The 57,671-nt window shown below is 42.5% G+C and carries 51 protein-coding genes (1 of these 51 running past the window's edge); 30 read left to right on the top strand and 21 right to left on the bottom strand.

Annotation, left to right across the window (positions count from 1 at the left end):
* Window positions 1-673: the 3' end of a putative bifunctional diguanylate cyclase/phosphodiesterase gene (locus GTW09_RS14515; protein WP_163112477.1), read on the top strand. It extends 2,336 nt beyond the left edge of the window; only the last 673 of its 3,009 coding nucleotides appear in the window; the start codon falls outside the window, past its left edge; it ends in the stop codon at window positions 671-673.
* Window positions 674-686: 13 nt separating this feature from the next.
* The gene (locus tag GTW09_RS14510; protein WP_071980626.1) at window positions 687-1,061 is read left to right on the top strand and encodes a PH domain-containing protein; all 375 of its coding nucleotides are present in this window, start codon (window positions 687-689) and stop codon (window positions 1,059-1,061) included.
* A gap of 62 nt (window positions 1,062-1,123) precedes the next feature.
* Here the strand turns inward: GTW09_RS14510 and GTW09_RS14505 are convergent, their stop codons facing one another.
* Both GTW09_RS14505 and GTW09_RS14500 read right to left on the bottom strand, forming a co-directional pair.
* The gene (locus tag GTW09_RS14505) at window positions 1,124-2,989 is read right to left on the bottom strand and encodes a S8 family serine peptidase (RefSeq protein WP_163112476.1); all 1,866 of its coding nucleotides are present in this window, start codon (window positions 2,987-2,989) and stop codon (window positions 1,124-1,126) included.
* Window positions 2,990-3,193: 204 nt separating this feature from the next.
* Window positions 3,194-5,416, bottom strand: coding sequence for a S9 family peptidase (locus tag GTW09_RS14500; protein WP_163112475.1), 2,223 nt, complete (start codon window positions 5,414-5,416; stop codon window positions 3,194-3,196).
* Window positions 5,417-5,486: 70 nt separating this feature from the next.
* On the opposite strand from GTW09_RS14500, the gene GTW09_RS14495 reads away from it, so the two are divergent.
* From GTW09_RS14495 to GTW09_RS14460, 8 genes are all read left to right on the top strand, one after another.
* Complete coding sequence (locus GTW09_RS14495) at window positions 5,487-6,107, top strand: NAD(P)H-binding protein (RefSeq protein ID WP_163112474.1); 621 nt, start codon at window positions 5,487-5,489, stop codon at window positions 6,105-6,107.
* A 204-nt stretch (window positions 6,108-6,311) separates the two neighbouring features.
* Entirely contained in the window at window positions 6,312-7,082 is a 771-nt protein-coding gene (locus tag GTW09_RS14490; RefSeq protein WP_275407130.1) for a tRNA1(Val) (adenine(37)-N6)-methyltransferase, read from the top strand.
* A gap of 38 nt (window positions 7,083-7,120) precedes the next feature.
* Window positions 7,121-7,606 carry a YgjV family protein gene (locus GTW09_RS14485; protein WP_163112472.1) on the top strand — a complete coding sequence of 162 codons (486 nt, stop codon included), beginning with the start codon at window positions 7,121-7,123 and terminating at the stop codon, window positions 7,604-7,606.
* Window positions 7,607-7,852: 246 nt separating this feature from the next.
* Entirely contained in the window at window positions 7,853-8,431 is a 579-nt protein-coding gene (locus GTW09_RS14480; RefSeq protein WP_163112471.1) for a DUF2975 domain-containing protein, read from the top strand.
* Entirely contained in the window at window positions 8,412-10,631 is a 2,220-nt protein-coding gene (gene bcsA, locus GTW09_RS14475; protein ID WP_163112470.1) for a UDP-forming cellulose synthase catalytic subunit, read from the top strand. The genes GTW09_RS14480 and bcsA overlap by 20 nt, the downstream gene beginning before the upstream one ends.
* Window positions 10,632-10,634: 3 nt before the next feature.
* The gene (locus GTW09_RS14470) at window positions 10,635-12,944 is read left to right on the top strand and encodes a cellulose biosynthesis cyclic di-GMP-binding regulatory protein BcsB (RefSeq protein ID WP_163112469.1); all 2,310 of its coding nucleotides are present in this window, start codon (window positions 10,635-10,637) and stop codon (window positions 12,942-12,944) included.
* Window positions 12,945-12,982: 38 nt separating this feature from the next.
* Entirely contained in the window at window positions 12,983-13,981 is a 999-nt protein-coding gene (locus tag GTW09_RS14465; RefSeq protein WP_239059411.1) for a family 8 glycosyl hydrolase, read from the top strand.
* A 5-nt stretch (window positions 13,982-13,986) separates the two neighbouring features.
* The gene (locus GTW09_RS14460; RefSeq protein ID WP_239059418.1) at window positions 13,987-16,437 is read left to right on the top strand and encodes a cellulose synthase subunit BcsC-related outer membrane protein; all 2,451 of its coding nucleotides are present in this window, start codon (window positions 13,987-13,989) and stop codon (window positions 16,435-16,437) included.
* Window positions 16,438-16,455: 18 nt separating this feature from the next.
* On the opposite strand, the gene GTW09_RS14455 is transcribed toward GTW09_RS14460, so the two are convergent.
* From GTW09_RS14455 to GTW09_RS14435, 5 genes are all read right to left on the bottom strand, one after another.
* Complete coding sequence (locus GTW09_RS14455) at window positions 16,456-17,826, bottom strand: collagen-binding domain-containing protein (protein WP_163112466.1); 1,371 nt, start codon at window positions 17,824-17,826, stop codon at window positions 16,456-16,458.
* A gap of 159 nt (window positions 17,827-17,985) precedes the next feature.
* The gene (locus GTW09_RS14450) at window positions 17,986-18,393 is read right to left on the bottom strand and encodes an ExbD/TolR family protein (RefSeq protein WP_071980617.1); all 408 of its coding nucleotides are present in this window, start codon (window positions 18,391-18,393) and stop codon (window positions 17,986-17,988) included.
* A 144-nt stretch (window positions 18,394-18,537) separates the two neighbouring features.
* The gene (locus tag GTW09_RS14445) at window positions 18,538-19,323 is read right to left on the bottom strand and encodes a CLCA_X family protein (RefSeq protein WP_071980616.1); all 786 of its coding nucleotides are present in this window, start codon (window positions 19,321-19,323) and stop codon (window positions 18,538-18,540) included.
* Window positions 19,324-19,386: 63 nt separating this feature from the next.
* Window positions 19,387-19,923 carry a flavodoxin FldB gene (fldB, locus tag GTW09_RS14440; protein ID WP_100972946.1) on the bottom strand — a complete coding sequence of 179 codons (537 nt, stop codon included), beginning with the start codon at window positions 19,921-19,923 and terminating at the stop codon, window positions 19,387-19,389.
* A gap of 19 nt (window positions 19,924-19,942) precedes the next feature.
* The gene (locus GTW09_RS14435; RefSeq protein WP_239059410.1) at window positions 19,943-21,802 is read right to left on the bottom strand and encodes a metallophosphoesterase family protein; all 1,860 of its coding nucleotides are present in this window, start codon (window positions 21,800-21,802) and stop codon (window positions 19,943-19,945) included.
* A 408-nt stretch (window positions 21,803-22,210) separates the two neighbouring features.
* Here GTW09_RS14435 and GTW09_RS14430 point away from each other — a divergent pair, with 408 nt between their 5' ends.
* Window positions 22,211-23,329, top strand: coding sequence for an esterase-like activity of phytase family protein (locus GTW09_RS14430; protein WP_163112465.1), 1,119 nt, complete (start codon window positions 22,211-22,213; stop codon window positions 23,327-23,329).
* A gap of 137 nt (window positions 23,330-23,466) precedes the next feature.
* Here GTW09_RS14430 and msrA read toward each other — a convergent pair whose 3' ends face one another.
* Complete coding sequence (msrA, locus tag GTW09_RS14425; RefSeq protein WP_163112464.1) at window positions 23,467-24,006, bottom strand: peptide-methionine (S)-S-oxide reductase MsrA; 540 nt, start codon at window positions 24,004-24,006, stop codon at window positions 23,467-23,469.
* A gap of 155 nt (window positions 24,007-24,161) precedes the next feature.
* Between msrA and GTW09_RS14420 the strand changes: the two genes are divergently transcribed.
* From GTW09_RS14420 to GTW09_RS14410, 3 genes are all read left to right on the top strand, one after another.
* Entirely contained in the window at window positions 24,162-24,557 is a 396-nt protein-coding gene (locus tag GTW09_RS14420) for a DCC1-like thiol-disulfide oxidoreductase family protein (protein ID WP_163112463.1), read from the top strand.
* Window positions 24,547-25,272: an SDR family NAD(P)-dependent oxidoreductase gene (locus GTW09_RS14415; protein ID WP_163112462.1), complete on the top strand. Its 726-nt coding sequence runs from the start codon at window positions 24,547-24,549 to the stop codon at window positions 25,270-25,272. Before GTW09_RS14420 ends, GTW09_RS14415 begins: the two co-directional genes overlap by 11 nt.
* A gap of 214 nt (window positions 25,273-25,486) precedes the next feature.
* Window positions 25,487-26,908 carry a sodium-dependent transporter gene (locus GTW09_RS14410; protein ID WP_163112461.1) on the top strand — a complete coding sequence of 474 codons (1,422 nt, stop codon included), beginning with the start codon at window positions 25,487-25,489 and terminating at the stop codon, window positions 26,906-26,908.
* 131 nt (window positions 26,909-27,039) lie between these two features.
* On the opposite strand, the gene GTW09_RS14405 is transcribed toward GTW09_RS14410, so the two are convergent.
* Window positions 27,040-27,876: an NAD(P)H-binding protein gene (locus GTW09_RS14405; RefSeq protein WP_163112460.1), complete on the bottom strand. Its 837-nt coding sequence runs from the start codon at window positions 27,874-27,876 to the stop codon at window positions 27,040-27,042.
* 206 nt (window positions 27,877-28,082) lie between these two features.
* Window positions 28,083-28,883, bottom strand: coding sequence for a DUF2884 family protein (locus GTW09_RS14400; RefSeq protein ID WP_071980607.1), 801 nt, complete (start codon window positions 28,881-28,883; stop codon window positions 28,083-28,085).
* A 333-nt stretch (window positions 28,884-29,216) separates the two neighbouring features.
* Here GTW09_RS14400 and GTW09_RS14395 point away from each other — a divergent pair, with 333 nt between their 5' ends.
* The gene (locus GTW09_RS14395; RefSeq protein ID WP_071980606.1) at window positions 29,217-29,408 is read left to right on the top strand and encodes a hypothetical protein; all 192 of its coding nucleotides are present in this window, start codon (window positions 29,217-29,219) and stop codon (window positions 29,406-29,408) included.
* A gap of 91 nt (window positions 29,409-29,499) precedes the next feature.
* On the opposite strand, the gene GTW09_RS14390 is transcribed toward GTW09_RS14395, so the two are convergent.
* From GTW09_RS14390 to GTW09_RS14380, 3 genes are read right to left on the bottom strand one after another with little or no spacing between them, the layout of a single operon-like run.
* Complete coding sequence (locus tag GTW09_RS14390; RefSeq protein WP_163112459.1) at window positions 29,500-30,783, bottom strand: mechanosensitive ion channel family protein; 1,284 nt, start codon at window positions 30,781-30,783, stop codon at window positions 29,500-29,502.
* Between the two features lie 3 nt (window positions 30,784-30,786).
* Window positions 30,787-31,680 (bottom strand): acyltransferase, encoded by an 894-nt coding sequence (locus tag GTW09_RS14385; protein ID WP_163112458.1) that lies wholly within the window; start codon window positions 31,678-31,680, stop codon window positions 30,787-30,789.
* Complete coding sequence (locus tag GTW09_RS14380; RefSeq protein WP_163112457.1) at window positions 31,677-32,591, bottom strand: acyltransferase; 915 nt, start codon at window positions 32,589-32,591, stop codon at window positions 31,677-31,679. Before GTW09_RS14380 ends, GTW09_RS14385 begins: the two co-directional genes overlap by 4 nt.
* Before the next feature lie 113 nt (window positions 32,592-32,704).
* On the opposite strand from GTW09_RS14380, the gene fghA reads away from it, so the two are divergent.
* On the top strand, window positions 32,705-33,547 hold the full coding sequence (gene fghA, locus GTW09_RS14375) for an S-formylglutathione hydrolase (protein ID WP_163112456.1): 843 nt from the start codon (window positions 32,705-32,707) through the stop codon (window positions 33,545-33,547).
* 503 nt (window positions 33,548-34,050) lie between these two features.
* On the opposite strand, the gene GTW09_RS14370 is transcribed toward fghA, so the two are convergent.
* Together GTW09_RS14370 and GTW09_RS14365 are read right to left on the bottom strand one after the other, a co-directional pair.
* Window positions 34,051-35,451 carry a HipA domain-containing protein gene (locus tag GTW09_RS14370; RefSeq protein ID WP_163112455.1) on the bottom strand — a complete coding sequence of 467 codons (1,401 nt, stop codon included), beginning with the start codon at window positions 35,449-35,451 and terminating at the stop codon, window positions 34,051-34,053.
* Window positions 35,435-35,701 carry a helix-turn-helix domain-containing protein gene (locus GTW09_RS14365; RefSeq protein WP_163112454.1) on the bottom strand — a complete coding sequence of 89 codons (267 nt, stop codon included), beginning with the start codon at window positions 35,699-35,701 and terminating at the stop codon, window positions 35,435-35,437. The genes GTW09_RS14370 and GTW09_RS14365 overlap by 17 nt, the downstream gene beginning before the upstream one ends.
* Window positions 35,702-36,290: 589 nt before the next feature.
* On the opposite strand from GTW09_RS14365, the gene dusA reads away from it, so the two are divergent.
* The 10 genes from dusA to GTW09_RS14315 all read left to right on the top strand — a co-directional run bounded on the left by dusA (window position 36,291) and on the right by GTW09_RS14315 (window position 45,806).
* Complete coding sequence (gene dusA / locus GTW09_RS14360) at window positions 36,291-37,313, top strand: tRNA dihydrouridine(20/20a) synthase DusA (RefSeq protein ID WP_163112453.1); 1,023 nt, start codon at window positions 36,291-36,293, stop codon at window positions 37,311-37,313.
* A gap of 189 nt (window positions 37,314-37,502) precedes the next feature.
* On the top strand, window positions 37,503-37,790 hold the full coding sequence (locus tag GTW09_RS14355) for a hypothetical protein (RefSeq protein ID WP_163112452.1): 288 nt from the start codon (window positions 37,503-37,505) through the stop codon (window positions 37,788-37,790).
* A 328-nt stretch (window positions 37,791-38,118) separates the two neighbouring features.
* Window positions 38,119-38,787 carry a phage shock protein PspA gene (pspA, locus tag GTW09_RS14350; RefSeq protein ID WP_163112451.1) on the top strand — a complete coding sequence of 223 codons (669 nt, stop codon included), beginning with the start codon at window positions 38,119-38,121 and terminating at the stop codon, window positions 38,785-38,787.
* A gap of 95 nt (window positions 38,788-38,882) precedes the next feature.
* Window positions 38,883-39,083, top strand: coding sequence for a PspC domain-containing protein (locus GTW09_RS14345; RefSeq protein WP_071980595.1), 201 nt, complete (start codon window positions 38,883-38,885; stop codon window positions 39,081-39,083).
* The gene (locus GTW09_RS14340) at window positions 39,083-39,445 is read left to right on the top strand and encodes a hypothetical protein (RefSeq protein WP_163112450.1); all 363 of its coding nucleotides are present in this window, start codon (window positions 39,083-39,085) and stop codon (window positions 39,443-39,445) included. The genes GTW09_RS14345 and GTW09_RS14340 overlap by 1 nt, the downstream gene beginning before the upstream one ends.
* A gap of 151 nt (window positions 39,446-39,596) precedes the next feature.
* On the top strand, window positions 39,597-40,589 hold the full coding sequence (locus GTW09_RS14335) for a DUF2333 family protein (RefSeq protein ID WP_071980593.1): 993 nt from the start codon (window positions 39,597-39,599) through the stop codon (window positions 40,587-40,589).
* Between the two features lie 3 nt (window positions 40,590-40,592).
* Window positions 40,593-41,348, top strand: a complete 756-nt coding sequence (locus GTW09_RS14330) for a TIGR04219 family outer membrane beta-barrel protein (RefSeq protein ID WP_163112449.1) — start codon at window positions 40,593-40,595, stop codon at window positions 41,346-41,348.
* A 165-nt stretch (window positions 41,349-41,513) separates the two neighbouring features.
* Window positions 41,514-43,349 carry an assimilatory sulfite reductase (NADPH) flavoprotein subunit gene (locus GTW09_RS14325; protein WP_163112448.1) on the top strand — a complete coding sequence of 612 codons (1,836 nt, stop codon included), beginning with the start codon at window positions 41,514-41,516 and terminating at the stop codon, window positions 43,347-43,349.
* Window positions 43,349-45,070, top strand: a complete 1,722-nt coding sequence (gene cysI / locus GTW09_RS14320; RefSeq protein WP_163112447.1) for an assimilatory sulfite reductase (NADPH) hemoprotein subunit — start codon at window positions 43,349-43,351, stop codon at window positions 45,068-45,070. The genes GTW09_RS14325 and cysI overlap by 1 nt, the downstream gene beginning before the upstream one ends.
* The gene (locus GTW09_RS14315; protein WP_071980589.1) at window positions 45,060-45,806 is read left to right on the top strand and encodes a phosphoadenylyl-sulfate reductase; all 747 of its coding nucleotides are present in this window, start codon (window positions 45,060-45,062) and stop codon (window positions 45,804-45,806) included. The genes cysI and GTW09_RS14315 overlap by 11 nt, the downstream gene beginning before the upstream one ends.
* 138 nt (window positions 45,807-45,944) lie before the next feature.
* On the opposite strand, the gene GTW09_RS14310 is transcribed toward GTW09_RS14315, so the two are convergent.
* Window positions 45,945-46,850: a TIGR03899 family protein gene (locus GTW09_RS14310; protein ID WP_163112446.1), complete on the bottom strand. Its 906-nt coding sequence runs from the start codon at window positions 46,848-46,850 to the stop codon at window positions 45,945-45,947.
* 201 nt (window positions 46,851-47,051) lie between these two features.
* Here GTW09_RS14310 and GTW09_RS14305 point away from each other — a divergent pair, with 201 nt between their 5' ends.
* The gene (locus GTW09_RS14305) at window positions 47,052-49,292 is read left to right on the top strand and encodes a two-component system response regulator (RefSeq protein ID WP_163112445.1); all 2,241 of its coding nucleotides are present in this window, start codon (window positions 47,052-47,054) and stop codon (window positions 49,290-49,292) included.
* 48 nt (window positions 49,293-49,340) lie between these two features.
* Here the strand turns inward: GTW09_RS14305 and GTW09_RS14300 are convergent, their stop codons facing one another.
* Window positions 49,341-49,919, bottom strand: a complete 579-nt coding sequence (locus GTW09_RS14300) for a uracil-DNA glycosylase family protein (protein ID WP_163112444.1) — start codon at window positions 49,917-49,919, stop codon at window positions 49,341-49,343.
* Window positions 49,920-50,030: 111 nt separating this feature from the next.
* On the opposite strand from GTW09_RS14300, the gene GTW09_RS14295 reads away from it, so the two are divergent.
* Window positions 50,031-50,336, top strand: a complete 306-nt coding sequence (locus tag GTW09_RS14295; protein ID WP_071980585.1) for a pyridine nucleotide transhydrogenase — start codon at window positions 50,031-50,033, stop codon at window positions 50,334-50,336.
* Window positions 50,337-50,388: 52 nt separating this feature from the next.
* On the opposite strand, the gene sthA is transcribed toward GTW09_RS14295, so the two are convergent.
* Both sthA and GTW09_RS14285 read right to left on the bottom strand, forming a co-directional pair.
* Window positions 50,389-51,804 carry a Si-specific NAD(P)(+) transhydrogenase gene (gene sthA, locus GTW09_RS14290; RefSeq protein ID WP_163112443.1) on the bottom strand — a complete coding sequence of 472 codons (1,416 nt, stop codon included), beginning with the start codon at window positions 51,802-51,804 and terminating at the stop codon, window positions 50,389-50,391.
* Window positions 51,805-51,967: 163 nt separating this feature from the next.
* Window positions 51,968-53,095 (bottom strand): acyl-CoA desaturase, encoded by a 1,128-nt coding sequence (locus GTW09_RS14285; RefSeq protein ID WP_163112442.1) that lies wholly within the window; start codon window positions 53,093-53,095, stop codon window positions 51,968-51,970.
* Window positions 53,096-53,281: 186 nt separating this feature from the next.
* Here GTW09_RS14285 and fabR point away from each other — a divergent pair, with 186 nt between their 5' ends.
* Complete coding sequence (fabR, locus tag GTW09_RS14280; RefSeq protein WP_071980582.1) at window positions 53,282-53,875, top strand: HTH-type transcriptional repressor FabR; 594 nt, start codon at window positions 53,282-53,284, stop codon at window positions 53,873-53,875.
* A gap of 123 nt (window positions 53,876-53,998) precedes the next feature.
* On the opposite strand, the gene trmA is transcribed toward fabR, so the two are convergent.
* Entirely contained in the window at window positions 53,999-55,093 is a 1,095-nt protein-coding gene (gene trmA, locus GTW09_RS14275; protein WP_163112441.1) for a tRNA (uridine(54)-C5)-methyltransferase TrmA, read from the bottom strand.
* 226 nt (window positions 55,094-55,319) lie between these two features.
* Here trmA and GTW09_RS14270 point away from each other — a divergent pair, with 226 nt between their 5' ends.
* Entirely contained in the window at window positions 55,320-56,636 is a 1,317-nt protein-coding gene (locus GTW09_RS14270) for a DUF5610 domain-containing protein (protein ID WP_163112440.1), read from the top strand.
* Between the two features lie 53 nt (window positions 56,637-56,689).
* On the opposite strand, the gene GTW09_RS14265 is transcribed toward GTW09_RS14270, so the two are convergent.
* The gene (locus tag GTW09_RS14265; RefSeq protein WP_071980579.1) at window positions 56,690-57,157 is read right to left on the bottom strand and encodes an RNA recognition motif domain-containing protein; all 468 of its coding nucleotides are present in this window, start codon (window positions 57,155-57,157) and stop codon (window positions 56,690-56,692) included.
* Window positions 57,158-57,671 lie beyond the last annotated feature (514 nt).

Below are 57,671 nucleotides of genomic sequence, written 5' to 3'. Positions count from 1 at the left end.
TTACGAAATTTTACTGCGCCTTCGTAATGAAGCGGGTAGTTTGGTGAGCCCAGGGCTATTCATTCCCTTGGCCGAACGTCACGGGTTGATGAGCAAGGTAGATATGTGGGTGGTGAAAAATACAATTCGCATTTTAGAAGCTCACCCCTCTCATTTAGATAACGTTGGGAAAGTGGCGATAAACCTTTCGGGAATAACCTTAGGTGATGACGTTGCGCTGCAAAAAATAGCGCAACTCATTCAAAGCACTACAGTGCCCGCTGAAAAGATCTGTTTCGAAATAACAGAAACCACTGCCGTAACCAATCTCAATGCGGCGCGAGATTTCATTTCAACACTAAGAGACCTCGGTTGTAGCTTTGCACTAGATGACTTTGGTGCAGGTATGTCGTCGTTTACGTATTTGAAAAATCTCGACGTAGACTATGTGAAAATTGACGGCTCGTTTGTGCGAAACATTGTTTACGATCCTATCGACCGTGCTACAGTAACTGCTATAAACAACATTGCGCATAGCATGGGTAAGAAAACCGTTGCTGAGTTTGTAGTTGATGAGGCGACCACGGATGTTCTTAGAGAGCTTCAGGTAGACTTTGGACAAGGTTTCGCGCTTGATAAGCCCAAGCCCTTAGCGCATAGAGTTCAATGGCGAGTTAAACTCGCCTCAGCCTAAAAGGAATAAGAGTATGGGTTTGTTCGACACCATTATGGGAAATGCTAGTGAAACTAGTGCTGAAGACGTACAAGAAGAGTTATCTCCTATCCTAGCAGACAACGAAACGGTTACATCGGCATTTAAGCTTGTAAGAGATTTGAGTGTGTTTACAAATAAGCGTTTAATTTTAATCGACAAGCAAGGGCTTACGGGGCGAAAAGTGAATTATCACTCTATTCCGTATAAGTCTATTACTCAGTTTATTGTTGAAACAGCAGGGCATTTTGACACAGATGCAGAACTCAAAATTTGGCTATCTGGAAAATCTGACGCCATCGAAATAGAACTAAGCGCTTCATCTGCCCAAGCGGTACAGAAGAACTTAGCCTCGCAAATGTTCTCATAAAAAAAGAGCGGGCTTTTAGTAAAGCCCGCTCATGATTATCGCTTGCTGTATTTTGTTACTGGTTAAAATACAACGCTGATGGTAGCAGAACAGGTAGTGGTACCCGCTTCACAAACCTGATAGTTATAGTTTGCTCCACCTTTGGCGTTGATTGCATCGGTATAAGCACCATCGTTTGATGTTGTAGTGATAAGTGAGTTATCACGATAAATGTCAACACTGTCCGATGTTGCCGCACTCCAACTTAAATCGACGCGCTGTGTTCCTTTTACCTTGTAGCCTGAAGCACTCAGCGTTAAATCGCCGCCTCCGGTATCACCACCTCCTGTATCACCGCCACCGGTATCACCACCTCCAGTATCGCCCCCAGCACAACCGTTCTGTGTTAGGTAGTTATTCATGTCAGCTGCTTGCACAATACCATAACCGAAGAAGTCGTCTTTTCCTGCTGCACCAGAGTCTAGTGCCGTTGCCTTAAGTGCGCTGCGGATTTCTTCGCCAGAGCAAGTCGGGTGGTTAGACCATACTAACGCTGCAACACCAGCAACAGCAGGTGTTGCCATAGAAGTACCACTCATATACCCATAGTCACTTGCACCAATAGATATACTGATAGTGCTAGCAGCTAACAATGCAGCGCGGTCTTCTTGCGCGGCGCCTACCGCAGGAATTGTAGTGTTATTGGTATCGCCTAGAGTGCCATAAAGCATGCCGGGCTCGTTGTTGATAAGTACTGCGCCAATACCACCAGACAATTCACAATTATTGACTTTATCGTAGAATGAGATTGTGCCACGGTCTATTACGCACACTTTACCCGCCGCATTGTTGTCTATGGCATCTCCAATACCTAAGAAGTAAGTATTGCCCGCCGCGCTGCCGGTATTTTCCATTGCTGATGAAGCGAAGCCTTGACCGTCAGCGCTAAGCCCTGACATTGATGCCCCTCCAGCAGGGTATGTTGAAAGTGTGTCTACTCCACCCGCCGTTACTTCCACGCAAATGGTTTCATCAGTGGTAACACGTTTGCCACGACCACTAGAACAGGAAGGATACTGTGAGAACGATGCAATATTGTTGTCAGCATCATTTGCACCAATCATCATTACTGACGAATAGCCAGCAGGGTAAGATCTTACGCTATTACCGTCATTTCCTGCCGCAGCAACCACTAAGCCGCCGTTTGCCACAAAGTCTTTGAATGCATTCTCTTCAGTAGAGTTTGCGCCACCACCGCCAAGACTCATGTTGATAATATTTGCGCCAGCCTGCGAGCAAAGTTGCGCGGCTTGAGCAAGGTCGGAAGAGTATCCCCATCCTGCTGCATTGAAGACTTTTATGATGTGCATATCTACACCTGGTGCCATACCAACAACACCAAAGCCATTATCAGCGGCACCAATAGTACCTGCTACGTGTGTACCATGAGGGCCGCCATTTTCAAACCAGTTACCTGTGCCAACATCATTGTCGCCAGTAATTGCAGACCAATTAAAATCAGCATTAGATGAGTCTAAACCCGAATCGATCACGCATACTTTCATGCCAGCGTTGCTGTTGAACATGACTTGATCTGCTTGGGATTGGTAAACTGCGTATGGTGTAAGCTGAGTTTGCGTTGCATCACCTGCGTCATCGTTATACAGCGCCATGGGGGCGCGCTTCTGATCCACTTCAACTAGCCTAACATGAGGATTATTGAGTAAACCTTTTACATCACTTAATGTCTTCCCTTTGAACGTTGCAGCAATAAACCCATCGGCATCAACGTTTATCTCAGCACCAGACTGTTTCGCCAATGCTTTCACAATTCCTTTCGAGGCATTATCCACTTGAATGATATATCTGTTGTCGTCAGCGACAGCGCCATAACTTGCAAGCGCCAAACCTGCTGCGACTAATGAGGGGATAAATTTATTATTTTTCATAGGTACCACTCTATTTCACTTGTTGTTGGAACCCACTTTTTTTGTTGTTTTTAACAGTGGGCGAGTTTTCAACTCGTCTTTCAACGTACACCATGAAAAAAAATTAACAAACTTTTTTATCAGTTTTATTATTAATTTTAATAATCAAAAAAAAGGGCATACCGATAAATTACCGTTATGCCCTTGTATATTAAAAAGTTATTTTTACTTTAGCGTTCGTTCAAAAAAGTTTGTTATGGTTTTGTATAAGTGAATGCCGGTTTGCTTACCTCTAAGGCCATGCTTTTTACCTGGGTAATCCATAGTTTCAAAAGGAATAGCTAAGTCCTGCAGGTGCTTGTACAACATGGTTGAATGGGTGAACAGCACGTTGTCATCTGCCATTCCATGATAAATTAACAAGTCACCCTTTAGGTCTTTCGCATAAGGGAACACAGAGGAAGCAGTATACGCATCATTTTCTGTGTTTGGATTACCCATGTAACGCTCGGTATAATGGGTATCATATAAGCGCCAGTCGGTCACTGGAGCCCCAGAAACGCCGGCACTGAAATAGTCACCAGCTTTAAACATTGTCATAAGTGTCATATAGCCACCGTAACTGTGACCATGAATACCAATTTTGTCTGCGTCAACGAACGGCAGGGTTCGCAAATATTCAACGCCCGCGACTTGATCATCAACTTCTATAGAGCCCATTTTTTTGTAAATTGGATCTTCAAAAGCTTTACCTCGGTAATTAGAGCCGCGGTTGTCTAGCGTAAACACAACAAAGCCTTGGTCAACCCAGTGCTGCATAAGTAAACCGCGATTTCCCGCCCACTTATTTGTTACAACTTGAGCATGTGGACCGCCATATAAGTAAACAATAACAGGGTGTTTCTTATCTGGGTTCTCAACCGCGCTTTCTGGCTTGTAAATACGATACTTCAGCGTTGCTCCGTCTTTGGTTTTGATATCGCCAAATTCAGGTTTGGCCCAACTGTCCATATAGGTATAAAGCGGGTGTCCTTTTTCTACTTTGTTTTCTTCAAGCCAAGTAATACGTTTGCCTGAAGCATCGTTTAAACTGACTTGGAAAGGAGAGTTAACAGTAGAGAAACGGTCGATAAAGATAGAGGCATCGCTGCTGAAGGTTGCGTCATGATAGGCGCCTAATTCAGTAATACGAGTAATAGTGGCTGCGCTGTCTTCGCTATCAAGCGGTACAACATAAATATGACTTTCTAACGGAGTATCTTTTCTACCAGAGAAATAGAGGCGATTGTTGACGGTGTCTATCGCTTCTATACTGTCAACTACCCATTCACCTTGTGTGAGTTGTTTAATCAGCTTACCGCTGTTATCGAATAAGTACAGATGCTTAAAGCCGTCTCTTTCAGAAGCCCATACAAATTGACCTTTGTCTTTTAAAAAGAAAAGGTCATCGTGCAAATTAACCCACGTATTGCTGCGTTCGGTTAATAATACGTTTTGCGATTTTGTCTTTGTATTGAAAGCACGCAGTTCAAGGGTTTGCTGGTTGCGGGTTTGCCATTGATAGGTAAATGTGGTGCTGTCTGGCATCCATTGGCCTCGGGCGAGATAAACATCTTTGTTCTCGCCCATATCAACCCAAGTGCGCTCATTCGTATTTAGAGACTGAATAGCTAGTTCTACTATTGCATTAGGTGTACCCGCCTTGGGGTATTTTTGTTCAATGAGTTTAATATCATCAGCATAAATTTCCGAGCGCGTAATTACTTCTACAGGTGTTTCATCCACCTTCGTGAATGCAATTTTGCTCTCGTCGGGAGCCCACCAATAACCTGTCATTCTGCTCATTTCTTCTTGAGCCACAAACTCTGCCATACCGAATTTGATATTTCCGCCACCTTCTTTAGTGATGGCCATTTCTTTACCTGAGGCGATATGTTTTACGAAAAGATTTTGGTCGCGAATGTAAGAAATGTAATTGCCCTTTGGAGAGAGTTTAATATCTGTTTCAAAGGCATCGGTGTCGAGGAGTTGTTTAGCGCCTTTTTCACCCAGTTTGTGGTAATAAACATCGCCGCCCATAGGGAACAGTAACGCCGTGCCATCATCGGACCACTCGTAACTGACAATGCCGCTGCCTTTTAAGCGCATGCGTTCACGGCGAGCTTTCTCTTCATCGGAAAGCACTTCTTCACCGCTTTGTAGGTCGTTAGAGTTAAACAACATACGTGTTTCGCCGCTGTCAATGTGATACTCCCACAGGTCGAGGCGTTCGTAGTCTGTCTGTTTACCTTTCAAAAACGTAACGCGTGCACCGTCGGGTGATACTTTGAGGGTGCGTGGCGCGCTGCCGTCTAATGAAGGAGATGAGAAAATTCGCTCAATAGTGAGCGTTTCAGCGTGTAAAGCAGTAGAGAGCATAGCGGCTCCAATTAAAAGGGCTTTTTTCATTTTTATCTGCATATTTTACTGTCGAAGGTTAGATTGTAGAGAAACCATCTCATGATACAAGGTGCAATGTATGAAATCCGCAATGGTGCTAGGAGCGACAGGTTTAGTAGGACGAACACTTGTAAATATGCTTTTACAAGATAGACGCTACAACGAAGTGACGTGTTTAGTACGCAAGCCACTTTCGTCACAAATGTTCTACGACCCTCACAATCGATTGAAGCCGGTGGTGATTGATTTTGAAAATCTTCAAGACTACCAAGGGTACTTTAGTGTAAATCATGTGTATTGCTGCCTTGGCACAACGCTAAAAAAAGCAGGATCTAAGAAAGCCTTTAGGCGAGTAGATTTTGAGTATGTGCACGTTGCCGCACAGTTAACTCGTGCCCAGAGAGCCGACAGCTTCGTTTGGATATCCTCGGTTGGTGCCGATGCTAAAAGCAGTAATTTTTATTTAAGAGTTAAAGGTGAATTAGAAAATGCGATAATGCGCATGCCGCAGTTGCCAAACGCCTCGGCGGTAAGACCGTCATTGCTGTTAGGCGATCGAGATGAGCCTCGGTTACTTGAGGATGTCGCGCAAAAAACCGCGCCTATTTGGCAGTCGATCATGAAAGGGCCGTTAAAAAAATACCGACCTGTTGCTCCAATAGATGTCGCTAGAAACATGATGTCGTTGCAGAAGTGGTAGCGTTAGCTGCAAATAGAGATCCTAAGCTTTAGGCGAAACAGCATAATAGGGCTAACGCAGTAACCGCTTAAACAGAGAAGCCAATAGAATTGAAGAAGCTCATTGGCTAAACGTAATATGTTTAAACACAATATGATCAAATGCTGGCATAAGGTAAAATACCATGTTGTGTTTTTCTCCCTGCTTAATGTGTAGCCTGAAATTATGTTCCGTTGTAAACAATTTAATGTGGCACAAAATAAATGTGCCATGAAGGTCAATACTGACAGCTTAATATTGGGAAGCTGGGTAGCGCCAAACAATGCGCAGTCATTATTGGATATTGGAACAGGGACAGGAATTCTAGCGTTAATGCTAGCGCAGGAAACCGTAGAATCTGCTAAAATTTTGGCCCTTGAGGTTGATAAAAACGCGGCAGAGCAGGCTCGAGATAATGTGAGAGCGTCGAAGTGGCCTAATAAGATTACTGTTCTCCATCAGGCTCTTGATGAATATGAGCCGGAAGTGCGCTTTGATATTATTGTTTCAAACCCTCCTTATTTTGAGCATGCGAATAAGTCTACAAATGCCTACCATACTCAAACTAAATCGAGAACAGTTGCAAGACAAACTCGCTTGCTTACACCCCTAGCGCTTTTTCAGTTTAGTGCGTCACATCTAAAGAATGGCGGAAGCCTGTATTGTCTATATCCATTTCAACGTGTTGAAGAAATAAAACAGGCTGCCTTTTCATGTGGATTTTCTCTCGCCGAACAATTAACAGTAAAACACAACAATGAAAGTGATCCCTACCTGTGTGCGTTTCGTTTTCAAGCCCATTCTGGTGACGATACCTCAAAGGTACAGGGACAGGAACAGGAACAGACGCTAACTTCACGGATGCAAGCTGAACAAGAGTTATCTATACGAGAGCTCGAAGGTACGTACACAACGGACTTTAAAGCATTATGCCAGGCGTTTTACCTCAACTTTTAATACGTACTTTTAACGCATACTTTTAGAGAGATAAATTCATGATGGTGGTAGCAGAAGCGTTTGGCGCACTTGCTGTAGTTCTTAACTTCATTGGGTATAGACAGAATAATGTAGACAGATACCTGGTTCTATCAGCCTTTGCGTTAGCAAGTTTAAGTGCCCATTTCTTTATGCTAGACGCTATGGCTGCAGGCGTGGGCACACTGCTCGCAAGCGTTCGTAACATCATTGCAATAAAAAATAGAAGCAACCTTATCTTGTTTGCATTCATCGGGATCAACATCGGCTTTTTGTGCTACGAGTGGTTTTTCTTAAACCACCACTGGAATATTTTTATTGCCTACGCATCGTCTTTGATATTCACCATCGGCTCAATTGTCATTAGAGACACACATAAAATAAGAAGAACATTTTTAGTTGCTGAGTCGTTGGGTTTAATCTACGCCATCTCAGTAGGAAGCATATTTGGCACTGTGTTTAATATAAGCAACCTGATAAGCATAATTAGTAGATTAAAAAGGTAGCTTCTTCTAAGAAGCCTCGATAATGGTCGATACAAAAATTAATGTCGAATTTTACTTACGTTGAGAGTATTGACGGCTCTAGATTTCTTTCTCCCCCCCCCCAGTTTGCTTTTTTTTTATCCGAAAGTTGAATTGATACTATGATGTCATTACACGTATTATTTCTAATTACATTGTATGAAGTGAGCGATGTTTTTTTGTCAGGCCACACTATAGGCTCTTGTCAAGCTTCTGTGGGGTCAAAACGTGATTAAGAAACTTGATACGAGTTATATCGGTCAAAAAACCAATTCTGAAAGATTACTCGAACATTCGCTTTGTGATTGTACACCTATCAACATCTATGAGTATGCAAAGCAGCAAATGCAACTTGAAAGCAAGGCAAAACAAACAGTTCGATGCACTATAGAGGAAGACAACTCTTACGTCGAAACGCAGGCCCTTTGGCAGAAAAGACTGCAATTGCTCCAAAAATCCGAAAAAGAGCTCAACAACGCTACTCGTTTACGTAAAATTGCTGGTATATTAACAGTTACTTGCTTGTCGACACTTGTTTTTTCTCTATTCACGGCACCAACGATACCTCCAATGATCTTTTACGGACTCTTGTTGGTTGCTGTTACGGGTCTAGCCATTTATCCGGTATGTTTCATTGCTAGCAAGAGTGCAATGCAGCAACGAGATGACATTTCTAGACTTTTTTATAAGAGTAATTATGAAGTCGAAGTTACTGACGACGGTCTGACTTTGATAAATAGAGCGAACTACGCAAGTGTAACTAAACTAAACGTAGTGGATCGCAGCTTTGGACAATTCGCAACATGAAAGGCTTATATTTAAAGAGAGATATGTAAGTGTAGTTCTTATTGCTTGCTTGTTACTAGGTGCGTTTTTATTGGCGCCTATGGATGCTATCGGCCAATTGTTTGCATCGTCAATTGTTATACTCACCATTGGGTGGTGTAGTAAAGAAGCCCGACAAACTCAAAAGTATAAAAATTTTTTTCGTGTTTTAGCACTTGTCTTAGGGACTGCTTTAACTACGCGCTATCTTCTTTGGCGCGGTTTATACACGCTTACCTACACCGACCTCATTTCCGCTATTGCTGTTTGGCTTTTATTTATTGCTGAAATTTACGCAGGTGTCACTTCAGTCCTAGGCGCAATCGTAAACGCATTTCCTCTCAATAGACCACTACTTACATTAAAGGGAATAAATACAGAAGGGCTTCCCTCAGTCGATGTCATGATACCTACATACAATGAAGACGTTGATATTCTTGAAGTGACTATAAGAGCAGCGAAGGTACTCGATTATCCGAAGGATAAGTTATTTATTCACTTATTAGATGACGGGGGGACTGATCAGAAAATTAATGCGAAGGATGAAACCGCCGCATCAAAGGCGAAAGCCCGTCGTATCAAACTTCAAAAGCTTTGTGAGAAACATAACATAACCTATCACACGCGCGCAAAAAATGAGTTTGCAAAAGCGGGCAATGTGAATAGTGCGATAAATAATACAAGAAGTGACCTCATTGTCATTCTTGACGCTGATCACGTGCCCACATCGGACTTTCTCGATAGAACAGTACCTTGGATGTTAAAAAATGATAACGTGTTCTTAGTACAGACACCCCATTTCATGGCGAATCCAGACCCCGTTGAAAGAAATTACTTTTCAGCATTCACTCGAATGCCATCAGAAAATGATATGTTTTATGGCACCATACAAAAAGGCTTAGATTACTGGGGAAGCTCATTTTTCTGTGGTTCAGCCGCTTTAATGAGAAGAGCGCATCTTGAGCTTGTGGGTGGTATTTCTGGCGAGTCGATAACCGAAGATGCTGAAACCGCATTAGATTTACACAAATTGGGTTATGAATCTGTTTATGTTGACAGACCGATGGTCAGTGGTCTAGCCCCAGAAACTTTTGATGCATTCATACAACAACGAATGCGCTGGGCTCAAGGAATGACTCAGATTCTTTTGTTAAAGAAGCCCTTCAAATCCGAGGGCCTCAAGTGGTATCAGCGCGTTGGATATATGAGCTCTATTATGTTTTGGTTGTTTCCCTTCGCTCGTATCATTTTCTTGTTGATGCCATTGGCCTATCTTGTATTTGGGCTGCAGGTTTATCACGCTTCAATGCTTGAGATTCTGGCTTATACTATTCCTCATGTAATCGCTACTTATATGATTTCCACCATGTTGTTCGGTAGGACACGATGGCCCTTGGTATCTGAAATTTACGAAATACTTCAATGTGCGTTCACATTGAAAGCTCTTATAAAAGTCTTTTTGAAGCCTCGAGCGCCTTCTTTCGTAGTTACCCCCAAAGGTGAGAGCCTAGATAAAACGTTTGTATCGCCATTAGCTAGTGTTTTTTATTGGCTTATTTTTATATTGTTATTTGCCTTCTTCACAGGCGTAATAAAATTCTTTTCAGACCCACTCACTAGAGAGTTAACCGTTGTCGTTATGTTGTGGAACGGGTTCAATCTTTTGCTTTTATTGTCTGTATTGAGTGTTCTATTGGAACGAAAGCAAGTGCGCTCCCAGGCTCGTTTACCCGCAACAAATAATGTAGTGATACGAACAATAAAAGGAAACGCTTGGGTTGGTGATCTTGTAGACCTTTCTATTGGTGGTGCTAGAATGAGATTAAAAGGTGAGGGAGCATTATTTTCGGAAGAAGCAACCCTGACGGCTTGGTGTCAGCCTTTAAATAAGAATGTGCACTTGCCAGTAAAGGTTTTAAACTATGACAGCAAGTTGTCTTTACTCCGTGTTCAATTTACACCCTGTACAGAAAGAGAGCACAGTGAGATTGTAGCTTTTGCGCTAGCGGATAGCAGAAGATGGATGTCTTTTCAGCGAAGGAGAACGCGTGCGATAACATACTGGTATGGTGCTAAACACGTACTCAGTGTGGGTTTAAAGCCAGCTTTTCTTCATTTCATGCATGCACTGGAGAAAATGGCTAAAAAAATAAGTCACAAAATAAGTTCTGCCAAGGAATAAATAATGAAAAAAATATATCCTACTTTGCTGATGAGCTTACTTCTCGCATTCACTGTGCAAGCCGAGACAAGTACCTACCGCTTAACAGACTTTTTTGCAGGTGAAAGTATTATTAGACTGGAGGGAAAGGCAGACTCGTTAGACTTTGCTATTCCTTTGTCTTCAATAGCTGATGTTAAAGAGGCGGTGCTTACACTAGACGTAGTTAGCTCCAGAGCCTTGATAGAAAAGCGCTCCCAACTCGTAGTGCGGTTTAATAACGCCACTATAGGTCAGATAAGATTCGACCCCGCACGTCCATCGCTGATTTCTGAAGTGAAAGTTCCCAATGCATTATGGCGAGATGGCTTTAATACACTTACATTAGAGGTTAGCCAACACTATGCTAATCAATGTGTCGATGGTAGCGCTCCCGAGTTGTGGAGCGAAGTCAATATGTATAATTCCACACTGCAAATATCAACTACGAATAACGTAAGCAATTTCACCTTCGATAAATTGAACGGTTTCTTCAACCCAGGAATTGGCGGAGTACGTGCTGTGTCTCTGGTGACAGCAACAGACACCGAAGACGATATTAAGCAACGTACACTCTCATTGGTAAGCCAAGGCCTCGCGCTTAGAAATCAATATCAGCCTCTAGCGATTCAACATGCAACTTTTCCTGAAGGGTATGTGTTACCTGAACTAAGAGACACAACAAATCAAAGTTGGACGGATAAAAATATTCAGCGATATGAACGCTCAGCTTGGTACACAACACAGGTCAGAAAAAACCAAGACACATTATTGGGTAATATCAAAAGCATCACTGAGCCTTTGCATGTTTTAGTGGGAACAGCGGCGTCCTTGTCACCCGTATTATCAGATACTCAGGTGGACTCTATTGATGGCCCGTACTTAAACACTCAAGTCACCCCCGCGTTTTCAATCGGCGATCGAGTGATTATACCTTCTACCTATCGCCTTATCGTTAGTGGTATCACTACAGAAGACGTGCACAAAGCGGCGGAAGCGCTTGCGGTAATGGATGATTCCATAAATATGGTTTCTCAAATATCGGTTCTTTCTTTATCGGGTATGGACGCTACGCGAATGCAAAAGCATCATATTGCGGCGCCAGACAATACTTACACTTTCCAAGATTTAGGTATATCTAGTGCACAGTTTAGAGATGAAGGTGATTTCTCTAAACGGGCTTCATTTATGTTACCTGCCGACTTCTATGTTCCTGAAAATGCAAGCGTAGGGCTGCTACTTAACTTTGGTTATGGAGCCGGGAACGGCCCCGGAACCGTGTTGAATGTCAAAGTTAACGACGAGTTAATTCACGGCCTTGCGCTAGATAATCCTAATGGGCAAGTATTTAAAAATTATAAACTCTCAGTACCCGCTAGATATTTAAAAGGCGGTGTTAATAACATTGATTTTAACGTAACGTTACGCGCGCCATTAGCTGGAGTGCCCTGCGATGAAGTTGCAGGGAAACACCTAGTTTTCCAATTAGAGAATTCCTCAGCCATTGAGCTTCCTGATGCGGGGCATGTGGCAGTGCAACCTAATTTAGCCCTGTTCGGCGAAACTGGTTATCCACTAGCGCGGTTTGAGTCTGCACCTGCCTCTACCATTGTTATACCATCACAAGACTTTATCGACAGTGCACTGACCTTAAGTGCGAAGCTTGCTCAGGTAGTAAAAGCGCCGTTATTGAATATGTCTATTACTTCTGAGATGCCCGAAGATATGAAAGGTTCTGCCATTATTTTAGGTACGCCAGAGTCGTTATCGCAGGTTCAGCAGACTGAATTTACAACGGCAATAGAAGCAACTAAAAAGTGGTCTTATCGTTTACAAAATAGTCTTCACAATCGCATTAGAAACGCAACTCAGGATATGAGTTTTAAAGCCATGAAGATTGACGGAAATATTGTTCAAAAGAGCGATTTAGGACCGCAGGCTATTCTTACTGCACATGCTAATCCTCAAAGTGAGGACACACTGTTTATTCTTGCAGCGCAAACCGCAGAGTTGCTAAACGAAAGGGTAAATGACTTAGTGAGCTTATCTATGTGGGGACAGCTGGCCGGAGATTTTTTCGCTTGGAGTGATGATAATTCACCATCTCTTGTCATGCAGGTGAGCGAAACCTATGAAATAGGAGAGTCTGATGACGCGTGGTTGCAGCTAAGGCTTTGGCTTTCTAATAACCCATGGTACTGGCTCATTGGCTTTGTCGTCTTGGTATTCATCGTGAGCTTGTTAATTTACCTGTTGCTCAAGCGTCGCAATCAAAAAGTACAAGATACATGGTAAGGCAAGCAAGACGCGCTTTGGTATTGGGGATAGTCATTATGCTGACCTCCTGCGCAAAATCTGACAACCGTGAGTTTGAAAACGCTTTTTCGGCTTACAAGGCACTGTTTGTTATTGATGGTAGGGTGATAGATACTGGCAATAACAATATCTCTCACTCAGAGGGACAAGGCTATGGTTTGCTATTTTCCTTAGCGGCAAATGATAGGCACACCTTTGAAAATATATGGACGTGGACAGCCGACATACTGCGGCGTCCCGATGGTTTATTTAGCTGGCGATATACGCCTTGTGAGGCTAAAAATAGAACCTGTGTGGACGACCCTAATAATGCATCGGACGGTGATATTTTAATTGCCTGGGCGTTATTGCGAGCCGCTGAGAAATGGGGGGGTGATGGTTATAGAAGCGAAGCCATTAAGATTATTAATACTATCGAGAAGAAGCTCATTGTCGCCCAAGAGCCTTACACGCTTTTATTACCTGGGGTAGCGGGGTTTAAGGACGATAGCGGTGTGCAATTTAATCTTTCTTATTGGGTGTTTCCAGCTCTAACTGCATTTTCGCAAAACAGTGACAACCCCGACGTTTGGAAGGCATTATTCGAAAGCGGTATTTTCTTAATTCAGGAAGCGAGTTTTTCTTCGTATAAGCTGCCCTCAGACTGGACACGAATTAAAAACGGTAAAGTTTCGCTAGACAATGTTATTGCTGGTGAGTTTGGATTTAACGCAGTCAGGATCCCACTGCATTTAGTTTGGTCGCCAGCCTTTCACGAGAACGCAAAGCGAGATACTCTATTGGCGCCATTTACGACATGGTGGAGCTCGCCCGATAAGCCAGCTACCCTAGAGCTAGAAAATGAGGCGCCTTCTGATTATACAATGACTCCCGGAATGAAAGCTGTAGTTCAGGCGGTAAACAAAATTGATAACGGAAAACAGCCGAGGTGGCCAATACTTAATCGCAATACGGATTATTATTCTGCTAGTTTGGTGCTGCTATCGATGCTAGCGGTATCGGACATGTCCTCGTGAGTAATATGTTAAAAATGCTACGAAGTGTATCGCTTCTTTTATCGACCCTTTTGCCAATTCTCTGTGCAATCACTCTTGCGTTGACACCGGTTTATCATGCAAATGCGCAAACTAAAACCATCTATGAGAACAATGATATTGAGTTTGCACCAATAGAAGAGGGGCAACCGGATGTTACTGGTTTATGGTTTCATATAGAGCAGGGACAAACAGCACTCGCTAATGCTGAATTTGGGCGTCTTCGTAATGTCTTTCCGTCTTGGAAACCCTCTGCCGATTTACAGGCGGCATTGGCGCAACTTAACCAGCCTCGAAACAAACAGACTGAAACCTCAAGTGGCAAGTTAAACACACTTAGTAAACAGGCCACGGAATCTTTAGCCACTCCTCTTGAGGTATTTGCCTCTAAAAGTCTTCGAGAGCGCAAAAAAATAACAAACCAAGAGTTTGATGCACTTCTAACAATTGCTGAACGTACCGATGATGTAAATTCTCTCTTGTTAATGGGATGGACAGCTATAGAGCGAGGCCAGCTAATAGTCGCCCAAAGCCAGTTTAACAGAGTGCAAACATTAGCAAAAAGTGAGATAGCCAAACGCTCGGCACGCCAAGGTATTGAAACTATTCTTACTTTGGAAACTGAGCAGGCTATATCGCAAGGTAACATGGAAAAGTTGGTCAACTTGCTTGCAGAACATAAAGAGAACGGTGTCGTTTTATCTTTAATCGAGACAGAAGCATGGAATAGCTTTAATGATAAGGGCTACCAAAGAGCCTATGAATTCTTTGCTTTAGCGAAAAATTTAGACGGGCAATATCTATCATTAAACGCACAAAATAAATTAGTACAAGCAAATGCGTTGGCCTGCGCTATAAGCACCGAGAGCTTTTTGCGCAGATGCGCAGACGGTTTAGCGCAGCAGCAACTTTTACTCTACGAAGATAAAAAGTATAAAGAGAGTATTCTTGCAGCACAGCGGCTTAGCAACATTAGACGCTTAACCGAAGGCGAGCTTTCATTATTAGGCTGGGCGGCGGCAAAAAACGGCAGCGCAGCCATTGCTACAGAAGCTTTTGAAAAAGTATTGGCCTTGAACCCGAATGACAAGGCAGTTGCCGATGAGTTAGTACGTTTGAATAGTCAAAATACACTTAAATTAAGGCAGTTGTCGGCAAAATTTTCGATAGTGAATACAATTCGTCAAGCTCAGATAAACAACAACGCTTGGCCCAGAAAGCAGTTTTTGTTGTCTTATAACAATGCTGATAAGCGTGCTATCAACGCTCAAACCAAGGATGCCTTCAGTGTAGTATCAGGAATGACCACCCGTTCACGCTCTGGCCAAGCAGGGCTTGGGAATTTCGATGTTTTGACTAGCTATGTTGGCGTCGGGGATATCTACAAAGAATGGCAATGGCAAGTTACCTTAGATTATAAACAATTTTACACCGGCCAGGCCCCGCCAAACGTGTGGCTCGGAGATAATTTAGTGGGTAGCTCCTTTGCTCCCGTATCAAATAATATCACCGGTTTTGAAGACAAGGGAATAAGAGCAGAGGTCTCTTATCAAGGTGTAGGATTTAATGTTTATGCAAACGCAGAATACGGCATGTTTGATCAACCTGTAAATGCAGCGCTAACAGGGCAAGTTTCGGCTACTTGGTTTTTGCCTGATGTTACGCTTGCTGCCACCGTTTTTCGCTACCCTAAAGGAGACAGTATGTTGAGTCAGACTGGATCTTTTAACGCGCGTAATGAAAACGCTTGGGGTTATGTTCTCGAAGATGGTGTAAGAGGGTTAGCGGCCTATCAAATAGCCCCAAATTGGTCTGCTGCGGGCACAATACAAATCAGTGCACTTCACGGAGATCTTGTGGAAGATAACAAGGCACTGATGCTTCGCGGCGATCTTAGTTACGATATTGGTGCTAAGATAGGATCTTCAGTGGCTGATGTTATTGATTACTGGCGCATAGGTCCTTTTGCAAGTTACTCAGGGTATGACAATAACAGCAGTGGATTTACCTATGGCAATGGGGGATATTTCAGCCCCAATTATTTTGTTTCTATAGGATTATATTCAGAGCTTCTGACACTGGAAGCTCTTGAGTGGCAATTTAAGCTTAGTAACGCCTTAGCAATATCTCGACTTGAGCAAGCAGCAGACTCTCGTTTTCCCCTACTGAATTTCCCAGATGAGGGGAGTGACGCATCTCCTGAATTTACCTTGCCTTATTCGAAAGACACGGGTTTAAGTGGAAACTTCCTAGCAGAAGCACAATATCGTATTAGCCCAGAGTGGATCATTGCAGCCTATCTAGGCAAAGCCTTTGCCGTTGAATATCAGGCTTTTGAAGCAGGAATTCAAGTGAGATGGCGAGGCGGGAAAGGTAATGGCGTAACGAGTGACGAGCTTATGTTGTCGTCACCCAGATTGCGTGGATTTGCACTCTAGTATTTGGCTAAATACCAACTAGATTAGACGTTTTCGTCTGCGGTTTATAAGCAAACATCCGGCACCAAATAAAAGTGCAACTGATGCTGGCTCGCTGACATTTATGGCACCAAATCTGTAGTCGTTCACTTGGCCCGTTGGTGCTAAATAAGTCTCACCTTTTTCGTTTTCTAATTCAACCTCAGGCGTTACCAAACTACTGGCGATAAGATTTCCGTCTATGTGGCCATTGTAAAAACCTATTTCTGCATAAGGCGCTAACACACTCCCTTTTATACCAACCGAATGAAATTTTATATTTGTTGCATCTACAAAATTAAACAAAATATTATTTGTGTATAGACCGTCGTGGCGCCAGTTTTCGTTATTGTCTCGATACTGGCCCTGTTCTCTAAAATATTCATTCTCCTCAACAAAAGCCGTGTTATAGAAACCGGTATTAAATAACTCTACGTTATCGCCAAATACGTTAATGATATTGTAACTTGTGGTAGAAAAGTCGTACGTTATTTTTTTGTCCTTTGCACTCAACCATTCAGCTTGCACTGAATAATAGTTTACTGAGTTTCTACCGGAGAATTTGATCTCGTGAATTGTACCAGCTGTTTCACAATCTCCGCCGTTACACAATGTAGTGCCTATTGATTCTGCGTTCTCGAACTCTTCTTTAAACGATTTCGATTGTAAAGTAACTTCGTCTATTAGCTCTTGAAAATCAATGTTTTCTACTTCGGGAAACAAGGGTTTTTCATTCAATGTTTGCCCGCCAATATCCGAATTAACTGCCGTCAGGTTTCCACCGTAAGTAATGGAATCTCCTACATTGCTGTGATCTAGGTTTACGTCGGATTCGGCAAGTAAACTGCCGGAATCTACCGAAGAACCAAACTTACCTTCGTCGTCAGGTGTTCCTGATAATGAAATATTTTTAGCCCTAATACTACCATTTGATATGTTGGAGTTATCGAGATAAACGTCGCCTTCAGAGAGGATACCGCCATTTTGAATTGTTGTGTTTTTTATATCGACGTTTGATTCACTATTAACAGCATTATCAAAAGTGACATTGCTAGCGGTTACTGAGCCGCTGACAGTAGTATCCCCACCGTGAACGTTCCCGCGGGTAAAATTAAGGTCTCCGCCTACGGCTAAAGAGGAGGTGGAAAGGTCAGGAGGCAGAAGAAGGCCAACATTAAAATCATTAACTGTCATATTTCCGCCAACAGCAAGACGGCCTTCAACGTCTGAGTATCTTCCCTCGAAGTCCTCAAAAATAAACGCGTTGTAATCGAATGCCCGACTTAGCTCGATTTTTCCTGCTTGCGCAAAGGGCGCGAAAGATAATACTCCAACTACAATTGCTGTTGCGTGGACAGATGTCTTCTTCATTAGATACTCCATTGACGTCCTAGTCATTATAACATTCAAATCTACTAAAAAGATATCACCTGTTTATATTTTATACGCTTGATCAGGCTATACATTAGTATAGAAAACCATACGAAAAAAGCCGCCCTACGGCGGCTTTTTGATGATTAAGCAGAGAAATTATCCCTTCTTAACCAGTACCGATACTTTTGATATACCAGCAACTTTTACTTGGTTCATTACTTCTACCACAACGCCGTGTTCAGCTTCTTCATCGGCTTGGATAGCAGCAGTGTCAGTATTGTTTTCGGCAAGATAAGTTTGAGTGTTGGCTACAACACGACGAACATCAACTTCACGTCCACCCATCATTATTGTACCGTCTTCCTCAATACGAATTGAAAGCGCTTTAGAAGGCTTATCGTTTTTCGCTTGATTATCTTCTGGACGATTTACGTCTAACCCTTTTTCTTTTACGAACGAGGTCGTTACGATGAAGAAAATCAACATGATGAACACGATGTCCAACATGGGGGTCATATCAATCTGAGCCTCGTCTTCGGCCGAGGTATGCTTTTTTCTTTTCATCTCGTCTTCTTTCTTCTGTTACGTTCGAGCCCATTAGTATACTGTTTGTAACAAAAATATACAGGCTTTTGTACAAAACTGTGCGCTCGTAATCACTTGTTGCTGGAAAAATGCTCAATTTCACGGTAATTGCACGCAGAGTTGTTAGCGTTTGTGTGAAATGGCGACGCCTAATTGGTAAAAATACAACATCAATGCTTTATTGAGTGTTATACGCAAATTACCATGAGGATAAATGCCAAGTCTAGCTTCTGTAGACTTTTTTGTACCTTGCACCAAGAATGCATTTTTAATGTGATGGTCCTGTATACACGATTCGAAGGCCCTGGCGGCCATTTCCTGTGGCATAGCGTAGTAAAATGTCTTCAGCGCTCGATCAGCCTCTACGGATTTTACAAAATACTCGTTAGGTCGTTTATTGTGATCTAAAAACATTATGGAAAAGCAGTCGCTTAGCTTTTGGTTAAGTGGATGAGGGTTCATAACCGCATTGTCGAGCCAGGCTTGTGTAGCAAAGGTGCCTGGTGACAATGCCTCAAACATACGTGGTGCTATATAATGGTCAAAGGCATGAAACCACTCATGCGCCAATGCGCCTGCCCCAGCATTTTTTGCCAACGCTAGTTGTCTCTTCGCACTGTTATAATGAGCGCTCGCATTTTTTTGTCCGCCACTTCCAAAAGCAAGTGAAAGCGAGCCGTTGAGGGATAAAACCTGCTCATTAATATTGAGAATGGTAGTGAGGTCGTAAAGCGCATCAAAAAATAAGTTTGCCGCTATTTGTTGCTCTTCGGGAGTTACCCAACGACCTACAGTAATAGTGGCAAAGTTGAATAGCTTTCTTATATCTTGAAACGACACATCAGCACCGTCTCGGTGGCTAGGCCCGTTGCGGTAAAATGGCTGGTGGATGCGGCCTTTCGTTTCCACGTCTTTCGCTCTCAAATTTGTGGTGCTTAGGTTTTTTTGTTTTTCATTAAGGCTAAATCTTAATTAAACAAGAGAAATAAGAAGTTGCTCGCACCATGCTTCCACGCGCTCATCTGTTTGATCATATTGATTTTCATCATCAAGCGACAAGCCCACAAAGTGGCTTTTATCTTCGGTAAGTGCCTTTGAAGCGGTAAATTCATAACCCTTATTGGGCCAATAACCGATTATATTGCAGTTAGAGGGGAGAATGGCGTCGTGAAGCATGCCCAAGGCGTCTTGGAACCACTCGCCATACCCTAATTGGTCACCTAAACCAAAAAGAGCGATAGTTTTACCCGACAGGTCTAAACGATGAACATCTTCCCAATGAGACTCCCAGTCTTCTTGCAACTCACCGAAATCCCACGTTGAAATACCAAAAATAATAATGTCATAGTCGGCAGTACGAGATAAATTTACGTCTTTAATATTATGAAGTTCGACTACGTTGTCATCGAAAAGGCTATTAAGCTGAGCTTGAATTTTTTCCGCTGCCATTTCGGTATAACAGGTTGTTGAGCCAAAAAATAAACCTATAGACAGGGCGCCATCACTCATTCGATACCTCTTTCTTTCGTTAGTCGTTATTAACTGGCGGGAATTCTACCTCTTTACCGTTACTCAACAAAGCTTTGCAACGAACATCCTTGCCTTTGTGTGAAATATTTAATACACCAATAGCACAGCCATTGTGCAGTTCTGCAGAGCCGTTGTTGGGATGCCTGGCTTTTACCGACATATTTCTTCTCCGTGTAAAAATGTTCAATGGCGATTTTGAACTGTAAAGTAGCCTATTTAGCCGATCGAACCAGGTGATAAGCCTGTCGGGAAACGCATTTTTCATGCCGCTGCAAGTAAACTGGGTGATATGAGGACTGTTGCGTCTGAAACGAAGGCGAACATCGTAAACAAAGGAGTAGTGAACGTCGCCAGATAAAATAATGAACTCAGGCGGCGTTTTATAGTGTCTAAATATGTTGAGAATAACGTTTGCCGTACCTTTATGAGCCATCCAGTTTTCCGCGTCAACGGTGAGGGCTTTACCAAAAAATGTAAACACCTTTTGAATGGCCTCTATCACTTTTACCCCATAAATAGGTGCTGCAGAAACAACAATAACAGCGTCTTTGCCTATGATGGCGTGCTGAAAGTCGCATAGTGCCTCCCAATCCATTAAACCAGAAGGTTTATTTAAACTAGATTCAGAGCGCCATCGCTGCGTGCGAGTGTCGAGAACCTCGATAGGCGGGGTGGTATCAAGCCGATAATGCCAGTTATTAAAGTCGAGTAATTTATTGATAAAGCTATCTTGCTCGTTTAGTTCTCTAGTACTGAATACTTGCTGAGCTTGTCGTATAAGGGGTTCGATCTTTTTAGGAGCATTGCCCCATCCTTGGCAAAGTAAATAACCGATTAACGCATTACCAATCATGCGCTTTGACAAGGGATTGGCATAAACTTCTTGTTCCCAACCTCGAGTTAAATTCCAATCATCGGTTACGTCGTGATCATCAAAAATCATGTAGGTAGGAACATGCGCTAGAGCACGCCTAACAGCGGGTAGTTGTTCAACGAAACTCGCTATAATTTTTTGTTCGTGTTGAAAGTTGTCGATATATTTTGCCGGGATATGGGTGTTTTCAATATTGATAAGCGGCCAAAGGCTATCTGACCATACCAAAAAATACATGGCGAGAATTTCGGCGCTACCAATGAGATGGTTCTGCGCATTCACCGACGTAAATACAGGTTTCTTCTTAGCGCCAAAAAACAGAGATGACAGCACCGTGTTGGTTGAAATTTGCGGCAGCAATTGCTGTCGCTCATAAAATCCGTGAGGATGAGCGGCTAAGTCTTGAGTGTTTGTAATCGTAGCCCCTTCAAGCGATTCATGATACAACCCAAGTAAGTCGCAACACTGATGTATCGCTTTTAGCATGGGGCCAGCAACATCATCGGCGTAAATTTGATCTCCCGTCATTAGCAGTACGTCCGGCAGAGAGACTCCGGATGTTAGCCCTTTCTCTATAAGTCTATCGACCTGCGCTAGCGCGTCTTCGCCATCAAAATGAGGTTTGCGGCAGGAACCATGCAATATCGTTTCGGGGGCATCAGTGTAATGAAAGCTCAAACTTTCTTGCGTTGAATATAGCAATTTCTGCTGTTCTGTTTGCCATCTATTATTAAACTCGGAACTCTCAAACGAGAGGTTGTAATTAATCCGTATATTGTTGGAAAAGGCAGTGGGTGTGCTTGCTGATAAAAGGTGAATAAAGGCTAACTTTCCCACTTGAACAGTTTCTGTGTGCGGCTGATGGTCGATAGCCTCATCATTTTGCGTTAGCGATATTGTTGGCGCGTTTGGCGTAGAGGTTACTAACCATATATGACAAGTATCTTTACTTACTTTGCGAACAATAGGGCCGGCAATGACCACTGGGAGTTGATGGTTTGAGATAGTTTATGCCTCGTTTTCTACTTTTTCAGCTTCCTTGTGAGCACTTTACTCTTTTTTGTTCCTAAACGGTATGCTCTGTATACTCGCTTACAATTTATTCATATTGACTATTAAATATGAAAATCACTCAACCTAGGATCTTGCGTTTGAGTAATAATATTTTGCCTCACGATTTATTGGCTTTTTTGAAGGTATAAACTTGAAGTAATGAATTTGAGTGCACGAATAAAGGGTGAAATAAGTAATATCCGCAGCTTGATTAGGGCATTAAGCTTATTGGGGATATCGGTCTTTGCTGTGTGTTTTTACCGCGCTCTGTGTTCAGCAAAGACCAACATGCCCTAATAACTGACACAACAAATAACTGAATATAAGAGAACTATCGATATGCAAAAATACGCTTTACTTGGTAGCGTTTTTCTTTTTCTTGCTGCCGCATGTAGCGAACCACAAGAGGTTGTCATTACTCCTGAAAAGCCTGATATGACTGCTGTCACAACAGGACAATGGATAACCAAGCCCAATGGCGATGTTATGTACGACCCGCAAACATCTGGATTGGTTGCCTTAAATGGAGAGCTGTTAACAATTGCAGACGCCAGTGCAGAGAAAAGTCAGCAGTTAAAGTTACATCGAATTGACCCAGCATCATCAACACTGCTCTCATCCACCGACAAATTTACTTTTTCATCTCGGGTAACGCGAAGTTGTTTTTATAATTATTTAAGCACAGAGCCTGATTTAGAAGCGCTAGCTGTAGACCCTCGAGACAATGATGTTATTTACACCGTAACCGAAGATGCCACTCGAACTGGGGCATTAAGCCCTCGTTGTGAGTCGAAATACAGCAACACGGGGTCTACAGATTACCCCACACTACTGGTGCGGTTAGCTCGAAAGCAAGACGGAAATTTCACGATGACCCATGTGCGTCCACTTCAATTTCCCGCCAAATTCAATGTAGGGAATTTTCCTAACGATGGTATTGAAGGGCTAACCATGGATGATAATGGAACTCTGTATCTGGGATTAGAAAAGGATATTGCAGGGCAGCCGCGCATTTTTACAGTTGATGTAAATAACGACTTTTTCTCATCAACAGAATTTGCCGTTGTGCAAGAGCCTAAGCTTTTGCTGCCTACTTTTGCTGCGGGCAATCACCCCATAAACGGGCTGACCTTGCATACAGAGAATGCGAAAACGTACCTTTTAGCTGCGGCTAGAAACGACAATGAACTTTGGGTTATTGATACTGCAGCCAAGCAGCCAACGCTAAGAGTCCCTATCACTTTTAAAGTGAAGGGTAATGAAACTTGCAGCGATTATGTAATGGATAATGCTTCAATGGAGGGACTGGTGGTGATGCAAAATACCCTATGGATAATTAACGATCCTTGGGAAAAAAATTATCTTAAAAATGCCTCTTGTCAGGTAGATGAGAAAAAATATAAAGACTTAGCTCCGTTACTATTCTCCCTTCCCCTAAATCCAAGTTGGTTTCAGTAGTTTTTGAGCGGTAAATCGTAAAACAGCGCGGGTGTAAACAGCCAAGTGCCCTTGTGATAAGGTACACTTGGCTGCCGTCTTTTTATTGCCTCTCAATTGGATATAAATTGTCTATGAGAGACCAGCGCTATCTAGGCTTAGCTTCGAAGCTTAGAAGCAAACGTCTTCTTAAATTTTGCCAGTTTTGGAGCCACCACCATTGAGCAATACTGGTTTTGTGGATTATTTTTAAAATAATCTTGGTGATAGCTCTCGGCTTCGTGATAGTTATTAATCTCAACAACCTCTGTAACGACTGGGTCTGGCCAGATTTCATCGTTGCTTATCTCGGCAATAATCTTTTCAGCTTCGGCTTTTTGACCTAAGTCATGGTAGAAAATTGCACTTCGATATTGAGTGCCAACATCATTTCCCTGGCGATTAAGCTGTGTTGGGTTGTGCAGTGCGAAGAAAATTTCCAGAACCTCGCGATAGGTAAGTTTGTCTGCATCAAACGTTACCCGTACCACTTCAGCATGACCGGTATTGCCACCACATACTTTTTCATATGTAGGCGCTGGGTCTTCGCCACCGGCATAGCCAGATAATGCCTTTTCAACTCCATCGACAGAATTAAATGCCGATTCAATACACCAGAAGCATCCGCCAGCTAGCGTAGCGACCTGTAAATTTGCCATGATAAAACCTCTTAATTTCAATGACAGTAGTGTGGGTTTCACCTACGTCTAACTCAAGTCATCCAAGCATGTTTTTTTAGCGTATAAAGGCATAATAAATAAAAAAACACCTTTCGTGCGCTTTAGTACGTTTCCAATTAACTTGAGGTTTTGTAGTGATTATTTTTTATGATGGCTATTGTCCGTTGTGCATGACAGAAATGAAGCACCTCAAAAAACGAGACAAGCACAAGCGATTAACGCTGGTTGATATTCAAGAGCCGGGCTTTAACGAGCGCTATCCCACATTAGACTGGCACGCACTCAATGCCAGAATACACGCACTCAGAGATGATGGCACGTTAATAACGGGCCTCGATGTTACTCACGAAGCATGGAAAGCTGTTGGGGTGGGCTGGCTGTATGCGCCACTGCGGTGGCCCGGAATTCGTATAATTGCAGATGCTTTTTATAATGTGTTTGCCAAGCATAGATATACTATTTCCTATCTGCTAACGGGCAAAAAACGCGGTTGCGATCGCTGTATACCAGGAGAGACCAATGACAAATAAAACACTTATTATTGGGGCCTCAGGCGGCATTGGTAGAGCTATTGTTAAACGCTATGCTGACAACGGCGATGAAGTTATTGCGGTGAGTCGAAGCGGCGCTACAGACGACAGTTGGCCCAATACCGTTACGGCAAAAGCTATGACAGAGCATAATGAAACCAATATTGCGGCCTTCGTCGATGAGCTAAAAAGTCAAGGTACAACTTTAAATAACGTGGTTATTACAACAGGGGTGTTGCAAAACGACGAGCTAGGCGTGAAACCTGAAAAACGCTTGGAAGACATGAACGAATCAGCGTTGACATCTTACTTTGCGGTGAATTCTATCATCCCTGCCTTATGGCTTAAGTATTTGGTTAACGTAATGGACAAAAACCACTCTACTGTTGTGTGCCTCAGTGCTCGTGTGGGCAGTATTTCCGATAACGGGTTTGGCGGCTGGTATGGTTACAGAGCATCGAAGGCAGCTCTGAACATGCTAGTGAAGACCGCATCAATCGAATATAAACGCAGAGTGAAAAACGCCATGCTGGTGTGTTATCACCCTGGAACGGTAGACACTGGGCTTTCAAAGCCATTTCAAAAGAATGTTGCTGCTAAAAAACTATTCACTCCTGAGTTTACCGCAGATCAGCTTTTTACCCACGTTTCAAAGCTAGATCGAGACCAAATTTGCCATTTTATCGACTGGGATGGCGAAGTGGTAACTTGGTAATACGCTTTGTTACGATTCCTTTAGTTCAACCTCAAGACTTTTTATTACACTGCTGTTACCATATCTTTTGGGGTATGGTGCAGCGTATTAATTGGCCTGTAGAGCCTATACGTGGTCTATAGAGTCTGGAATACAAGGCGTTGACGCCGTTGTGAGTCACTTCAAAACATACCATCCTGATAAACATAACAATAACTCAACAAGAGGAAGGGATATGAGCGGGGCCAGAGAACAGTTCGGATCGCGCATAGGTTTTATTTTGGCAGCTGCAGGTTCTGCAGTTGGTATTGGTAATTTGGTTGGCTTTCCGGTAGGAGCAGCAAAAAACGGCGGCGGTGCATTCTTATTAATGTACGCCATATTTGTATTCGCGATTTGCTTGCCTGTAATGATGGCTGAAATGTCAGTGGGTCGTCATGCAAAAAAGGACCCTTTAGGTGCCTACAACTCAATCAGTAACAACAGTCCAAAATGGAAACTTGCAGGGTGGTTAGCAATAGCGACTCCATTTATGATAGCCGTGTTTTACATGGTTATTACAGTGTGGATTTTTGGTTATTTATACGAGGCTGTCAGTGGCAATTTAGACAAACTCGCTGACCCAGAGACCTTTGGTATTTTTATAAATTCTCCTTCGATTTTCGCTTACATGGCTGTCGTTGTTGGGGTGGTGTATCTGATTTTGCAAGGCGGTGTTAAAGAGGGGATCGAAAAAGCGGCAAAGCTTCTTATGCCTGCTCTTTTCGTGATGCTTATTGGGTTGGTTATTTTTGTTTTGACGCAAGATAACGCCATGGCGGGAGTCAAGTTTTATGTTGTACCTGACTTTTCGAAATTAAATGCAGAGGTAATAAACGGCGCGCTAGCGCAAGCGTTCTTCTCGTTATCGTTAGGAATGGGGATCCTCATTACCTATGGCAGCTACATAGATAAATCGGCTGACGTACCAACTTCTGCAAAGCTGGTGGCACTTACTGATACAGCGGTTGCATTTACTGCTGGTTTAATGATTTTACCCGCCATTTTCTCTTTCAACCCAGACATCAACCCTAATGATTTAAGCGAGTCTTCGGTAGGTATGATATTTACCTATCTACCAAGTATCTTCTTGGCGTTGCAGGAGTCTATCGGTTATTTAGGCGCTTCAATAGTTGCTAGCATGTTTTTCTTACTCGTATTTTTTGCTGCTATTACCTCGCTAGTTTCAATATTTGAGGTGCCGGTAGCAGCGCTAATGGACGAGAAAGGTGTAAGCCGTAAATGGGCATTGGCCTCATTGGGAAGTATTATGATAGTACTAGCTATCTTAAGTGCACTTTCCTTCGGTAAGATAGAGGCGTTAACCACCTTCGTAAGTTACGCTGGGGCCGATAAGTCGTTCTTTGATGTGATCATCGATGTTTTTTACGAAACTATACTGCCACTGAATGGCTTATTGATTTGCTTGTTTGTGACCTACCGTTGGAAAACCGCTAACTTCAATGCGTCACTGGAAGAGGGCAGCAGTGATTATCGCGGCAGCTGGTTCGAAAAATACGTCGATATTTCGCTTAAAACGTTTATTCCGCTAATTTTACTGGTCATCTTCGTCAACACAGTGGCCGTTAAATACTTCGGCATAAGTTTATTCGGTTAGTCATTATACGGGCGCTGTTGTTTTTACAAAAAGTGCTCGTTACAATTTAATAGTTACAATCTAATAAGAATTACATTCAAAAAAGGGATGGCAAACGCCATCCCTTTTTTATTTATTGTAAATCTGGCTTATTATTTACCGGAGTACATATCATCTGGGTTTGAAAAGCGAGGAGTAATCTTCAATGCTTTCCAGCTTGCTGTGGCATCAACTACTTTGCCCTTGGCCTCAGATTCGGTGTCAGAGAAGATGGGCAACGGGAGATTAAGCGCCGATGCTGCGCGAGCATAATATTCGCCGCGTTTAGGGTGAAGTTCACTGCATAGGTGCAGAGTTTTGTTTTGCAACGGAGTGCAAATAACACTCACCAGAGCGTTAACCACATCGCTAATATGCACAAGGTTTATACGCTTGTTGCCCGCAGGTAACTCCCGTCCGCTTAATGAGCGTGCAGGGTGACGGTCTGGACCAACCAAGCCCGCCAAACGAAGCACTGTATAATCAACCTGCGACGACACTGACGCTAAATGCTTTTCTATCGCGACATGTGCTTTTGCCGATGCTGTTTCAGGTGCAGTAGAGCTTGACTCAGTGAGTGTTTCGTTTGTGCTATCACCGTATACCGATGTAGTGCTGATAAAAATAATATGGGCCACCTGCGCTGCCACTGCATCATCAATCAGTGCAATAACTTGCTGAGTAAAGCCATCTAACTGAGTGTTTCTTCTACCTGGTGGAATATTGATAATAAAGGTAGCGCCAGACATATGCTTACATAGCTCTGCGGTATCATCGCCAAGGGCAAATTTAACCGCTGTGATCTGTTGTTCACCAAGGGATATACGTTTTTCATCACTTCGTGTTGTGCCCACTATGGTTGCGTTGATAGGACTATCGCTACTTAACAACGCATTTCCTAGATAACCCGCCATCCAACCGTAACCCGTAATCACTACTTTTTTCTGCATAAGCTATGTGTCCTAACATCCGTACTAAAATTTGTATGGCATTCATTTATAGCTTTCAGTATATCAGGCTAATATGTATTTGTGAGTGGAGAGGGAAATTGAGGAGTAGTGAAAATGAACAAAAAGCCGAACACCTTCGCGTTCAGCTTCTTTACGTTAAAACAGAAAAGTTCTTATGTTTTTGCTAAGTTTTGTCGCTATTTTATTTACATTCTTAACTCGCTGTGACCTTCTAATTCTATAAGGTTCAAGCCATCTAGACCCGGTATAGAAGCTTGCATTTTTGATTCTGCATAATCAGCCTTTTTAAGCACATCGCACAATGCGTTACCTTTTTCTTCAAGCGATGCTGCCTTTGCTTCTAAGCGGTACTCTAGGTCGTCTCCAAAACGTTCCATTTTTTGCTCAAACTCAGACATATCGCCTCCTTCCCACAGCATCTGTGTACCAAGAGCGATAAGAATGCGGCCCATAGACTCACTAATTAATGATTCAATTTGCTCTTCAAACTCAGCTTCCCAGCTTTCGTCAAACCAACCAGGCTCATCAAATTTTGAAGAGTCTACTCGAATGTTGCCTGCATCGTCGTAAAAGGAGCGAGCCAATTTTTGATCGAGAGAGTCGAACAGCGCTTGGAAATCGTTATCAAGGTCACTGCCACTGCCAAGCAATTCTCCAAAAACTTCGGTTACCGCCACACTAGCCACTTCTAAGCCTTCACTTGCTATTGTTAAGGTCATTGGAATTGCTGTATCGATGCTATTGTAATAATCGTTTACGTAGCTTTGTTGGTCTTTAGTTAACGCGACTGTTTCACCGTTAACTGTGAGGTCGCGATTAGAGTTAATGTTAAGAATCGACCCATTGTCCATATTTACGGTTAGGTCACCTTGGTAATATTGCAATTGACCATCTAACTCGATATCGCAACTGTTATCATGAGCCAAAACCTGACCACTTAGTAATGCGCCAGTTACAGCAACTGAAAGTAAAAGCTTGTTCGACATTATAAAATCCCTAATCGTGACTTAACGATAAAAACATTGTTCATTTGATGAGCTGGATGTCACAGACGGTTTAGCTCATTGATACATAAGCTTTAGCAATGCAGATGCCACATATTAAAATCATTTATTTTCAATGGCTTAACTTTTTATTTTTTTCTAACGAATTACAGCAAGTTTAATTTTTGGCAAAAATGCTAATAAAGTAGTTATTTTGACTACGATCAAATTTTACTCAATTGCTGCTGTTTCTCATAAAATTAAACCCCACCGAAATATGTTCAATAGAGATGAATTGATGCATAATACGCCCAATTAAATTAAGGGGTTAACACAATGGCTGATTGGACTAATGCAATTATGTTCGGTGTTGCGCTAATTGCCTTTACGCTTGGGCTTAGCAGCATCGTTATGGGTTTTATTACAGCAAAAACTGGTGCTGAAGGTATGCAGGAAAAAGTAGAGTATGGCTTTTTCGGCGTAACTGGTTTAGTTATTTTTCTACTAATGACTTACGCAATAAGTTAGTAGAACTGTGGATAGTAAAAAAATAAAAAACCGGCTCACAAAGCCGGTTTTTTATGCGCTATTGTTGTAGCCAATGGCAATATGAAAGGAATTAACCGGACGTTTTTTCAACCTCTCTGGCTAAGTGTAAGCTGCTTAAATGGCTATCACGTTGGTAGGCTCGCAAATCAAAAGGGTCGAGCATTGCAATTACGTGGTCAAAAATGTCAGCCTGCACTTTTTCATAGTCCACCCAGTCTTGCCTTGCACTAAAACAATAAATTTCAAGTGGCAACCCCAACTCATTTGGCGGGAGCTGTCTTACCATCAATGTAAGCTCTTGATTAATATGAGGGTGCTTTCTCAAGTACGCTTCTAAGTACGCGCGAAATGTTCCTACGTTCGTCAAACGTCTGCTGTTCAGCAAGTCAGACTCATCAATAGAAGAGTCTCTGTGGTAGGCCTGCAGTTCATTCTTTTTCTTCTCTATATAGTCGTTGATGTATCGAATTTTTGAGAACCGCTCTAGCATATCGTTGTCGCACAGCTTTATAGAGTGAATGTCTAAATAAATTGCACGTTTTATTCTACGTCCGCCAGACTCCTGCATTCCGCGCCAGTTCTTTACTGCTTCCGTAGTAAGGCTGTATGTAGGGAGGGTAGAAATTGTTTTATCCCAGTTTTGCACCTTAACATTTGTAAGACCAATTTCTTTAATTTCGCCATCAACCTCGTATTTTTGCATCGATATCCAATCACCAGTATTGAACATACGGTTGGCCGCAATTTGAATTCCAGCGACAAAACCCAGGATCGTATCTCTGAAAATGAGAAGTAGTACGGCGGCTATGGCGGTAAGACCCGACACAATCAGCAGAGGGCTTCTATCAACAATTAAAGAAATACTGAGCAATATAGTCACAATAGCGAAAGCAAGCTTGGTGACTTGAATGAAGCCAGTAATCGGGGCTCGTTTCGCCAGCGAAGAAGAGTTGTATACATACTCGACGGTGCTGAGCATGGCGTAAAGTGCAAGTAATCCGCTGTAAAGCATATAAAGCTGTGCACTTTTGATTAAAAAGCCACGTAGTACGGCACCTTCATCGATCAGGATAGGCGTGGTTATATAAATAAATAGCGCTGGAAACAGGTGCATTAAGCGTCTAAAAAAGCCGTATTCTTGCAGCGCATTGTCCCACACGTTGTTCGACTTATAGACGATTCGCGCAATTTGAGGCCTAATTAAAAGGCGAGCAATGACATAAATCACCACAGAGACAAGCAAAATTGCACTAGTGGCAAGGACGTTAAACAGCGGTTCACCGGTTGTAAGTTCCGGAAAAATATCATTCACCAAGTGAACAAAAGTCTCGCGAAAAGAGGAACTGACTTCCATGATTTATGACTCCAACAGGTTTTTAATTCGCGTATCTTTATTTTTCCAAAGGTTATTTAACCAGTCTTGGAAATAAAGCCGGAATTCAGATTCATTGCGCTGGGAGTTCTGTTGCAATTCTGGAACAGGCTCTACATTTACATCTATTATTATTTTAGTCATGGTGCCACAAAGCATAGCCATCATTGGATGCTTTTGATTATTGGGGTACAACAGAGAAATGTCCAACACGTTGGTAAATAGTTCTCCCATTGCCGCAAGAGTAAAAGACACTCCACCAGCTTTTGCTGGCAGCAAATGCGTATAGGGGCTTTTCTTTAGCGCATGCTTTTCGGGTGTGAATCGCGTGCCCTCAACAAAATTGATAACAGTAGTTGGCACCGTTCTAAATTTTTCACAATACGCTTTAGTGGTCTCCAGGTCCTTACCTTTTTTCTCTGGATACTTTTCTATGTAGGTGCGGGAATATCTGCGCATAAACGGCATATCTAAGGCCCACGCGCCCAAGCCAACGAACGGCAACCATATAAGCTCTTTTTTCAAAAAGAATTTTGGCGCAGGAATTCGGTGAGTAGCAAACTCGATAAGCAAAATAATATCTAAGTAGCTGAGATGGTTAGCAATAATTAGGTACCAACGGTCTTTTGCCAGTTCGCCATGAATTGCGTATTCGATATCAATGGCATTAAACATACGAATAAGCAGCACACTAATGCGCCCAAAGCTAAACATTAGCCAGTGCATTACGCTATTCCATAGCGACCTTATTTTACCGTTGGGCAATACCAGTTTTACTAAGCCCAGCACAATAATAAGACTTCCCCATAACGCGAGATTTAGTAGTTGTAGCGTTATATGAACAACGAAAGTAAAAGGAGCGAGAATTGTACGGATCATAAAGGTTTCTGCGTTGCGTTTAGTTCTTCTAAAAGATTGTCTTTTGCTTGCCAACGTTCGTTGAGCCATGTTTGAAAACGAGCGCGCACTTGCGGGTCGTCAAAATACGAAGGGTGAAAGATACCGCTATCCATAATCTCTTTAATAGGCATAACGCTTATATTTACCCGAACATCGCGCACTCGGCCGCTAACGAAGTCCCAAAAAGTGGGTACGCCATTTGGATAGTCAATAGTAACGTCAATAAGTTTATGAAGTTGTTCGCCCATTGCCGAAAGTACAAAAGCGATGCCGCCGGCTTTTGGCTTTAATAGGTGGGTGAAAGGCGAACCTTGTCTGTCGTGTTTGCTTTGAGTGAAACGCGTACCTTCGACAAAGTTCATGATACTGACAGGTTTGGTGCGAAATTTCTCACAGGCTTTACGTGTAGTTTCCATATCTTTGCCTTTTAGCTCAGGATGTTTGGCCAAAAACGACTTGGAATATCTACGCATAAACGGAAAATCCAGTGCCCACCATGCCAACCCCAGTATCGGCACATAAATTAACTCTTTTTTGAGAAAAAATTTTAAAAATGGAATTTTGCGGTTAAATACACGTTGGAGAACCAGAATATCTACCCAAGACTGATGGTTCGCAGTAACAAGATACCAATCGTCACGAGTAAGCTGCTCGAGTCCGGTAACATGGAATGTAGTACCACTGCTAATGCGCTGATTTAAGTTATTGACGCCAATCCATGCAGTGGCGCATGTATCTAACAGATACGAAATGAAACGTCGCCATTGAGGCACTGGAATAAGCTTAAACACAGAAAGCACAATGATGGGTGTTGCCCAAACCACTGTATTTATAAAATAGAAAATGACGGAAATTGTACCGATAATATGATGCAATAGTGCTCTAACCATTGTATTTACCTCAAAATTTAGGCGCTTAGTGTAAACGAACTTGATCTAAAATCCGATAGAGCCTTTACTGAATCTTCAATAAAGGTACAAATACTATTTATAAAGGAGCGGTAATGAAGCTTTTAAGCGAGAACAAAGCGTTCGGAGGAACACACCTTCGCTACAGTCACACTTCAACGACAACAAACTGTGAAATGACGTTTGCGATATTTTTACCGCCTTTCGCCAGCAAAGAGAAACCCGTACCTGTGCTGTATTGGCTGTCGGGACTAACCTGCAACGATCAAAACTTTATGCAGAAAGCTGGAGCGATGAAGCTAGCCAGTGAACTGGGTATGGCAATTGTCGCGCCAGATACATCTCCGCGGGGCGAAGGTGTTCCAGATGACGCAGAAGGGGCTTACGATTTCGGTTTAGGAGCTGGTTTTTATGTGGATGCCATTCAAGCGCCGTGGGACGAGCACTACAATATGTATAGTTACATTACTGAAGAACTGCCACCGCTGATTGAAGGTGAGTTTCCAGTAACTAAAGAAAAGGCGATAAGTGGGCACTCAATGGGAGGCCACGGCGCTTTAATCATTGGTATGCGCAATCCTAATAAATATGTGTCGGTATCGGCATTTAGCCCCATTGCCAACCCCAGTGACTGCCCTTGGGGAGAAAAAGCGCTGGGTAATTATTTGGGAAGCGATAAAGCCAGCTGGAAAGATTATGACGCCTCTGAATTGATGGCGAGTCAAACTCATTATATTCCTATGCTGGTTGAGCAAGGAACAAAAGACGAGTTTCTTCAAGAGCAGTTAAAGCCGCAATCACTTGTTCATGCAGCGCAACGCTCTGAAACACAGCTTACGTTAAACATGCACGAAGGATACGACCATAGCTATTTCTTTATCGCATCCTTTATTGAAGAGCATTTAGAATTCCACGCAGGCCATATGGGATTAATTTAACTCATTGATATGGAGGCATAATGCACTCCACTACATAATGCACTCCATTATTTGTACGATGGTAGAGGAGCCGAAGCGTTAAGTGAATTAACCTTCGGCTTTTTTTATCCCCCGGGCGACAAAACTTTTAAGGTGGTGCAAGGCCGCTGTGGAGCTCAGTGAAATATCAATTCTTGTTATTATATTTTTATTGAACATGGGTACTATACGCCGCCTGAAAACGCATGGTGCATTAGAAATCATGTGAATGCTATGAACGTTGAGGTTAACGCAGTGTCTGTCACCCCATTAAATCGCAGATTCTCTGTCGCCTCAATGCTAGACTGGAATTGCGCTCGCTTATCCTCCTTTAAATACAAGGCTTGCAGCGAGAAGTAATAAAAAGTTCCCCTATATGCCCCCAATAATGGGAATGTTTCACTCCTAATTTTGCTGAAAAATGCGCTTTTTTCAAAAGCACTATTTGAAGAAAGCAGCTCAATAGTTTCATTGCTCTTTTACATTTAAAATAAATTCACCATTTCTGGTATGTGTTTCACTTCTTGGCCTAGTTCTTCAATGGCCTCATTAATGATCTGAATACAGACATCAATGTGTTTTATTTCCGATTCGCTTAACTGGTGTATCATCGCTTCGCTTTTTGCTTGCTGAATTGACTCTCTTACTGACTTGATCATTTGCCTCATCAACAATTGCAGACGAGGGCGTGATATTCCAAATTCATTGGCGAAGTCTGCCAACATATTAGCGGTAAACGGGTGATTAAAATTACCAGCACTGCCAGCACCATATTCACCTATCGACATCGCGAAATGGTTTGCCATGCCTGTAGCTATTGCCACATTAGCGTTTTCATCAGCTTGCCTTGCCTGGATCTCTCGAATAATGGCCTCAATGTTTACTAAATCGTAAAATGGCGTAAGACTTAAACCCTGTTTACCCACAAAGAAACTGATGTTCTTACCGTGAGCATCATAGTTACGCACTAAAATATTAAAGGTCATCCAGCGTATAAGTTGCGTTTGATACGCTTCGGCATTAGTTGTTTTTACATTGAACAGTTTCGGAAAAGACACACCATCACGAATATAAATACCGTCGCCTTCATCACCGTGTTGGCGTTCGTATTTGTAAGAAGGGGGCAGGTTAGTAGCTTGACAGCCATCAATGACGTGACGGCGCATAACGCGGTGTTGCTCTGTTATTAACTTACGGTCAAAACGGTCAATGACAAACGCGCTGACTTCTCCATATTTTCGTACCGTTACCTCTGGTACATCGATACCCGAATGTTTTGCCAGCAACATGGTAAATAATTCATTCACCGCAATAAAAGGCGCTTTTCCTGTTTCAAACTTAAAGATCTTATTTGAGCAAAGCTGACCTTCACCAAAGCCTAATTTGCCATCTATCTCTAATAAGTTAAGTTTATCTTGTACACCCGCGACTGATAGTCTTGTACGACCATCCCAATGGGTAATTGATTCTCCAGCATTCTTAAAACGAACTAACTTATCGATTAGTTCTTCATTAGTGACTTCTCGAAATGAAGTTTCGATTTCTTCATTGCTCTGACTTGTAAATGATAACGCGCCAGATGTGTCAGCGCCGATGATCTTGATAAGCCCAAAGGTATTATTTCTTGAGATAGTGTTATTACTCGTTATCTCTTCTAACCCTTTACCTTCAGGTAATAAGTTTTGTAGGAAGTTCCGAACCGCTCTGTGACCAAACTCACCGTTCAAAGGCAGATGGGGCGAGATAGCAAAACCCTCCTTAACCCAATCAGGCTCGTAAGTTAAGGTTAATTCGTTTTCAGAGCCTACAGGAATAGTTATTGCCGCAATTCTACGACCATGACCGATATAAACGTTCAGGGTATTTAGATTAGTACCAGTCATCACCTACCCCCGTTTCTTCTTTGGAAGTCGCATCATCACAAAGAATGCTAAATGAAAGACCAAGGTACTCCATTACCTTGAGAAGGTTCGCTAACTTTACATTGGTATCGCCTTTTTCTATTTTCACCAGCGTTGGCTTTGAAATAGACAATGCTTCAGATACATCTACAAGAGACAGCTTCATACCCGTTCGCTTTGCAGTGATCGCTTCAGCAAGCTGAGTTGGGGTAAAGCGTTCTGATAAGTTAGGCATCGCTGAAGCCTTAACCGCTTTACCTTTTCTGTTTGTCTTGGCAAGATTACTCATATAAGTTAAGTATTATTTACTTTTAAATATAAAGTAAAGTCGAAAAGAATATAAGTCAAATATAGTTTACTTTTAATTCTTCAAATAGGAGGATAGGGAAGCCAGTTCATTTTTAATGGCGCGCCTTACTTCAGCACGCTGATGACCTGTATAGCCTAACGAGCATTCTTGGATCCAATTATGCGCCTCTTCAATGGAAAGAACATGCATTGAATGAATGCCACCACGCAAATCTCATAGGCTATATCTAACTCGGAAGGGGCATCATTTACCCGAAAATGCTCTACGTTATTTCCATATGGGTTAAATGATGCTTCGATAACTTGTACATCTGTTTTTTCTAGTCGTCTTTGTAATGCTATACTGCGCTATCTTATTTTCCGCCTAAAAACTTAGGGCCCCAAAAAGACTTTTTTTGGACCCCGAAAGAGTGAAAATAAGGAATTAAAGGGACCCGAATTCAGAAAATTAAGTGCACCGCACTTGGCATTTACTCAAGAATTTAAATAATATCTTTACAAAACAAAGGCTTAAATTGAATACTACTGTTCAAACTCTTGACCGCAGGTTCTCTGTCGCTCCAATGCTGGATTGGACAGACAGGCATTGTCGCTACTTTTTACGATTGCTCTCAAAGCACACGCTACTGTATACGGAAATGGTAACGACTGGCGCCATTATTTATGGGAAGGGTGACTATTTAGGCTTCAATACTGAAGAGCATCCTGTGGCTGTTCAGCTTGGAGGGAGCGACCCTGCCGATATGGCGAGATGCGCGGTGCTGTCACAAGAGCGAGGGTATGATGAAGTTAATATCAACGTTGGTTGTCCTAGCGACAGGGTAAAAAATGGCAGTTTTGGTGCTTGTTTAATGGCTCAACCCGACGTGGTAGCTGCTTGTGTTAAAGCGATGCAGGCCGAGGTCGATATTCCGGTTACGGTAAAGTGCCGTATTGGAATCGATGACATGGACGAAGATGAAGATTTTACCCGCTTTATAGATATTGTAGCCGATGCAGGTTGCGATACATTTATTGTTCACGCTAGAAAAGCCTGGCTGCAAGGGTTAAGTCCGAAGGAAAATCGTGAGATTCCTCCGCTTAACTACCCAAGAGTTCATCGTATCAAACTCACTCACCCGGAACTGTCTATTAGCATAAACGGTGGCGTCAAATCTTTGGACGAGACAAAAGCTCAGTTGCTGAATGTTGATGGCGTAATGGTTGGCCGCGAGGTGTATTCAAATCCCTATATCATGGCGCGTGTAGACGCAGAAATATTTGGAGATGACAATGCAAATACGATATCGCGAAAGGAAGTTGTTCATAAAATGCAGCAATATATAGAGCGGCAGCAGGGAGAGTATTTTAAACCTTGGCATGTTGCGCGCCACATGCTTGGTCTATTTCAAGGGCAAGCAGGTGGTCGTATATGGCGCCGTTATTTAAGTCAGAATGGTACAGGAAAATCACCGGATCCAGACTTATTAATGAACGCATTAAGCGCTGTTGAAAGCGCACAACGGGAAATAGAAGAATATAATGGTCAAAAAGACTAATCATTTAGCGCCTTTGACTAAAGTTTAATATTTGTTCTACATCAAAAAGTATATCTTAATTTTTAAGTTTCAAATTAAGCTTTAATATCAATAATTTATAATTTATTAAGCTTTTGGCACGTCTCTCGCAATCCTTTGTGTATCACAACAACGCTGTGTTGTTGGACCGACAAAATTTCGAGGGACACTATGAAAACTTCACTAATTGCAGCAACTATACTTTCAGCAAGCATGATGAGCGGTGCAGCAAACGCACAAGAATCCGTGCTACACACTTTTCTACAAAATATGGTGACTAGCGCAGTAACAACTACCGCCAATGAACTGTCTGCGGATGTCTATCAATCGGTTGCCAATACCGCTTATCACTTTTCGTTAGACGCAAAGCAAGGCAACAGTAAAGCCAGCATAAGTGTTACTGACATTGCAGCTACGACAATGAAAGATCCTAAGAACAATGAAAAAGATTCTGACTAATAATTTTGATTAATTCGCACTCTTTAGAAAGCGCCCTCGGGCGCTTTTTTTGATTTGTACATAAATAAAGCTCAAACGTCTTTTAGTCAAATTCACACTGCTGTGGTCAAAAAAGCCAAAATTTGGTTCTGCCTCTCTTTGATAAGCAGGGTTTCTCAGGCTGAAAATTGAAAAGTCAATGAAATTCAATGGTTTAAGTTTTTGGCACGCCTATTGTAATACCTTCAGTGTAATCACAGTTTAACCAATACAGTGAGATGTCAGCGTCACATCAGTCTTGATAGTCAATTGCTGGTAACTCACCAAAAATCCAAGTGGAGAGATAATTATGGGTATGTTTTCAAGAATTAACGATATTGTTCAGGCCAACATCAACGCAATGTTAGACAAGGCAGAAGACCCTGAAAAAATAATTCGTCTAATCATTCAAGAGATGGAAGAGACACTCGTAGAGGTTCGCACTGATGCTGCACGTTACATAGCGCAACAAAAAACGTTGGCAAGACAAATCGATAATGCCAACAAAGAAATCGCTGGATGGCAGAGTAAAGCGCAGTTGGCCATGGATAACGACAAAGAGTCTTTGGCAAAAGCTGCACTTGTTGAAAAACAAAAGTACGTGGCAAAGCTTTCATCATTGCAAGAGCAAGAGGCACATTTAGCAGAAAGCATCGAAAAAATTCAGCACGATACATCGCGTCTTAACGACAAGATGGCTGAAGCTAAAGCAAAGCAAAAGGTACTTATTCAGCGCAAACACGCAGCAGAGACGCGTTTGAAAGTGAAGCATGCTAACCATGAGACAAAAATTGATGACGCTATGTCGCGTTTTGAAAATTACGAACAGCGAATTGACTATCTTGAGGCGCAGGTAGATGCCTACGACCTTACTAAATCTAATGAAGCCGCATCGCTTTCTGCAGAATTTGAGGCACTTGAGGCCGATGAAACGATTGAAAAAGAACTGGCAGAACTAAAGAAAAACAAAGTGGCTTAGCGTGTAACGCGCATAATTATGCTCACCAGTACAACTATGCGCGTGCAATGTGAACATCGAAGCTGGCCACCCATTAAAAATTGTTGGAGAACATCATGAAAATTTCATCACAAAAGCGTTTATACAGAGACTTAGATTCGGGAGTTATATCAGGAGTGTGCGCAGGCGTAGCACGTTATATTGATATTGACGCAGTGTGGGTTCGCGGTGGCGCAGTAGTGGCACTATTTTTTATGCCTGCCATTGTATTACTTGCTTATTTCGCCGCGGTTATTCTACTTCCGAGACTACCGTAATGAAAAACTTCTTACTGGCGTTAGTTATAGCAATTGTATTAATGAACTGTCTCGGTAGTGTAGTAGAGGACCTTCTTGGCATGCATTTAGTAATGTCTGATGAGCTTCTCAGCCCCTGGCAAAATATCGCGGTATTTTCTATTGTGGGTGTTGTACTTGCTATTGTAGGGTTTGTTGTAGCGCTCAGTGTTGTGGGCACGGTTATACTCGCTATAGGCGCGGTCTTGTTCGCATTGTTGCTGGCAGGCGTAAGTGCTTTCTGGCCAGTCATTGTCATCGCAATTGCTATTTTTGCATTGAAAAAACGCAACTCTGCATCATACGAGCACAAAAATGAACAAAACATGTCTCATACGTTATAGTTATCATAACTGAATTTAAGTTGTGTTAGAGTGCAATAAAGTGGTCATATAGAGGAATGCTGTCATTAGGGACAGTTTTTCTCGATATCATAAATTACAAACAGCTGACTAAGGTCAGCTGTTTGTTATAAAAAGGAAGGTTGGTGTTCATATGAGACAATCAATTAATGCAAAACGGATAGCGATTGTCGCTGTAGTGCTTGTTGTTCTTTTCTGGCTTATTGGCTGGTACTGGAGTTTATCGCCAGATACGTTTGATGTTAAAGAGCGTTTAAAAACCTCATCTTCAGTAGAAAATCCTACTGAAATTGCCGGCTACACCATGACAACTGCTATGATTGAAGTGTCTGAAACCTTACTTGACAAACCTGGTGGCTATTTGTCGAATGACGTTATCCCACCGAGCGTTCTGTTAGATAACATGCCCGCATGGGAGTTTGGTGCCCTTGAGATGGTTCGCGATCTCGCACTTTCTATGCGCAAAGACTTCAGCCGTTCTCAGTCGCAGTCAATGGAGAATCCCTATCTCACTAAAGCACACCCTAAATTCAATATGGACCATAAAAGCTGGGCACTGCCTTCCTCTGAGTCGAGTTACTCAGATGGTATAGAGCTTTTAAAGCAATATAGAGAAGAGCTTGCAGTAACTCGCAATAGCGACAGCCAGTTTTACACTCGTGCCGACAATTTACGTGAATGGTTAAAACAAGTTGAAAAACGCCTAGGAAGTTATTCGCAAAGACTAAGCGCTAGTGTAGGATCTGCTAGAATCAACACTGACTTAGCGGGCGATAGAAATGCACGTCAATCTTCGCCAGTAGCTAGGCAGAGTGTTGTAAAAACAGGCTGGTGGAAACTAGACGACAATTTTTACGAAGCGCGCGGTGCAACATGGGCCTTACTTCATTTTTTAAAAGCCGCGGAAGTAGAGTTTTACGATGTGCTGGAAGATAAAAATGCGCTTGTTAGTATGCAGCAAATTATTCGTGAGTTGGAAGCTACTCAGCAATCTGTATTCAGTCCAATGATTTTAAACGGAAGTGGTTTTGGCATGTTGGCCAATCATTCATTAGTAATGGCCAATTATATTTCTCGCGCCAATGCCGCTCTTATCGAAATATCAGAACTTCTCAATCAAGGATAACAAATGAAAAAGGGTCTTTTAATCGCCGCTCTTGGGTGTGCATTCGCATCGGCGGCTTCTCATGCTGATACCATTGCTGGTGTTTATGTGGGAGCGCAGGCTTGGCAGACGGATACTACCGGAGGCTTCGCTGATTCAAGCAGCACGGCAGATTTTAATTTTGATGATAAGACTAATTCTTCGTTTTATATCGCAGTAGAGCACCCTGTGCCGTTTCTACCTAATGTGAAAGTAAACCACACTACGTTAGATAACTCTGGCGTAACGGCGCTAGATTCAAGCTTTACTTTTGACGGACAGCTATACACAGCGAATAGTGAAGTGGCCACTGAGATCGACTTAACTTCTACCGATCTTATTTTGTATTATGAATTGTTTGATAACGACTTAGTCAGCTTCGACCTTGGTGTAAATGCGAAATATATCGATGGCGCTTTGTTTGTAAATGATAGAGCAAGCGCTACTCAAGGCTCTGCTGACTTTTCTGGCGTAGTGCCTATGGCCTATTCAAAGCTGCAGTTAGGATTACCTTTTACGGGGCTATCGGCCTACGCCGAGGGAAGCTACCTATCATTCGATGATCATGAGCTAAGTGACTATCAAGTAGCGGTTGCTTATTCATTTATTGAAAGTATTGCTATTGATATGACTGTGCAAGTAGGTTACAGAAATGTCACTGTAGATATCGAAGATCTCGATGATGTCTATGCTGATATGGAGTTTGACGGCGTATTTGCTGGGCTAGAGCTACATTTTTAGTATAAATTTAAAATTGACTCCAAGGCGCAACGGTTCCTCTGTTTGCGCCTTTTTTATTTCAACAAGGGTTTTAAGCACATTCAGTAATAAAAAAGTTTCATTTATTCTTTTCTCTTCTTGAATAAAGTCGTTAGCCTAGCGACATCGAAAAAGGGCTAAAAGACTATGTCACAAGATTCTAATTCATCAAAAGCTTCAAATTCAGCGCCAGGCGCAGTAGTAAATGAACAGCAGTGGAATGCCATTACGCAGGCTATTGCTGGCTTAAACCGCGACCAGCTCACTTGGGTGAGTGGTTACGCAGCCGGAATGGCTGCTGCGCAAGGAGGAGCGGTAGCACCTGCGATTCAAGATCAAGCTGCCGTTGCTGGCGATATACCTACACTCACCATTTTATATGGTTCGCAAACCGGTAATGCGAAAACGTTAGCGCACGAGTGCCAGGCAAAAGCAGAAGGTGCGGGCTTTAACAGTAAACTAGTGAGTATGGCTGATTATAAAGCGCGAAACCTTAAAAATGAAACGCACGTTGCTGTGTTTGTAAGCACGCATGGTGAGGGCGATGCGCCAGACGACGCGGTAGAACTTCACGAGTATGTTGGCAGTAAAAAAGCGCCAAAGCTGGCTAACACTAAGTATGCAGTGTTGAGCTTAGGTGACAGCAGCTATGAGTTTTTCTGTCAAACTGGTAAGGACTTTGACGAACGTCTGTCTAAACTTGGTGCCTCTTCAGTTATTGACCGTCTAGATTGTGACGTAGACTATGAAGCTGAAGCGCAAGCATGGCTAGACAAACTCATCGAGTCACTGAAAGGTGATTTTACACGCACTGCTGCCCCGGCAGTAGCGGCGCAAACAGGCGCAGCAGTTACAGCGGCGCCAGCGCAAACGTATACGAAAAAAGCACCTTACACAGCCTCTCTAATAGAGTCTCAGAAGATCACAGGCAGAGATTCGATTAAAGATATTCGTCATATTGAGATTAGCCTTGAAGACTCAGGTATCACTTACAAGCCGGGTGATGCCCTTGGCGTTTGGTTTAAGAACGCGCCGTCATTGGTTAATGATTTGATTGCTTTACTCTCGCTAAATGAAGATGCCGAAGTGGTGGTAGCTGAGAGCACAATGACGTTAAAAGAAGCGCTTACTTCAAAGTTAGAGTTAACGCTTAGTTATCCAAACTTTATCAAAGCCTATCAAGCCGCTACTGGCTCTGAGGGATTAGCTGCCTTGATGGAAGATAAAGCTAAGCTGCGCACTTACATGGCCGACCGCCAAATCATCGACATAGTGCGAGATCACGTGGGCACGATTACTGAGCAACAGCTTGTTGATGCGCTGCGCCCACTTACTCCAAGACTATATTCTATTGCTTCAAGCCAAGCCGATGTTGAAGATGAAGTACATTTGACTGTAGCGCATGTTGATTACGAAGCCTTTGGCAAACGTCATCAAGGTGGTGCGTCTGGATATTTGTGTGAATACCTGGAAGAAAATGGTGAAGTAGACGTTTTCGTTGAGAATAACGATAATTTCCGCTTGCCAACAGATCCCAACACGCCGGTCATTATGGTTGGACCGGGAACAGGTATTGCGCCTTTCAGAGCCTTCATGCAAGAGCGTGATGTAAAAGAAGCCGAGGGGAAAAATTGGCTGTTCTTTGGAAACCCACACTTTACTCAAGACTTCTTGTATCAAGTTGAGTGGCAAGGTTACGTAAAAGATGGCTTGCTAGACAAAATTACGCTGGCATTCTCTCGGGATCAAGAAGAGAAAATTTACGTTCAGCATCGCTTACTAGAGCAGGGTAAAGAGGTGTTTGAATGGTTAGAGCAAGGCGCCCACTTTTATGTGTGTGGTGATGCCATGCATATGGCCAAAGATGTTGAAAATGCACTTATCAAAATTGTACAAGAGCACGGCGGTAAATCAGAAGCCGAAGCGAAAGCTTATGTGGTTGAACTGCGCAAAGCGAAACGTTATCAAAAGGATGTCTACTAATGAGTAATGAAAACTCTCAATTCATAGTTGAAGGTAAATTGGCCGACAATGAACGTTTGAAGCGTGAAAGCAATAATCTGCGTGGAACCATAGAGAAAGACTTGAAAGATGATCTCACTGGTGGCTTTACTGCTGACAACTTCCAGCTAATTCGTTTTCACGGCATGTATCAGCAAGACGATAGAGATATTCGTGCCGAGCGGGCAAAGCAAAAGCTAGAGCCGCTACAAAACGTTATGTTACGCGCCCGTTTACCCGGTGGTGTTATAACTCCGGACCAATGGTTGGCGATAGACAAGTTTGCTACGGATCACACTCTATACGGCAGTATTCGTTTAACAACCCGCCAAACTTTTCAGTTTCACGGCGTGTTAAAGCCAAAGATAAAGTCTATGCATCAGATGCTTAATAAAGCGGGAATAGACTCAATCGCTACTGCAGGAGACGTAAACAGAAACGTGTTGTGTACTTCCAACCCAGTAGAGTCGGAACTGCACTTAGAAGCGTTTGAATGGGCTAAAAAGATAAGCGAGCACTTACTTCCAAAAACCCGTGCGTATGCCGAGATTTGGTTGGACGGTGAAAAAGTGGAAACTACTGAGAAGCCTGTAGAACCTATTTTAGGTGATAACTACTTGCCCCGTAAGTTTAAAACCACCGTGGTTATCCCTCCGCAAAACGACGTTGATGTGCACGCTAACGACCTTAACTTTGTGGCCATTGCAGAAAACGGCAAACTAGTTGGCTTTAACGTTCTTGTTGGCGGCGGACTTGCCATGACACACGGCGATAAAAGTACCTATCCACGCAAAGCAACGGATTTCGGTTTTATCTCATTGGCCGATACGCTAAATGTTGCTGCTGCGGTAGTAACAGTGCAGCGCGACTGGGGTAACCGTGTGAATCGTAAAAATGCGAAAACAAAATACACTCTTGAGCGCGTGGGCGTAGAAAACTTCAAAGCTGAGGTAGAAAAGCGCGCCAATGTTACCTTTCAGGCAAGCAAACCGTTTGAGTTCACCGGCCGCGGAGATCGCTTTGGATGGGTAGAGGGTATTGATGGAAAGTACCACTTAACCGTATTTATCGAAAATGGTCGAATTCTTGACTACCCAGGCAAAACGTTAAAAACCGGCTGCGCTGAGATTGCCAAAATTCATCATGGCGATTTTAGATTAACAGCTAATCAAAATCTTATTATTGCCGGTGTAGCGCCAAATGATAAAGATAAAATAGAAGCTTTAGCCCGAGAGCATGGATTAATAGCGCCTGCTATTTCAAATCAACGCCTTGATTCAATGGCTTGTGTTTCGTTACCTACATGCCCGCTAGCGATGGCAGAAGCAGAGCGTTATTTGCCAGATGCGGTAACCGAACTTGAAGGGTTACTAGCTAAGCACGGCCTTGCTGATGACAGTGTCATCTTCAGAGTAACAGGTTGCCCGAACGGTTGCGGCCGCGCCATGCTTGCTGAAGTTGGACTGGTAGGCAAAGGCCCGGGTAAGTACAACTTGCATTTAGGTGGAGACCGCGAGGGAACACGCATTCCTCGTATGTATCGCGAAAACATAAGCGAGCAAGAGATAATGTCTGAATTAGACAGCTTGTTCGGCAAGTGGGCGAGTGATCGAGAAGACGGCGAGTCGTTTGGCGACTTTGTTATTCGCACCAACGTGGTTAAACCTGTCATTGATTCAGCGCGAGACTTCTATGATCAATAATACGGCAGCGAAGCAGCAGGTATTATCACATGATATCAGCAAGGATGAGCTTGCTGATATCAATGCATCGTTAGAGAAAATGACGGCACAACAGCGGGTGGATTGGGCTCTAGACAATTTGCCAGGCAACCATATAGTGTCGTCTAGCTTTGGCGCACAGTCTGCGGTAATGCTGCATATGCTTACGCAAGCGAAGCCTGATATCCCGGTGGTGTTGACAGACACCGGGTATCTATTTCCTGAAACCTATCAATTTATAGATGAATTGGTAGAAAAGCTGAAACTTAACTTACATGTTTACCAGGCTGCGCTTTCGTCAGCGTGGCAGGAAGCTCGTTTTGGTCGACTGTGGGAGCAGGGCATAGAAGGTATCGAGACTTACAATAAATTAAACAAAGTTGAACCCATGCAGCGAGCGTTAGAAGAGCTTAATGCAGGCACATGGTTTGCCGGCTTGCGTCGCAGTCAGTCGGATTCTCGTGGAAAGCTTCCTGTTTTACAGAGAGTGGGCGGGCAGTTTAAGTTATACCCTATCATTGATTGGAGTAACAAAGACCTTCACTATTATCTAAAAGAGCACGGTCTCTCTTATCATCCCCTTTGGGATCAGGGGTATGTGTCGATTGGAGATTGGCATACTACTCAGTCGTTACAAGAAGGCATGGATGAGCAAGATACGAGATTTTTTGGTCTTAAAAGAGAGTGTGGTTTGCACGAATTTGGCGACGGTATCTAAGGCGCGTTGGTCTTCCGTACAGCAAGGAACAACACGCCCTAATTTACTAAACCGTTTTCGCGAGTATTTCAATGTATGACTGTCTTTGTTCTGTTCGTTTGCTAGCTTATTAATTTTACCAAGCTAACAGAAAGGCAGTCACGAAATACTGAACACGCCGGCAAGTACGTCTTTCATTTTCTGCATGTATGCTGTGTTCGTATTTTTTCCGACAAGCTTATATAGCTCACTGCCAACTGGCGTAAATTTATAATAAACCAGCGCAACGCCAGATGATTTACAGGTTAAGGTAAAGCTTTCGTTTACACACCTCCAAGATGTTTGTTGACCTTCTTGGTACTCCCCGCTTTCTATTTCACTGGCATAAATTAATTTCATCTCTTGAAGAGAGAGTAAGTCTGGGTAGCTCAACCCTACGGTGGCGAGATTAACTTGTTCTGGCAAGGGTTTTTTAAAAATGGAAAGTAAGCCTTTCCTTTTGTGGTAGCCCACTAAAATCCTTGGAACAGTATCATTAGTTCGCTTACTAGCCACATTAACGGCTTTGGTAAATGTTTGCGCATCGCGATGAGTTAAGGATTTTAATAATTGAAGAGTTCTTAGTGAAAAGCTGCCTGGTCGAGATACCTCGACGGCAAAAATCTTTCCCCATAGTTCCTGCATAGGCGCACTATAAATTTCCTCGGCCAATGAGCTGAAAGCAAAAAACCAATCCGGATCTACGTTGTCGCTTGTTTGTTCGTTGATTGTGACATTTAGTGCTATATTTAAAATAGATTTAAGATTATTTGCTTTTTGTATCTGTAGTATCTTATTACGACGTTCTAGAGCGTGATCTTGCTTTTTGGGCTCTAGGGATAGCGCCGATGGAGAAATGCCTACTCTTGAAAACCATGAGAGCATACGTTGTCTGCTCGCTTCAAGGTCTGCACTTTTGTTTACTGCTTCCTTAGTATGAGCCGATGATTTAACCGCATCTTCCTTATTGAGAGGGGGGGATGTTCTCTTTACCTCTTGGGGTTGATGTTGCGGGGAGATTTTCATAAACGTCACATCGGTGTTTTGTAACAATAGGTAACAGAAAGCCACTATTGCATTGCACAAAATAATTATCAATGTAATCGTAACACTAATGATATTAGAGCGTGTGACCTTTGCTGTCCATTTAGCCCAAATTCGTACAGCGAAGGTCAGCACGGCCTAGTGCGCAATTATGTTTTATCAGTATTGAGGAAATAAGCGGTTATGTCGGCAACGGATTACGAAAACGACGAACTTATCTTTTTAGATGACGATGCAATAGATACAGAATTACATCTCGGAAAAGATTGGAATATCCTTATCGTCGACGACGATGAGGAAATCCATACAGTCACCCGCCTTGCGCTATCCGACCTGATAGTTAATGACCGTAAGCTAAACTTCATTCATGCACACTCTGCTAAAGAAGCCAAAGAGCGCCTTCATGAATATGGCAAATCCATAGCAATAATCCTCCTTGATGTAGTGATGGAAACTGACGATGCCGGCTTCGACGTCGTTAAGTACATTCGCGAGGAAATGAAGCTTAATGAACCCCGCATTATTCTTAGAACCGGGCAGCCCGGTTTTGCGCCCGAAGAGCAGGTTATTAAGCTTTACGATATTAACGACTACAAAACAAAAACAGAGTTAACTCGGTCAAAACTACTGACAACTATTATTTCCTCAATTCGTTCTTACCAGCAAATTATCACGATAAGCCAAAGTCGACTTGGCCTTGAAAAAATCATTACTTCATCTGCAAATTTGTTTGAAGAGCACTCAGTGAAAGCGTTTTGCGAGGGAGTAGTAACGCAAATTAGTTCACTGATTGGGTTAGAATCTGAAGGGCTGTTATGTGCTCGAGCGGGCTCACTTCTCGACTTAGACGATGAAAATATTTACGTGCTCGGGGCTGCGGGCGCATATGCAGAGTTTATCAATCAGCCAGTCGATAATATTCATAATGACGAAATGACAGAGAATATCCATCGCTGCCTAAGGTTAAAACAGCATATTTTTGATATCTCTTGTTCTGTGCTTTATATCAATAGAGCAGGTTTTGAGGCTGCAGTTTACATGCGTCAAACTCATGAAATTAACGACTTGGATAAACATTTACTTGAAGTATTTCTGTCTAGTATTTCTGTTGGGTATGAAAATGTTAACCTTTTCCACGAACTTCGTAATGCAGCCTTCAGAGATTGGTTAACTCGTCTGCCTAATCGCAATCAGTTTATCAACATGCTGGATAACCCGGCCAGTGTTGCAAGTAAAAACTGTTGTGTCGCATTGGTTGACGTCAATCACTTCTCTGATGTGAATGACGGTCTAGGGCAAGAAGTGGGTAATGATGTGTTGCGAGCTATTGCTCAGCGCATGCAAACATCTTTGCCCAATACTATCCGCTTAAGCCGAATTGCAGCAGATGTTTTTGGGCTCATTGGGCCTGAGAGCGAAGTATGCCCAGATGTTATCAATGCGATTTTTGATTCATCGTTTGTGGTGGATGAACACGTTCTTCCAATAAAAGTAACGTTAGGCCTTTGCAGAATAGAAAATGAGCGAAATATCGGTGTCGATTTTTTAAAGCGAGCTAATATTGCACTGAATCGAGCCAAGAAAAATCTCACCGACAATTTCGAATATTATGCGAAAGATATCGAGGATCAAACAACATGGCGCCTTGCCATGATTCGTCGCCTTAGAAGCGATTTCGCAGAGCGTAAACTAGAGCTATGGTTTCAGCCGCAGGTAGATCTTCTTACTGACAAAGTAGTAGGAATGGAAGGCTTACTGCGTTGGCCAGATGGTGAGGGAGGTTATATTTCTCCTGCAGTGTTCGTACCGTTGGCAGAATATTCAGGCTTAATAGTAGATATCGGTGAATGGGTGCTCGAAGAGTCTTGTCGTCGGCTTCAGCAGCTAAGAGAGTTAGGGCACGAGCATCTTCGTGTGGCTGTTAATATTTCAATTCCTCAATTTAGGGATCGTTTTTTCGTCGACAAGGTAAAGAATGCGCTGCTAGAAGCAGATTGCGACCCTAGCTTACTTGAGCTTGAAATTACAGAAAGTGTGGTAATGGATGAGCCCCAAATTGTCATTGATGCGCTGCGCGCATTGAAAGACTTCGGGGTCAAAATTGCCATTGACGATTTTGGCACTGGCTTTTCTTCAATGAGTTATTTGCAGCAGTTACCCTTAGACAGGCTGAAAGTAGACCGTTCCTTCGTGAAAGATATTGTGCCAGGCTCGTCTGCGGTGCTTGCAGAAACCATAGTTACTCTTGGTAATAAACTCGGGTTGCTTACTATTGCCGAGGGCGTTGAAACAAGAGAGCAGGCTATTTATATGATTAAGCTAGGGTGTGATGAAGCTCAAGGCTTCTTCTTTGCTAAGCCCATGCCGTTTAATAAGCTCGTTGAGTTACTGAAAAGCACTAGGTTGCCTGGTGACAACGCTTAGGCTTAGAAAGATTGTGCGTCATTAAGACGCTTTCGTTTCATTAAGATATTAACGCTTAATGAGTGCATTTACCTTTTTTTGAAGTGCAGGAACAGTTTCCTTCTCAAACCATGGGTTTTTAGCCAGCCATCTATTGTTCCGCCCTGACGGGTGAGGTAATACGAAGTAACCATCATGATGTGTTTTAATAGCCTCTGTTAGTGTTTTGTATTGCTTGAGGTAATATTGTTGAGCATAACGTCCAATCAATAACGTCAGTACAGGTTTCACATGCTGCAAAAGTGGCTCGTGCCATGTTGGCGCACATATTTTCATTGGCGGCGCATCAGCGCCGTTTCTATAGCCTGGAAAGCAAAAGCCCATCGGCATAATGGAAAATAACTCCGGCTTGTAAAATGTATCTTTATCTACACCAAGCCAAGCGCGCAGTCTATTGCCGCTAGGATCGATAAAAGGAACATAATTATTGTGGGCAGTTAATCCAGGTGCCTGACTGATGATTAGGATCTTGGTATTTTTGGCTACCGATAAAATAGGGCGTGTAGGATGAGGGAGTGCATTATCACAAAGAGAACAGCTTTTTGCGAGGTGAACTAAATTGTCAAATTCAGTCAATTTTTTCTCCAAATATTGCACTTTGTCATATTAGTGTAACATTACTATGATCGAAATTGACTAGTGAACATACATGTTGTATTATGTCAACACAGTACAATACTGTACCACAGGAGATAAGACATGCGTAAAGTAGTATTCAGTTTAGCCCTTTTAGCTTCATTTGGCATAGCGCATGCGGATTCTGGCAGTGGCCAGCTTTTCGATTGTATGGACACTAAAACGTTCGAAATGAATAACCAATGTATGGCCAACAAAATTGGCAACAACATTCGTTTCCGTGATGCTCAACAAGATCTTGTAAATATCGCTAGCGAAAGCCAAGGCGATTACGCGATAGCAACGATGACATTTGACCAAGAGAAAATGCACATTGATATCGTAGCGCACAAAGACTCTTTAAATGCGCTAGCTGCAAATAGAAACTAAAATCTTAAAAAGTAGCGAAAAGCCGGCAGAAAAGCCGGCTTTTTTTTGGCTGCTAGAAAATTCTATTGAGTCCATTAATTGCAGCAACACGATAAGCTTCTGCCATCGTAGGGTAGTTGAAAGTAGTGTTTACAAAGTAATCAATAGTATTTCCTTCACCCTTTTGCTGCATTATCGCTTGCCCGATATGCACAATTTCTGATGCACGTTCGCCAAAACAATGGATTCCTAAAATTTCTTTTGTCTCGCGGTGAAACAATATCTTTAAGCTACCTGTTTGAGTTGAGGCAATCTGTGCTCTTGCTAGGTGTTTGAATTGGGCGCGTCCTACTTCGTACGGTACTTTTGCTGCAGTAAGTTCTTGTTCGGTCTTTCCAACAGAGCTAATTTCCGGAATAGTATAGATGCCTGATGGGATATCGGCCACCAATGAGGCATGAGTTTTACCCGCTAGCATGGCCTCGGCGGCAAAACGACCTTGGTTGTATGCCGCAGACGCTAAGCTTGGGTAGCCAATAACATCACCTACAGCATACACATTCTCTACGTCAGTTTGATAATTTTCGTTAACCTTAAGTTGGCCTCTACTATCTGCTTGTAAACCAATATTCTCGAGCTTCAATTTGTCTGTGTTACCCGTTCGTCCGTTTGCAAACAACAAGCAGTCTGCACGCATACGTTTTCCAGACTCTAAATTGAGGATCACAGAGTCATCGGTTGTTTCCACTGACGAATATGTTTCATTGTGGCGAATAAGTACGCCGTTATTCCAAAGGTGATAACTCAAGGCATCAGAAATCTCGGTGTCGAGAAAAGACAGCAACCGGTCTCGCATATTAACTAAGTCTACTTTTACACCGAGTCCACGGAATATGCTGGCGTATTCCGATCCGATAACACCTGCACCATAGATAATGATGGATTTAGGGTCGTGTTTAAGGGACAAAATAGTATCGGAGTTGTAAATTCGAGGGTGATTAAAATCGATGTCTTTTGGTGTGTAGGGACGAGATCCTGTTGCTAATGCAATTTGCCCCGCGGTAACAATGTCTTTTGAGCCATCCTCGCGAACAGTCTGAAGTGTATGAGCATCAATGAAGCTGGCTTCACCATGAAAAAGTGTTACTCGGTTTCTATCATAAAATGATGAACGCAAACGCGTCTGACTGTTTACTACGCCGCTTGCGTGACGCATGATTTCCGAGAAGGTTAAGCTTCTGCTTAAATGATTGTCGGCAAAAAGGGGAGAGCTATTATACTCAATCAAACGACTTACTGAATGACGCAGAGCCTTCGAAGGAATTGTGCCCCAATGTGTGCAGCCTCCTCCCACAGCGTCATAACGCTCAACAACGGCAACTTTCTTGCCCGCTTTGGCGAGCTGCATCGCAACACCTTCTCCTCCCGGTCCGGTGCCTATGACTATTGCATCGTAATGATATGAGGGTGCTTTTTGCTTTGCTGCCATGTTGTATTCCTATTTGTTTAATTGCGCATATAAGCGACAGGATAGTGCATTTGTTTACTTTACTACTATCAGTAAATTTAACTCTAGTAGTAAATAGTAAATAAAAAAAACCACATGCAACGAATTGCATGTGGTTTTATTGACAGTTGTAATGGGAAGAATACTACGCCATTTGTAGAGAGAGGGTCTGCAGTTGTGTCCATTTCTCTTTTTGAACGGCAAATGCATGCTTCATTTCTTTATATTTATACGTCAACTCGAATCCTTCAAGAGTGCGCTGAAACGATTTTTGCTTAACACGCATTACTCGTTTCTTCGTCGAATAATAATCGCTCATACGTTGCATAAGCAGGTCGTATTCTTGTTGGATGGTATTCATCATTTCGTCGGCGTTGGGAAGCAGCGACACTTTTTCACTTGCTCTTTGTAACTGCATAGCAGCTAGCGCCTTTTCAATCCGCTCTTCAGGTACTTTTCGTAGATTGGTTGTTAATCCGACAAAGGATAAACCTCGGATTAGCCATTTCGTTGGATCGAATTGATACCAGCGAATGCCGTTCCGATAGTCATACTCAAAGATATGGTGATAATTATGGTAACCCTCACCAAATGTGAAGAACGCTAGCACGCCATTATCTCTTGCTGTGTTCTTATCTGTGTAAGGTTGCGACCCCCAGAAATGTGCAAGTGAGTTAATGAAAAAAGTGACGTGATGAACCAGAACAAGTCTCAACACACCAGCAATAAGCAACATTCCTAAAATATCGCCATTCAGCCAGCCTAATAATCCTGTCACACTGAAGTTTGCTACTAATACTATTGGAAGGTAGTAGTTGTGTTGCCACATAACCACTTTGTCTTTCTGTAAATCTTTGCAGTTACTGTAATCGCCATAGCGGTTCGACTGATACTCTCTTAGCATCCAGCCTATATGAGCAAACCATAGCCCTTTCTTAGCTGAATAAGGGTCTTTCTCTGTATCATCAACGTGGCGGTGATGAATTCGGTGATCAGACGACCAATGTAAAATGCTGTTCTGTAGCGCCATCGCGCCGCCAATTGCAAGTATTACGCGCACTACAATGTTTGCATCGTAGGTTTTGTGTGACCACAAACGATGGTACCCAGCAGTAATAGACATACCGGTAAAGTAAAATAAAAAGATAGCGGCGCTTATTTCGGCCCAATCTATCCCTCGGTGCGCAATCCATAGTGGAGCACCGATAAATGCAATCGCGCCCGATATTATAAATACCAGCACGTTCGTTAATATAAGAGGAGGTTTTTTCATTTTTGACTACTTGGCTTACAACTGTTCGCTAATTTATCGTTTTATGTATTCTCAGGCAAGTAAAACTAGGTTAAGTTCTGCTAACATAGTTAAACTTTAATCATTATAGAACACTACACAGCATTGTGTTTCGCCTCTCGGCAAATGATGGGGTAACATGTCGTAGATTTAATAAGTGGTGTCATCGTGAGTCGACAAGAGCAAAAGTTAAAAACCCGTCAAAATATAATTCATGCCGCGTTTTCGCTTCTGGATGAAAATAGAAGTCTTTCTGCCATTAGCCTTCGCGAGGTTGCTCGAGAAGCTGGTATTGCGCCAACGTCTTTTTATCGTCACTTTAAAGACATGGACGAGTTGGGACTGACCCTGGTAGATGAGGCCGGGTTAGCGCTCAGGCAGTTGATGAGACAGGCTCGCCGTCGCATAGCGTCAGGTGGTGGTGTTATCCACACGTCCGTAGAAACGTTCATGGAGTTTATCGCTGCAAATACAAATGTTTTTAGACTACTGCTTAGAGAACATACGGGAACTTCTTCTGCCTATCGTCTGGCGGTATTTCGAGAAATTCAGCACTTTATTGATGAGCTCACTGATTACATTATTGAAAAACAGGGCGTTGAATACGCATCAGCGCAAATTCAAGCCGATGCAATGGTGAGGCTAGTGTTTAGTGCAGGAGCAGAAGCTCTAGAGGCTGATGATAAGTTGCGCGGAGAAATTGGCGAAAAAGTTAAAAAGCAGCTTCGGTTTGTACAAATTGGCGCTACTGTTAAAAAGTAGCCCCAGCTGTTCAGCAATACTTTAATCAGCACAATGTTAGTTTAAGCAGTACGCTCATAATTGCTTTTCATCACCCAACCTCATCATTACTGCATATCTTTTATATGCTAACGCAGCACATTCTTATTTTCTTGATAAAAGCACACCGGCTTCAATGTGGTGTGTGAAAGGAAATTGATCGAATAGTGCGGTTTTAACGACATTATGGGTGGTACACAACACCTTTAAATTATCTGCTAGCGTTTCTGGGTTGCAAGAAATGTAAACGATATTGTCATAGTCTTGAATCATCTTTAATGAGTCTATGTCTAAACCCGCACGAGGTGGGTCTACCAAAACTGTTGTAAAGTTGTAGTCGCTAAGCTCAATACCCTCAAGTCGACTAAAGGTACGCTCACCTCTCATCGCTTGCGTAAACTCTTCTGCTGCCAAGCGCACTATTTTTACATTATCTAAATTATTGTGCTCAATATTATATTGGGCTGCGTTTACTGATGGTTTTGCGATCTCTGTACCAATGACATTGTCAAAATGTATGGCGAGCGGGATAGAAAAGTTACCTGCGCCGCAGTACATTTCAAGCAAATCTCCACTGAGTGGCTTTACACAATCTAGAGCCCACTCAATCATGCTGCAGTTCACTTTAGCATTAGGTTGAGTAAAACTGTTTTCGATATGCTTGAAAACAAACTCACGGCCATTAACCGGGAGTCTCTCTATAACGAAGTCATTCCCAATTATCACTTTTTGCTTACGAGCTCTGCCTATGATACTTACCGCTGGAAAAAATTGAGAAAGTGACTCTTTTAACCGAAGAGCATGGTTCTCCCAGTCACTATCTAATTGACGGTGATATAAAAGGCTTATAACCATTTCTCCAGAAAGAGCCGATAAGTAATCTATTTGAAACAGTTTTCGACGCAAAATTTCATTTGGTCTTATTAAATCAAGCAATTCCACCATTGCTCTGTTAATACCTTCAGACGCTGGTGGGAACGTCTCAACGCGATACTTTTCCTTTGTTTGTTGATTGAACATGATATGAAAAAGATCGTCCCCCTCATGCCATACTCTAAACTCTGCGCGCATTCGGTAATGTTCAGGTGATGATGGAAACACTGACAATGCTGGCGCAGAAAATTCACCGAGCAATGTATTAAGGCGGCTAACTTTCTCATCGAGTTGTTCTTGATACTGCGCTAAGTTGTTGTTTGCCATTCGTTTCTCCATTAGGTCATCGGGCCTAAATCATATTTTTGAAAATTAGTCGGTATCGTTTCGTAGAAGTGTTGTTCATCGGTACCTTTCGTTAAGGACGCGAATTGTAGAGGCTTCTGCATTATGTGCAAACCTAATTCGTAAGCGTAGTAAAAATTTCTGTATTAAAATTAAACAATATTGAGATGGTGCCGATATAGTACATGAGGAAAGTGAGGATCAAATTATGAACGTGGGTAATATTAAGGCTTTTATGGGAGAGCAAAAAGCTGATCAAAAGGCTGCAGTTAACCCTAATGAGGCACTAAAAAAACAACTTCAGCAAGACGGGCTTCAGCAAGCTGCTGAGTTCTCGAAACAGCAGGCTTCAACGGTATCTGTAAATAGCACTCAAGCCAGTATTGGATTAAGAGTGGTGAGTAGTAGCCTCAGTCAATCGCTAGAAATAGACGGGCAAAAGCCTAAAGAGTTAGCCGATAAAAAAGTTGAAGAGAAAAACAAAAGCTTATTCGACTTCGAAGAAGTGGCTAAAAATGTCATGCGCTTTGTAGGTGGTGTAATTCGCGGAGCTGCCAACGGTGGAGCAAGCGATGAAAAGTTAAATGGATTATTTAGCCAAGCAAGAGAAGGCGTAAGTAGAGGCTTTGCCATGGCGGAAAAAGATCTTGCGGGCTTTATGAATGAAGAATTGGAAAACGGAATCAGCAAGAGTCGTAACCTCATCGATAATGGTATAGATGAATTAGAAACTGACATCTTTAATCGTAAAGGTTTTGAGAACGGCAACGTCGCTCAGGTTTCTTCCCTATCTGCGGCGTCGGTGTCTGATGAAAAGTCTGGTCAATTGAGCATTCGCACCAAAGACGGCGATGAAGTAACCTTAAGCTTTGAAAGCTTGCGAACGTTCCAAGCACAGCAGCAAACTTCCTTTCAGGCGCAATCAACCATCGGGGAAGCTGGAAGTGACAGCTCGACGAACATAGCTGCACAGCAAACCACATCCTCCGAGTTTTATGAAAGAAGCGGTATAAGCTTTTCTCTTAAAGGTGAATTGGACGAAGCCGAGATGAAGTCTATTGCAGACCTAGTTGGTCAAGTGCAAGATCTCGCAGATACGTTTTATAAAGGTGATGTAGATAAAGCGTTTGAGGAAGCACTAAGTTTGGGGTTTGATGATAAAGAATTAGTAGGCTATGCGTTGCAGCTAAATCGCTCTATGCAAACAGACGTTTTAAAAGCTTACGAAAATATTCAGCACTACAGTGAAGAGAACGATGAACGTGGTAAGTACGGTAACGTAGTCAATCCCGTGTCTCAATATCTAGAGAAAATGATGAATACGTTTGAGAAAGCTGAAAATACGTTGGAGTCTAACGAAGACTACAATACGCTGATTGCTGGTCTCATACGTAATATGGAAGATGTTCAGATCCCTGACTTAATTTCAGCGATCAACCGGTTCCATTCATTTAATAAGACGTTACTTGATGGGTTGCCACAAGCGGAAGGTACTATAGGCAATCAAACTGAAACTACTGAATAGTAGCAAAAATAAAGAGAATCAAAAAAGCCTGGCGAACTGCCAGGCTTTCTTATTTATGCATGCTCGACTTTTTCTTTCGCTGGCCGTACTTTTAAAGTACGTTCCTGAAAAGTTGAGTCGTTTGTTTTTTCAATAACGGTGTTCACATCTTTGGCTACTACTTCAATAAAGCCATAACCTTTTCTCTTACCTGTTTTACGATCTTTCATTAAGCGGACAGATTGTACTTCTGCATAGCTGCTGAAATATTCTTTAACTGCATTTTCATTCGCACGATACGGTAGATTACCAACGTAAAGTGTTTCAACGGCATCTGCAGAGACTGAAGCAGAGACATCGTCATTTGAAGAAGATGAGCTTTGGATAAGAGAAGCCAGCCATGGGGTAACTATACCGCTGATAAGAAGTGCAGCGGAGACAGTTAATGGAGAAACTTCCATATTAAGTGAAGAAAATAACAAAAAACCTGCTATCGCAAAAATGGCACTAATAATAATGCACTGAATAAAGCCTACTTTCATATAACTACCTTTCTATTGTTTTTTTGGGTTGAAGGCTTCGGCTAGTTTACTCATTTGTAACAAATTGAACAATCAAATGTGAAAAAACTAGTCTAAAGAAGCATTAACCTATCAGAAATGGTGGAGAAATGAACGGTTAAGCTAAGATTTTACTCAAACAGCAAAAAAACACTAATTTAGTATTGATCTTTTCATCTAGCTATCTATAATGCGCTCCACGTTTTGAGGGGGGTTCAAGCCAAATCAAAATTAAGCGCTAAACCAGTTGAAAAACATTTAAAAAGTTCGAAAACATGGTTGACATCAAAAACAAACGATGTAAAATGCGCACCTCACTCGAGCGGGGTGAGTCACCAAGAAGCAATGGCTTACGGTGAGATAGCGACAAAGTCGCTATGTTCTTTAACAATTTAGACAAGACAATCTGTGTGGGCACTCGTTAAGAGTGTCTATACGACGATTCATAATTCGATATATTTAATTGAAGAGTTTGATCATGGCTCAGATTGAACGC

Source organism: Alteromonas hispanica (assembly GCF_010500915.1).
GTDB lineage: Bacteria > Pseudomonadota > Gammaproteobacteria > Enterobacterales > Alteromonadaceae > Alteromonas > Alteromonas hispanica.
This window is presented reverse-complemented; position numbering and strand designations above follow the sequence as displayed.

Excerpts from the sequence above, each read along its gene's own strand:
- GTW09_RS14430 (WP_163112465.1), top strand. The coding sequence starts at position 22,211 with ATGCAAAAATACGCTTTACTTGGTAGCGTTTTTCTTTTTCTTGCTGCC.
- GTW09_RS14265 (WP_071980579.1), bottom strand. The coding sequence starts at position 57,157 with ATGAAAGTAGGCTTTATTCAGTGCATTATTATTAGTGCCATTTTTGCG.
- sthA (WP_163112443.1), bottom strand. The coding sequence starts at position 51,804 with ATGGCAGCAAAGCAAAAAGCACCCTCATATCATTACGATGCAATAGTC.
- GTW09_RS14485 (WP_163112472.1), top strand. The coding sequence starts at position 7,121 with ATGATGGTGGTAGCAGAAGCGTTTGGCGCACTTGCTGTAGTTCTTAAC.
- GTW09_RS14330 (WP_163112449.1), top strand. The coding sequence starts at position 40,593 with ATGAAAAAGGGTCTTTTAATCGCCGCTCTTGGGTGTGCATTCGCATCG.
- GTW09_RS14395 (WP_071980606.1), top strand. The coding sequence starts at position 29,217 with ATGGCTGATTGGACTAATGCAATTATGTTCGGTGTTGCGCTAATTGCC.
- GTW09_RS14325 (WP_163112448.1), top strand. The coding sequence starts at position 41,514 with ATGTCACAAGATTCTAATTCATCAAAAGCTTCAAATTCAGCGCCAGGC.
- GTW09_RS14295 (WP_071980585.1), top strand. The coding sequence starts at position 50,031 with ATGCGTAAAGTAGTATTCAGTTTAGCCCTTTTAGCTTCATTTGGCATA.
- GTW09_RS14495 (WP_163112474.1), top strand. The coding sequence starts at position 5,487 with ATGAAATCCGCAATGGTGCTAGGAGCGACAGGTTTAGTAGGACGAACA.
- fghA (WP_163112456.1), top strand. The coding sequence starts at position 32,705 with ATGAAGCTTTTAAGCGAGAACAAAGCGTTCGGAGGAACACACCTTCGC.
- GTW09_RS14510 (WP_071980626.1), top strand. The coding sequence starts at position 687 with ATGGGTTTGTTCGACACCATTATGGGAAATGCTAGTGAAACTAGTGCT.
- GTW09_RS14365 (WP_163112454.1), bottom strand. The coding sequence starts at position 35,701 with ATGCCTAACTTATCAGAACGCTTTACCCCAACTCAGCTTGCTGAAGCG.
- GTW09_RS14355 (WP_163112452.1), top strand. The coding sequence starts at position 37,503 with ATGAAAACTTCACTAATTGCAGCAACTATACTTTCAGCAAGCATGATG.
- GTW09_RS14400 (WP_071980607.1), bottom strand. The coding sequence starts at position 28,883 with ATGTCGAACAAGCTTTTACTTTCAGTTGCTGTAACTGGCGCATTACTA.
- GTW09_RS14380 (WP_163112457.1), bottom strand. The coding sequence starts at position 32,591 with ATGGTTAGAGCACTATTGCATCATATTATCGGTACAATTTCCGTCATT.
- GTW09_RS14335 (WP_071980593.1), top strand. The coding sequence starts at position 39,597 with ATGAGACAATCAATTAATGCAAAACGGATAGCGATTGTCGCTGTAGTG.
- GTW09_RS14500 (WP_163112475.1), bottom strand. The coding sequence starts at position 5,416 with ATGAAAAAAGCCCTTTTAATTGGAGCCGCTATGCTCTCTACTGCTTTA.
- GTW09_RS14345 (WP_071980595.1), top strand. The coding sequence starts at position 38,883 with ATGAAAATTTCATCACAAAAGCGTTTATACAGAGACTTAGATTCGGGA.
- GTW09_RS14285 (WP_163112442.1), bottom strand. The coding sequence starts at position 53,095 with ATGAAAAAACCTCCTCTTATATTAACGAACGTGCTGGTATTTATAATA.
- msrA (WP_163112464.1), bottom strand. The coding sequence starts at position 24,006 with ATGGCAAATTTACAGGTCGCTACGCTAGCTGGCGGATGCTTCTGGTGT.
- fldB (WP_100972946.1), bottom strand. The coding sequence starts at position 19,923 with ATGAGTGATGGCGCCCTGTCTATAGGTTTATTTTTTGGCTCAACAACC.
- GTW09_RS14415 (WP_163112462.1), top strand. The coding sequence starts at position 24,547 with ATGACAAATAAAACACTTATTATTGGGGCCTCAGGCGGCATTGGTAGA.
- pspA (WP_163112451.1), top strand. The coding sequence starts at position 38,119 with ATGGGTATGTTTTCAAGAATTAACGATATTGTTCAGGCCAACATCAAC.
- trmA (WP_163112441.1), bottom strand. The coding sequence starts at position 55,093 with ATGGCAAACAACAACTTAGCGCAGTATCAAGAACAACTCGATGAGAAA.
- GTW09_RS14455 (WP_163112466.1), bottom strand. The coding sequence starts at position 17,826 with ATGAAGAAGACATCTGTCCACGCAACAGCAATTGTAGTTGGAGTATTA.
- GTW09_RS14410 (WP_163112461.1), top strand. The coding sequence starts at position 25,487 with ATGAGCGGGGCCAGAGAACAGTTCGGATCGCGCATAGGTTTTATTTTG.
- GTW09_RS14460 (WP_239059418.1), top strand. The coding sequence starts at position 13,987 with ATGTTAAAAATGCTACGAAGTGTATCGCTTCTTTTATCGACCCTTTTG.
- GTW09_RS14450 (WP_071980617.1), bottom strand. The coding sequence starts at position 18,393 with ATGAAAAGAAAAAAGCATACCTCGGCCGAAGACGAGGCTCAGATTGAT.
- GTW09_RS14310 (WP_163112446.1), bottom strand. The coding sequence starts at position 46,850 with ATGAAAATCTCCCCGCAACATCAACCCCAAGAGGTAAAGAGAACATCC.
- GTW09_RS14390 (WP_163112459.1), bottom strand. The coding sequence starts at position 30,783 with ATGGAAGTCAGTTCCTCTTTTCGCGAGACTTTTGTTCACTTGGTGAAT.
- GTW09_RS14505 (WP_163112476.1), bottom strand. The coding sequence starts at position 2,989 with ATGAAAAATAATAAATTTATCCCCTCATTAGTCGCAGCAGGTTTGGCG.
- GTW09_RS14340 (WP_163112450.1), top strand. The coding sequence starts at position 39,083 with ATGAAAAACTTCTTACTGGCGTTAGTTATAGCAATTGTATTAATGAAC.
- GTW09_RS14465 (WP_239059411.1), top strand. The coding sequence starts at position 12,983 with ATGCTGACCTCCTGCGCAAAATCTGACAACCGTGAGTTTGAAAACGCT.
- cysI (WP_163112447.1), top strand. The coding sequence starts at position 43,349 with ATGAGTAATGAAAACTCTCAATTCATAGTTGAAGGTAAATTGGCCGAC.
- GTW09_RS14305 (WP_163112445.1), top strand. The coding sequence starts at position 47,052 with ATGTCGGCAACGGATTACGAAAACGACGAACTTATCTTTTTAGATGAC.
- GTW09_RS14405 (WP_163112460.1), bottom strand. The coding sequence starts at position 27,876 with ATGCAGAAAAAAGTAGTGATTACGGGTTACGGTTGGATGGCGGGTTAT.
- GTW09_RS14270 (WP_163112440.1), top strand. The coding sequence starts at position 55,320 with ATGAACGTGGGTAATATTAAGGCTTTTATGGGAGAGCAAAAAGCTGAT.
- GTW09_RS14315 (WP_071980589.1), top strand. The coding sequence starts at position 45,060 with ATGATCAATAATACGGCAGCGAAGCAGCAGGTATTATCACATGATATC.
- GTW09_RS14490 (WP_275407130.1), top strand. The coding sequence starts at position 6,312 with ATGTTCCGTTGTAAACAATTTAATGTGGCACAAAATAAATGTGCCATG.
- GTW09_RS14385 (WP_163112458.1), bottom strand. The coding sequence starts at position 31,680 with ATGATCCGTACAATTCTCGCTCCTTTTACTTTCGTTGTTCATATAACG.
- GTW09_RS14470 (WP_163112469.1), top strand. The coding sequence starts at position 10,635 with ATGAAAAAAATATATCCTACTTTGCTGATGAGCTTACTTCTCGCATTC.